Source organism: Paraglaciecola arctica BSs20135 (assembly GCF_000314995.1).
GTDB classification, from domain to species: Bacteria; Pseudomonadota; Gammaproteobacteria; order Enterobacterales; family Alteromonadaceae; genus Paraglaciecola; species Paraglaciecola arctica.
The window spans coordinates 57,672-112,833 of the sequence record NZ_BAEO01000005.1; the positions used below are offsets into that span (position 1 = coordinate 57,672).

Consider the following 55,162-nt stretch of genomic DNA (forward strand, 5'->3'; position numbering starts at 1 on the left):
AGGATTTTTAACCGACATCAATCCCGATGATTTTGAACCGCAACTTGATAGCATTTTTGATGGTGACTACAAAATAGAACAACGCTTCTTACTAGAAGTCGAAGTCTATCGAGGTGGTGAAATCCAAAGCAAAGACTCTGCAGTAAACGAAGTAGTAATTCACCACGGCAAAGTAGCGCATATGATGGAATTTGAAGTATATCTAGATGATAACTTTGTATTTAGCCAACGCTCTGATGGTTTAATTGTAGCCACACCTACTGGCTCTACAGCCTATTCTTTATCGGGTGGAGGACCAATACTTACACCTAATTTGGATGCTTTAACCTTAGTACCTATGTTTCCGCACACCTTAAGCAGTCGCCCTATAGTGGTAGACGCCAACAGTACAGTTAAATTGAAAGTATCGCCCGAAAACACCGACAATTTACAAGTCAGTTGTGATAGCCATATAGTGCTAACCGTTTTACCTGGCGACGAAATCATTATCTGTAAAAATCCAGCCAAACTGTCTTTAATCCATCCCAAAGATTACAACTATTTCAATGTGTTACGCACAAAACTTGGTTGGGGCAGTAAACTTTACTAATAAAACATTACTTTTTTTGAAGAGATAACTAGACACTAAGCAAAAGCATGTTTATATTTACAGTTACTGTATATTTAAACATGCTTTTTTTGTATGTCTTTATCGAGAATTAATAATGTTAACTCATCTATCCATTCGTAACTTCGCCGTAGTAAAAACCTTAGACGTTGATTTTAGCTTAGGTATGACAGCCATAACCGGCGAAACAGGTGCGGGTAAGTCGATATCGGTTGATGCCTTAGGGTTATGTTTGGGTGACAGAGCAGACAGTAGCATGGTACGCACAGGAGCCGACAAAGCCGAAGTAAGTGCAGGTTTTAATGTGAAGCAGCTACCCGGAGCCCTGAAATGGCTTGAAGAGCATGAATTGTTAGATGACAATGAAGTGTTGATTAGACGCGTTATATCCTCTGAGGGACGTTCTAAAGCCTTTGTGAATGGCTCACCAGTACCTTTGCAACAGTTAAAAAATCTAGGGCAATTTTTATTAAGCATTCATGGGCAACATGCTCATCAACAAATATTAAAAAGTGATAATCAACGGCACCTGCTCGATCAATACGCAGAACATCACACTTTGTTGACTAAAGTCGCGGATTGTTATCAGACCCTAAGAACACAGCAACAGCATTATCAACACTTACTTGAGGGTCAACAACAGCGTGTCGATCGCAGTCAGTTGTTGTCATATCAGATCCAAGAATTGGACGAATTTTCCTTAGCAGAAGAAGAATTTGTTTCTCTAGAATCAGAACATAAAAAGCTCAGTCATAGCCAAACCTTACTAGAACAAAGCCAAATTAGTTTTCATCAGCTTTACGAAGCAGAAGAGTTTAATGCCTTATCAGCGGTGCAAAGCAGTGTTGACCGTTTAACTGAGTTACAAGAGCACGACCCAAGTCTTGCGCCTATTGTGACTATGTTAACTGAGGCCAGCATTCAAATAGACGAAGCTGCCAACGAATTAAGAGCCTATACCGAGCAGCTTGAAATCGACCCTATGCGTATGCAAAACGTTGAAGCGCGATACTCACAAGCCTTAGATTTATCCAGAAAACATAATGTTCGGCCTGAAGCATTATATGAGTTCCATCAACAACTCAGTACTGAGTTTAGTGAGTTAGTCAAAGACGACTCATTGTTAGAAGAATTAAAAATACAATTATTGGAATTAGAACAGCAGTATCACCAAGCGGCGAACAAACTCAGCCTATCTAGGCAAAAAGCCGCCAAGTTTTTTGCTAAACAGGTCGAACAGCATATTCATCATATGAACATGGCTGATGCGGTATTTAAAATTGTTGTAGAACATCATACCCAAGGCACACCTAACAAATTAGGATTGGATACGGTGCAATTTGTGGTGTCGACTAACAAAGGCCAAGCCTTAGATAATCTTGAAAAAATTGTATCTGGTGGTGAGTTGTCTCGCATCGGATTAGCTATTCAAGTGATTAGTTCTAGTAATAATGATATTTCCACTATGATTTTTGATGAAGTCGACAGCGGTATCAGCGGTTCAACGGCATCAGTGGTCGGTCAGTTATTACGTAAGTTAGGTGAAAGTGCCCAAGTAATTTGTGTGACTCACCTACCCCAAGTGGCAGCTCGAGCTCACAATCAAATGTTTGTTACTAAGTTCAGTGATAAAAAAACCACAGAAACTCACATGATTTGTTTGCAAGAAAGTGAACGAATTGAAGAATTGGCACGTCTACTAGCAGGAGATACTCTTACCGAGTCTGCTTTAGCTAATGCCAAAGAATTGTTACAAATCAGTAATTCATAACAATTAAGCATTGATTGCGCTAACGCGGCTGGGTTAGGATGCTTCGCTAAATAAGTGTGAGTTACTCTCGCATTTATCCGTTTTCGCTTTTTTACATGCTGAGATATTGAGTAACAATGAAGTTTAAGAATTTACTAGTTATATTAACCGCCACCATTATGTTATCAGCCTGTGCTGATTGGATTTTCCGAATTGATATCCCCCAAGGTAACTTTTTGGACGAAAAAGACGTTAAAAAGCTTAGGATCGAAATGACCAAGGAACAGGTTGTATATGTACTAGGTAAACCTGTTCTAGAAGACGCTTTTGATCACGACACATGGTATTACTTGTATCAAATGAAGCGTGGCATGAAACAGCGCGGTGAGGATTTCCGTAAAGAACTCACTATTAAGTTTGTTGACGATAAAATTACCGAAGTAACAGGTGATTTTGAATTATCCGAAGAATTTAGTATTCCACTAGATCAGTAATAATTTCTCAATCTAAAATCTTCCGATTAACTTAACCGGAAGATTTTATGTTTGTCTACGGTAGTCTCAAATGCACCGTGACCTCTTCTCTATTGTGATAGAGATGTTTGGCTTGTATTAGATATTTACCCGTTTGATTGGCCTTCATCACCTCATCAATAATCGCTAACGCTCCCTGAACAGACTCGTAACGTTTTTTCATGGGTAACTTTAGATTAAACATAGCTTCTTTACAGCGGCCTTCTGCGACCCAAGTAGCCATAAGTTTTGCGACACGTTGCGGTTGCTCAATCATGTCGCAGACTAACCAGTAAATATTCTTTTTCTTGGGCTGAAACTTAAAGCCATCTTCTGGACAATAGGTCACCTGCCCTGTTTCCATTAATGCTTCATCCATAGCACCGTTATCGACAGCCTGCACAAACATGCCACGTTGCACAAGTTGATAGGTCCAGCCACCAGGGCAAGCGCCTAGGTCAACGGCATACAAACCACCTTGCAGACGTACATCATGCTCTTCTTTAGGGATAAAAGTTTGAAAGGCTTCATCAAGCTTTAAAGTCGAACGACTTGGCGCGTCATGGGGGAACTTCAAACGTAAAATGCCTAAGGCCAAGGGAGAATTATTATGAGTAAATGAATAACCAATATAGACTTTATCAGTTTTGGTAAAAAACACATGTAATACAGGTTTTTTACTATTATCTTTGACGGTTAACTTGTTCTTTTTACGCAAAGCTTGCCTAAAAGGCACGCTTATTTTTCGGCATAACTTCGACAATTCTCTGCCATCAGTGGTGTCAGAATATTCCACTCGTAACTCACCACATAAGGGAAATCCTTCACAAGCAGCCAAAAGTGGGCCAATGCGATCAGCCACGTCTATATTCTCAAGTACTTGTTTACAAGCAAACTGTTGGCGAGCAAAAATGAGTTTGTTGAATTTTAACTGCTTTGCTAATAACTCTGCATGTTCTTCTTGATAACAATTAAATAAAACATAACCACTGTTGGCTTTTGTTTTTGAATAACCAAACACGTCTAATTGAGCGGCTTTATCTTGGACTTCATTTGCCACATCGTTCTCAAAACCACTGCGGCAATACAATAATAATCCGGCCATTGTTTAATTAGCTCCTTTTAAGGCTGCGGCTACTAGCAAAGCCCAGCCGACAATAAAACAAACACCACCTAAAGGCGTAATTGGGCCAAACCATTTAATTTGGGTGAGCGCCAACATATATAAACTACCACTAAATAACATGATGCCAGCGAACATAAAGCCTGCGCTATATACCAACAATGATTGAGGCATCTGGCGATACATAATGACCAATAAAATGATGGCAAGACTGTGATACATCTGATATTGCACACCAGTTTGAAAGGTGTTTAACAATGTTTCGGATAACTTACTTTTAAGGCCATGAGCAGCAAAGGCGCCCAACACAACCGACAGCATGGCGCTGAATGCAGCAATACTTAATAGGATTTTCATCAAAAAAATGACTCATATAATAGATTAGGATCCAACAAACACCTTGTTGGAATTTACATAAGTCATGATCATAACAAAAACCAACAACTGTTGGTTATCAATTACAGGGCTAGGATTGATTAAACGTTGAGATGTCAGCCAAAACACAGGCTGAAATTTGCTTGTAGAAGCTATTTTATTCTAAAATTTATTGTAGCTAGACTTACCAAGCCCGATCGATATAGTTGATCCTTCAGATAATTCAAATTCAATCCCCGCTTGTAAATTAGTCGCGGTATCCCAAGTGTTATTTGCTTGTCCATCAAGGGAGTAATCAACATTTACGAGTCCCACACCAGCCTTAATAAAGGGGGAAGCATGATCAAACAAACCAGTATATTTTAGTTTAGCGTGACTCCAAAAACCTACATTAGTTAAGGCAGAATATTCCGGAACTGACATCTCTATTGCGCTGATATTAGCTTTAGAAAAGTTTAAGCTGTTATTCCATTCAAGCTTCCAATCATTATCGAGATTAAATTCATATTCCACGCCAACAAACACCGTTGGAACATATTTAGCACTCACTTTACTTTGCTCAGGAGTTGCGAGCATATCAACATGAGATAAAGCAGCACCGTAAAAATATTGCGGTTGTAGCTCTTCAGCCATCACGGGGGTGAAACTAAAATAAGTCATAGTGATAATGGGAATTAGGTACTTCATTTTATTCATCCTTTTGTTGTTCTGTCTGATGCAGCAAAATATCGCCAGGGTTACATTTGAGAGCAGCGCATATTGCATCAAGGGTTGAAAATCTTATCGCTTTAGCTCTACCACTTTTTAGTACAGATAAATTTTGAGGGGTTACATTAACCAATTCGGCTAATTCCATTAGCTTCATTTTCCGCTTGGCCAACATCACGTCTAGTTGAATGATAATAGCCATTAAATTGTTAATTCCTGCTCTTGCTGTAATTTCTGTCCTTCTGTCATGATCCAACTCATAACAAAGATAATTAAACCAATGAGTAGTTTCAGCAACTGATCAGAGCTTATGGAAAGAAATAATGGCAACGACTCTGATAACCCAGAGATCCTAAGGAACAGCATTAGTAATATTGGGTAAAGTAAATCAAATACAGACCACACCAATAAACAAGTACCTATATTACGTAATTGATTGATGTGAATTACAGTAAATATCGCTCCCTGTTGGTACAAGCCAAAAAGCTTAATCAGAGACCAGTAAATAAACAGGCAGAACAAAAATTCAGGGATAAGCATAATGGCATAACTATTAAACCCCTCTGCATTTAATTCCTTAGAAAAAGACTCTGAAGATTTAGGTAGGTTTACTACTTGGGAAATATGGGATTGAGAGGTTCCAACAGATAGTTCAGAAGAATTTGCATCACTTTGAGTAATAATCGCCACCGTTATGACAAAAATATTTAAACAGGCAACCAATACGATTAACAGCCTGATTAATAAACTCACCTTTGCAATTTTTTCCATTAGTCCACTAAATCCACTAAACAATAATTTTTCATTGCGTTAAGGCTATCATAGAAAACCTCGAGAGCAACATATAAGTTATCGTTTATCGATAACTTATTACTGATAAAGACTACATAAATAAAAATCAAAGGAAAATGGATTGGGTCACACAAGTTGATTTTTCGAATTATCTATTGCGGCTAAGGAGAGGATGGACGGCTATGAGCGCAGGCTGTGTGAAAATGCCAACGACATCTGAGAAACCGCTAAAGTACTTTGTTTTCATCATCTTAAAAAATTAGTGAGAATATAACTTTGTGGTGATTTTTATTTAACATATCAATTTAGTTTACGGTAGCTATTGGTAGGTTCCCGCCTTCGCGGGAATGACGTGTAATAGCTTGTAAATCCTCACCGTCTGCAATCTGCTATAACCGCTAAATCGGCCAGCAAGCCATGGCTGTAAGGTATTGGCAGATTAGAACCCGTCAGTTCTAACTCCTTAACCCAACACCCCTGCTTTTCTTCTGTGATCTCAGTGGTGAAGATTCTTTTTTAAGGGTGGATTAAGTTGAGTAAATACTGCGAACCTTATTCAAATATGCGACTTAATAAATTCAGCAGTCCGAGTAATAGCTAGGTTGATATGGCCATCAAGAGTAAAACCAGAAGCTTTGCGTGGTTTAAAACCATGATCGCCATCCTTTAAATAGCTTACTTGAACCTGTGGAGACAATTTATATGTGCCAATATCTTCACGGGTACCAAAGGTGTCTCGTTCGCCTTGTAATATCAGTACAGGCTTTTTAATTTCCAATAAATGTTCAGTACGTAGTTTTTCAGGTTTACCCGGTGGATGAAACGGATAACCCATACAAATACAGCCTAGTGCAGTCGACTGTTGCAACAACATGCTTGCCATTCTGCCCCCCATAGACTTACCACCAATAAATATCGGTAAACTCCCCTCCACTTCACTCAATACGGCATTAAAGTGAGCAAGTAATTTATCGGCTCTTTCGGGTGGTCGCCTTTTACCCAAGTCTTCGGCCAATTGCATGTAAGCAAAATTAAATCGTACTACATTAATATTCTGTTTAGCTAACCCTTCGGCCACTAACTGCATAAAGTCACTATTTTGTCCGGCACCCGCGCCATGGGCAAAAACAAAAGTAGCGATTGGTTTTTGGGGAGTATTAACTAAAGTCTTGATCATATTGTTCTTCTTTCACTTGTGCCAATAACCACTCTCGAAATGCAGTAATTTTACCTAAATCAGCCTGAGACTGGTGGCAAACTAAATAATACGCACTCTTAGTGATTAACTTTTCCTCGAATGGACATATTAACCGCCCCGCTTCTATTTCTGGTCTGGCTAAAAAACTGTAGCCTAAAGCTATGCCTTGTCCTAACGCTGCAACTTGTTGAACCAACAAAGAATGACTAAAAATGGGACCATGATTCACATTCACTCCCAATACGTTGAAATGCCGGATCCATTCCTGCCAAGCATCTCTAGAGGAGTCATGCAATAACGTATGTTGTCCAAGATCGTCTAACTTTTCTAAAGGTTTATCGCCTTGGAACAACAGCGGAGAACACATAGGTGTAAGGTATTCGGTATGTAGTTTATCAGCCGCTAGCCCAGACCATTTTCCTTTTCCAAAATAAATAGCCACATCCACATCATCGGTTAAAAATCCCTCATCCCCATCAACCGCCTTTATCCTAAGATCAATATCTGGGTTTAACTGGCTAAATTTACTGATCCTAGGCACTAACCACTGGATCGCAAAACTGGTTTGCAACGCTACTGTAAGAGCGCCCTTTCCACCTTTTGCCACTAAACGTTCTGTTGCATGGTTAAGGGATTGGAAAATCTCTTTTAAATCGAGGTAATAACTCTGGCCATCTTCGGTTAAAAACAATGCACGATTTTTTCGCACAAAAAGTTTCATGGATAGAAACTCTTCCAGTGCTTTTATTTGGTGACTCACCGCCGCTTGAGTCACAAACAATTCATCTGCTGCGCGTGTGAAGCTCAGATGTCTGGCCGCTACTTCAAAGGCTTTAAGGGAGTTCAAAGGAGGTAATCTGCGATTCATGGGCAAATAGCTAAATAAATATAAGTCAGCCACCATTAAAGCATTAGTTTTTCTAATCCACAACCATACAAAATGTCATTTTAATAGATTAGTGCGTTGGTATAGAATTCTTCACGTGGTAAATATTTATTGTTTTAAAACAATAAATAATAGTCACAAAGCAGATTAACAAAATATATAAAACTTATTATTTTACATTACTAATACTACAGGTTAACAAAATGAAAACAACTTACACTTTACTGGCTTTTTTAGCCACAGTACTTTTTACTCAAACTGCCACAGCAAAACTTGGCGCTGAACGTTCAAGGATCCAACTTGAAAGCAAAATGGAAATAAACGTTGAAGCTGAAATTGTTAATAACATCAATGAAATGCTAGCAAACGTAAAAGCGTCTAACATTAAAACTGATGTCACCAAGCAGCTTAATATCAACACACTTGAATCACAAACAAACGCACTTGTGCAAGACGTTAATGAATCACTACCAGCATTCAAATTTTTGGTAGTCATCGCTGACTAAATTCTTAAAAGATTTATCTGCTCGTTAATACCTATTAGTAAGTTATCGCTGTGCTAAGGCCGCCATAAATGGCCCTAAGTGCCTAGCACAGCAAAACTTACAACATCATTTATTCTCTTTACTAACTAACATGTATTTATTATTCAGCACTTGTATCTAGCGGTGCAAATCCTTTCACTAATTCATCTAATGATTTCATTTGCTGTAAATACGGTTCTAATTTATCCAATGCCAACGCACAAGGTCCATCACATTTAGCTTGATTAGGATTAGGATGCGCTTCTATAAACAATCCAGCTAAACCTAAAGCCATGCCGCTTCTAGCAAGTTGTGCTGCTTGAGCACGTCGACCATCAGCTGAATCAGTTCGGCCACCAGGTTTTTGTAAAGCATGAGTCGCGTCAAAAATAACTGGGGCATAAGCTTTCATCTCGTCCATAGCCAGCATGTCCACCACTAAGTTGTTATAGCCATAACAAGATCCTCGCTCGCACAATATAATTTTGTCATTACCTGCTTCACCAAATTTAGTAATAATGTGGCGCATTTCGTGAGCGGCTAAAAATTGCGGTTTTTTCACATTGATAATGGCACCCGTTTTTGCCATAGCTACCACCAAATCTGTTTGTCGTGCTAAAAATGCCGGTAACTGGATCACATCTACCACTTCTGCCACAGGTGCTGCTTGGTGGGTTTCGTGTACGTCGGTTATCAAAGGCACGTCAAAGGTTTGTTTAATCTCTTCAAATATTTTTAGCCCCTCTTCCATTCCTGGACCACGATAAGAATGCACAGAAGAACGGTTAGCCTTGTCAAAGGATGCTTTAAATACATAAGGAATACCCAGTTTATGGGTTACTTCTTTATAATATTCAGCAATACGCATCGCCATGTCACGAGATTCCAGAACATTCATGCCGCCAAAAAGCACGAAAGGTTTATCATTAGCCACTTCAATATTACCAATGAGGATATTTTGTAAATTTTGCTTAGTTTGCATAGAGAGGTCTTAATATTTTAAATATGTATCTTGTTCAATAGCATACCAAGCTAAGTGATTTGTGGGTATCTGAAAAGCGCTAGCCGTCATTAATTTTGTTATATGCGCTAGTCATTCAATTATTCAGCCTTTACAGTACATTTATCGGCTTAATTTTGGGTAAATGTAGCGATCAGCTCAAATAACCCGTAAAATCCTCTGTTCGATTTTAGTGGCTTGATAAAGACCTAATGTCTATCCAGTTACTGCACAGAATGATTACCAAAGGTAAGTACAATCCGCTATGACAAAAAAGCTATTTATTAAAACCTGGGGTTGCCAAATGAACGAGTATGACTCGGAGAAAATGGCCGATCTCTTAGACTCGACTCATGGTTATCAAACCACAGACACAGCTGAAGATGCGGATATCATATTGCTTAATACCTGCTCCATTCGTGAAAAAGCCCAAGAAAAAGTTTTTCACCAATTAGGTCGCTGGAAAAACCTAAAAAAACCAAACCCGATTTAATTATTGGTGTAGGTGGATGTGTGGCTTCACAAGAAGGTAAAACGATCCGTCAGCGCGCACCTTTTGTTGATCTAGTGTTTGGTCCACAAACCTTGCATCGATTGCCAGAAATGATCAATCAAATTAAAGGTGGCAGCAAATCAGTTATCGATATCAGTTTTCCAGAAATTGAAAAATTTGATCGCCTACCAGAACCTAAGGCAGACGGCCCTAGCGCCTTTGTATCTATCATGGAAGGTTGTTCTAAATATTGCACTTTTTGTGTGGTGCCTTACACCCGAGGTGAAGAAGTCAGTCGCCCTGTAGATGACGTATTATTAGAGATAGCCCAACTAGCTGAACAAGGTGTTCGCGAAGTCAACATGTTAGGCCAAAACGTCAATGCGTTTCGTGGCCCAAATTTTGACGGCAGCATCTGCACCTTTGCTGAATTGTTAGAACTAGTAGCTTCTATCAATGGTATTGACCGTATCCGTTACACTACTTCTCATCCTGTTGAGTTTACTGACGACATCATTGATGCCTATGCACAAATTCCAGAGTTGGTAGATCATTTACATTTACCGGTACAATCTGGTGCAGATCGTATTTTAAACTTGATGAAACGTGGGCATACCGCAATTGAGTATAAATCTAAGATTAGAAAACTTAAGAAAATTCGCCCTAACTTGAGCATGTCTTCAGATTTTATTATCGGCTTTCCTGGTGAGACCGATGCTGATTTTGAAGCAACAATGGATTTAATCCAAGCCATGGACTTCGATTTAAGTTTTAGTTTTATTTATAGCGCAAGGCCCGGCACACCGGCAGCTGATTTACCTGACGATGTGACAGAAGAAACCAAAAAACACCGTTTAAGTCTGTTGCAACAACGCATCACCCAACAAGCGCTGCGTATTGCTAGAAATATGGTCGACACAGAACAACGTATTTTAGTAGAAGGCCCATCAAAGAAAAACCCTATGGAGTTATCTGGACGTACAGAGAACAACAGAGTAGTAAACTTTGAAGGTTTCCCAAACATGATTGGGCAATTTGTTGATGTGAAAATTACCGATGTTTTTGCTAATTCTTTAAGAGGTACTGTGACCAGAACTGAAGATCAGATGGACTTACGTAACGAATTAGCGCCACAAACTATTTTAGCTAAAAATCCGAATAAAGTTGATGAATTGGGTGTAGGCCAAGTTGCCGTCGCTCAGTAAAATTCCAACAAAACCTATTAAGTAAAGAGACTAACCATTTGAGTAACCTTGTAAGTAATGAAATTGTATTAGAGCCTTCAGACCACAAACGTTTATCCAGCTTGTGTGGGCCACTAGATGACAATATCAAACAGATTGAGCGTCGCTTAGGTGTAGAAATCACCTACCGTAATAACGAATTTAAAGTATTGGGGCAATCGCAACAATCCAGCGGTGCGGCACAACTACTTAAGTTATTGTATATGGAAACTCAGCCTATTCGTGGCCAGATCCCAGATATTGAGCCAGAAAAAGTACATTTAGCTATTCAAGAAGCTAACTGTTTGGAGCAGGCAGAAGCCGGTCACCACGGTAAAGAAGTACATATCAAGACCAAACGAGGGGTTATCAAACCTCGTAATTCCAACCAATCACAATATGTGAGTAATATCATTAATCACGATATTAGTTTTGGTGTGGGCCCTGCTGGGACAGGTAAAACGTATTTAGCCGTTGCTTGTGCGGTGGAAGCCTTAGAGCGTCAAGAAGTTCGTCGTATATTGTTGACTCGTCCTGCCGTAGAAGCCGGTGAAAAACTAGGTTTTTTGCCGGGCGACTTATCGCAAAAAGTCGATCCTTATCTACGCCCTCTTTATGACGCCTTGTTTGAAATGCTTGGTTTTGAAAAGGTTGAAAAGCTCATTGAGCGCAGTGTGATTGAAGTGGCACCTTTGGCTTATATGCGTGGTCGAACTTTAAACGACGCCTTTATTATTTTGGATGAAGGGCAAAACACCACAGTAGAACAAATGAAAATGTTCTTAACCCGCATTGGTTTTAATTCTCAGGCGGTGATCACTGGTGATATTACCCAAGTAGATTTACCTCGTGGTGTACGTTCAGGTTTACGCCATAGCATAGAAGTATTAAAAGATGTCAATGACATTTCTTTTAACTTTTTTAGTGCCAATGATGTGGTACGTCATCCAGTAGTTGGGCGTATTGTGATGGCTTATGAAGAATATGAAGGCAAACAAGAAAAAGAACGATTAGCAAAAAAAGCGCAACAAGAAGCCCTTTCCACTGAAGCCGCTGCCAACAAGGATGAAAATTCCTCTAAGTGAACAATCTATGAGCGCGATTTTAGATTTACAACTTGCCAGTGACTGTGCTGATATCCCTAAACAAGAAGATATTCAGTTATGGCTAGACACCTTATTATTACATCAACAGATGACTGAAAAAGAAATCACTGTGCGTGTAGTGGATGTTACAGAAATCCATCAGCTTAATTTACAGTATCGTGGTAAAGACAAACCCACTAACGTGTTGTCATTCCCTTTTGAAATGCCTGAATTGAATTTACCGGATGGTGCACAATTAGATGACTCTATGTCTACTTTTTTAGGCGACATTGTCATTTGTGCACAAGTTGTAACACAAGAATCGCAACAACAAAACAAGCTCCTAAACCACCACTGGGCACATATGATAATACACGGCACCTTGCATTTACTTGGTTATGACCATATAGAAGAGCAAGATGCGCAAGAAATGGAAGGCATAGAAATCGCTATATTACAGAAATTAGCCATTGACGACCCCTACCAAAATCATTAATGATGCAGTCTGAATAATTAATAAAGCCTCAAGGCTTTACTAAAACTAACCTAAATAACGAGATCATGAGCGAAGATAACCCCCCATCTACAAACGGTTCTGCCAACAAAGGCTGGATAGAGAAAATAGTCCAGTCATTTACGGGAGAGCCGAAAAATAAGGAAGAGTTGTTTGAAGTCATCACTGATGCCGAACAACGCGAGGTCATTAACCCCGAAACCAAAGCCATGATTGAAGGGGTAATGGAAGTTAGCGAAATGCGTGTGCGGGAGATAATGATCCCAAGAGCACAAATGCGAACCATTGAAATTGACCAAAGTGTAGAAGAGTTTCTACCTATTCTGCTTGAATCTGCCCACTCACGTTTCCCAGTTATCAACGAAGACAAAGATCACATTGAAGGGATTTTATTAGCTAAAGACTTACTTGAGTACGCTTTTGTCCCCAATAAAGAGTTAGAACTAAAGAATATTCTCCGCCCTGCTGTTATTGTGCCCGAAAGTAAAAGAGTAGATGTACTACTTAAAGAGTTTCAACAAAAACGTTATCACATGGCCATAGTAGTCGATGAGTATGGTGGAGTGTCGGGATTAGTCACCATTGAAGATATTCTCGAATTGATAGTTGGAGAAATTGAAGACGAACATGATATTGAAGAAGTGGATAAAGATGGTATACGTCCACTAAATAAATACACCTATTCTGTTAAAGCTCTCACATCTTTAGAAGATTTTAATAAATTTTTCGAAACCCAATTTGATGAAGAAGAAGCGGATACTATAGGTGGTATAGTGTTAAAAGCCTTTGGCCATATGCCAGAGCGTGACGAAAAAGTGACCATTAACGACCTTAAGTTTAAAGTCACAAACTCAGATAAAAGGCGCTTATTGCAGTTAAAAGTGACCATACCAGAAACAGAAGAATAGCCCTGAGCATTACACAAAATTTGAACCTTATACAAAAAGTGAACGACATGTCGTTCACTTTAAAACTGACACTAGCCTGTTTATTTGGTGCCTTGCTGACTTTAGCTTACGCGCCATTTTCATTTTGGTTGGTTACCTTTCTAAGTCTCACAAGCTTTATTTACTTACTCAGCTGTTCATTGCCCAAGCAAGGTTTTAAGCTTGGCTTTGCTTTTGGTTTAGGGTGGTTTGGCGCAGGCATGAGTTGGGTACATGTGAGTATCGCTGATTTTGGCGGGGTCCCACTAATTGGCTCACTAGCATTAATGTTATTGTTAAGTGCCTATTTGGCGTTATTTCCCGCCATAAGCTGCTATCTGGTCACTAAATACTTTAATAATAAACTTTGGCCAATTGCCCTGCCCTTTATTTGGTTACTCATTGAGTGGCTACGAAGTTGGTTGTTTACCGGTTTACCTTGGCTATCTTTAGGGTACAGCCAAATACATGGTCCCCTTACTGGTTGGTTCCCCGTCATAGGCGAATTTGGAGTGACAGGTTTAACTGTATTAATAAGTGCGGCACTGGCTATTTGGTTAGCTGATAAAAAGTGGCTCCCTAGTACTGTTATTGTCTCAGTGTTATTTGTATCTGGGTTGGCGTTAAACCAATATCACTGGGCAAAGCCAACTGGCGAAAGTGTCCGTATCGCTATGGTGCAAGGCAATATCGAACAAGCCCTACGTTGGACACCAGAACAAGATCAGCCAACCATGGATAAATACAAAAACATGACGGCCGATCATTGGAACAATGATGTGGTCATTTGGCCAGAAGCAGCCATCCCCCAACTTGAACCTATAGCCGCTGAATATCTGAATGAAATAGACAACTTAGCTGCACAAACCAATACGGGCTTAATCACAGGAATTGTGAACTACAACTTTGAAACACGAGAAGCTTATAATAACTTAATTGGTTTAGGGCAAAAGCTGCAAGATGATCCAAATAACGAGGCACCTAAAGGCCAATATCGTTACTTCCATGGAAATAGATTTGCCAAGCACCATTTACTACCAATAGGCGAGTTTATTCCCTTTGAAGACTGGATACGTGGTTTAGCCCCTATATTTGATTTACCCATGTCTTCCTTTAGTCGCGGTGATTACCAACAAGCGAACTTAGAAGCAAAGGGTTATCACTTTGCCCCTGCCATTTGCTTCGAAATTGCTTTTCCTAGACAGATATCAGCCAATCTCTATTTCAACACTGACTTTATCATCACTGTTAGTAATGACGCTTGGTTTGGCGGTTCTCATGGCCCAGCACAACATTTAGAAATTGCCCAAGCGCGGGCCAAAGAATTTGGTTTACCTGTATTACGTGCCACTAATAATGGCATCACGGCTTTTATCGATCACCAAGGTCAGATCCAAAGCAGATTACCCCAATTTGAAGCAGCTGTGCTGAGTGATACCATTCAACAAGTAAAAGGCTACACTCCTTACCGTTCGTTCGGTGATTGGACAATATGGTGTTTGTCTTTTGTGATATTTGCTTTTGCCTGCTGGTATCAAAAGAAATCGAAGGAAAACTAAATAGCTAAGCACTTATAAAATTTTTAGGCTGAGAGCCATAGGCCCGCCTAATTTTGTTCAACCACTTTTTCGACATCAAAAAATGCTTTGATTTTGTCAATTGGGGTGAGGACTATTACATTACCCGTCAGTACCAAAACAAAACCAATTACGGTGCTAGTTTGCCAAACAAAACCTTCGAATATCATACTCAGTGTTACTGCGACCACTGGAAACAACACCACAGAATAACTAGCTTTTTCAGGGCCTATGTCTTTTAACAATACAAAATAACAAGCAAAAGCGATAACCGTACCAAATAGGCTCAAATACAGCAGTGATACAATATAGGGAAGCCTAGTATCTACGTTAAATTCAGAGCCGTTAAACAAGGTAAAGATCAATAGAAATAAACTACCGTATAACATGCCCCAAGCGTTGCCCTGCATAATCCCAATATTGTTTTTTGTGTTACGTACACTGGTCATATTACCCAATGAAGCCACGAAGGTACCGGCTAACGACAAGCTTAAGCCTATTATCGCTTCGCTGGCAAAATCTAGGCTTTTAACGTCCTGCCAAAACAGCGCTACAATGCCTGCTAGGCCTAAAATAGCGCCTATAAAAATACGTGGGGCGATGGGTTTGCCAAAAAATATTCGGGTATTAATAATGTTCATTACCAATAGCGTTGAGAACGCAATAGAAGTCATAGCTGAGGTTAAATAGTTTTGCGCCCAGTACAAAATCAAGTAATTAAAGCCGAAGTTACAACAAGCTAATACCATAAAGAACAGGTGATTTTTCCGACAGAATTTCATGGGCAACTTTTTAATTAAACAGTACCCCCACATCAGTAACGCAGCAATAGAAAAACGATAAACTAAAGATACTTCTGGCGCTACCACGCCTAACTGAAATTCGATGGCAAGCCATGTAGAACCCCAGATAAGTACCGTAACAATATATAAAACTGTGCTTCTCATGATGTTTAACATTCCATTAAATACTAACAGCTAATTTACCTCGCCAACTGGCAACTAAACAGATACAGTTAATTGTAAATAAGACCTATACAGATTGAGCCAACAATAAATCATGAGCATCTGCAGTTTAAAAGAACCAAGTACATACTTGTATCAACAAGTCATCAACTTGATCACCGAAATGCGCAGCAATGGTACTTTGCAAACAGGACAAAAATTACCGTCTTTACGTAATTTATCGGCTTCTCTATCTGTAAGCATCCCCACTGTTAAACAAGCTTACGTTGAATTAGAACGACAAGGATTAGTTTTAGCCAAACCAAAATCAGGCTATTTTCTTACACAGCAATATGCATCAGATCAACCTAAAAAAGCACGTTTACCCAATAAACCTATGGCAGTCAGTCGCCAACAGCTTATCGAGGATGTATTTAAGTCTATACATCAACCTCATAACTTAGCCCTTGGCGTTGCTAACCCTGTTGCGGCATTGCCTATAACTAAAACGCTTAATCGCACCATGCGCCGTGTTATGTCAGTGATGGGTGACAAAGCCTTGCACTATGGAGCAGTTGCCGGTTACGAACCACTCAGAAGACAACTTGCCTTTAGTTATATGGAATACGCCCTGCCCTTGGCACCCGATGACATCATTATTACCAACGGAGCTCAAGAAGCACTTAATATAGCATTGCAATGTGTGGCTAAAGCTGGCGATGTGATTGCAGTAGAATCCCCCTGCTATTTTGGTATTTTAGAGTTAATAGAAAACCTTGGCATGTTGGCGTTAGAAGTGCCTATTTGTTCAGAAGACGGGTTAACCCTTCAAGATGTAAAAAAGGCCATAAATAAACACCCAGTCAAAGCCTGTATTTTTTCCAGTACTATCGCAAATCCTATAGGCTGTGAGTTAGCTGATGAAGCCAAACAACAAATAGTTGAGCTTTTAGAAGACAAAAACATTCCCTTAATCGAAGACGATGTTTATGGTGATTTATACTTCACCGAGAAACGCGGTATTCCTGCACAAAAATATAGTAAAAAGGGGTTGGTGATCACCTGCAGTTCTTTTTCTAAAACAGCAGCCCCCGCATATAGAATTGGTTGGATCGCCACACAGAAATTCAGCCAAAGGTGCGCACAGATAAAACGCGCCTTGTCATGTTCATCATCACATATGAATCAAATTACATTATTTGAATTTGTCAGAAGTGGCGACTACGAGCGATACCTCACCCAGTTGCGCAGTGTTTTAATGACCAATAAAGCACGCATGCTCAACAAACTACAACAACTTTTGGGTGACAATACTCGCATCTCCGATCCCAAGGGGGGCTGCGTGTTTTGGTTGGAATTTGATAGTTCGATCAACAGTGCAAACGTATTTCAGTTAGCCTTACAACAAAATATCAGTGTCAGCCCAGGTATGTTGTTCTCCCCCAGCAATCGTTATCAACACTGTATTAGACTAAGTTACGGACTACCTTGGAATGATAGACTTGAAGAAGGGCTTAAAGTATTTGCAGCTATATGTAAGGAAGCAAAAAACACCTAAATTTTATCATGCGCCAGTTTTAACAAAACATTCAAAAGCCTGCGTTGGGCAAAGTCAAAAAAGCATGAATAAACTGACCTTACGCGGCCAAACAACTAACGGCAGACAATATAGCTTTACTAGGTGTCGTAAAGACAAACGATGTGATTGCTACTGAGTTGGTACTGAATTTCAGAGTTGATTGAAAATCTAGCGATTGCCGATACAGCCATGCAATTATGGAACAGATAATGTTTGCTAGTGATTTATGTACATGACGATCTATTGAACACATATATTTACAAAGAACGTCAGAAATCCGACAAGGTTTAAAATATTTCCCAATATGGCAATATTTTTTTACAAAAATCAGCGTTATTTAGTTTGCCAAGTGAAGCATTTAATAATCAAAGTTTTCATTTATTTACAATAACTTAGAAGAACATTATTTCCATAGTAAATAAATATTTCTTAAATATGTATGTAATATTTACAGTTAATACGGAACTTATTTGATTTTGGGTGCTACCGATAGTTGACCCTCTTGCTGTTCTACGTATATCATCATGTCTGAGTTTTATCAGCTCATAAATAAAAAGTCGCTTAAGCGGCAAAAACACACTAGGGAGTATATACATGTTTACATTTAAGAAAAGCGTAACAGCGTTAGCTATTGCTGCATCACTAGGGCTAGCAATGCCAGCTATGGCTGGTAATAACGATGGTAACATCGCTGGTACTGTTGTTGATGCACGGACACAGCAATCTGTGTCTGGTGCTGAAGTAATTTTGAAGAACATAGCTACGGGTTATACTAAAAGCTTAACTACAAGTGCGAACGGTTCTTACCGTTTAGGTAACTTACCTGTCGGTACTTATAATGTATCCTTACAAGTTGCTGGATATGAGCCTGTATCTCAAGGCGACATCACTGTTAGCATTGGTGCAACAACCAACGTTGACCTTAATTTGGTTGCTGAAGGCGATAATATCGAAAAGATTGAAGTTCACGGATCTGCCTTTTCTATGGTTGATGTTACATCTTCTGAATCGGCGCTTAATATTGGTGCCGTTGAATTGTCGCGTATCCCTGTTCCAAGAAATTTAACCAGTGTTGCTTTGTTGGCGCCAGGTGTTACTCAAGGTGATGCTCGATTTGGTAATTATGCTTCATTCGGTGGCGCATCAGTTGCTGAAAACTCGGTTTACATTAACGGTCTTAATGTAACTAACTTCCGTAATGGTTTAGGTTTCTCAAATGTTCCATTTGAATTTTATGACCAATTTCAAGTTAAAACTGGCGGTTACTCAGCTGAGTTCGGCCGTTCAACTGGTGGTGTAGTTAACGCGGTAACTAAACGTGGTAGCAATGAGTTTAAATTTGGTGCAAATGTCTATTGGCAACCAGCTGATTTGCGAGAGCAGTCACCAAATAGTAAAAAAACCAATGGCGAATACTATATCTACAATGGTGATGATGAAAGAAGTGAGATGCAAGGTAATATCTACGCTTCAGGTGCTATTATACAAGATACATTATTCTTTTATGCTATCTATAACCCACGTGATATCTCCAATGATTATACCAACGGTGAAAAAACGACTTACAATGAAGCAACAGGTGATGATGCTTTCTGGGGTGGTAAAATTGATTGGCAAATAAGTGAAAATCACTTGTTAGAATTGTTGGCTTTCTCTGATAGTGCTACTACTAGTACAGACAACTTTTTGTATGAGCCTCGCACTTATAACTCTACTTCGTTTGAAGAGACAGGTGGTGATAACTGGTCTTTAAAATATACTGGTTATATTACCGACGATTTTACAGTTAGCGCACTTTACGGTGAAAATGAATATACTTTGACAACTAAAAGTAATATTCAAAATGACTGTGAATTATTCTATGACACAAGAGACGTTCAAGAGCTAGGCTTTACTAGCTCTGGTTGTGCCACATCAAACGATTATATTGTTGAAGATGGTAACGATAAGCGTGAAGCCATGCGTATCGATTTTGGTTATATCTTAGGCGACCATGAAATTCGTTTCGGTTTCGACAGCGAAACCAATACCTCTGGTAGTGTTCAAGCATACTCAGGTCCAGATGGAAAATACTGGTTCCTTTATGATGGGACACCTGGTGCAACATTATCTAATGGTGCAGTTATACCTGAAGGGGTTACGCAATACTCACGTAGTCGTCTACGTACTGTAAGTGGTAATTTCGAAACAGAAGCTACAGCAATGTACATCGAAGACACTTGGACAGTTACCGATAACCTAACCATAAAGTTAGGTGTGCGTAATGAGACTTTCGATAATAAAAATGGTGAGGGTGAAACTTTCGCTAAAATCGACAACATGATTGCCCCACGCTTTGGTTTAGCTTGGGATCCAACTGGTGAAGGTGATTCTAAAGTCTTCGTAAACATTGGCCGTTACTTCTTACCAGTAGCAAACAATACCAACGTTCGTTTATCAGGTAATGAATATGATGTTTATCAATTCTTCGAACTAGAAGGTGTCAATGTTAACGATTACAACGGTATTCCTTACCTAACCGCAATCAATGGTGCTCAAATTGGTGCTGACCAATTCAATGCAGATGGTTCTGTTCCTGACGTTTCTGGGATAGTAGATCAAGATCTAGACCCAATGTATCAAGACGAGTTTATGTTAGGTTACCAAGCCGTTATAGGTGAAGGCTGGTCTTGGGGTGTTAAAGGTATTCGTCGTGAACTTAACGGTGCTATTGATGACATGACAATAAGTCATGTGACTCAAGCTAAGTACGGTTGTGATCATCCAGGTGGCGGTGGTTATGTGCTAGGTAACCCTGGCGAAGATATGACAATTAAAGCAGATACAGATTGTGACCATGAGGTAGATACCTTTGTTACATTAACTGGTGAAGAACTAGGATATCCAACTGCTACACGTACTTATAATGCTTTGGAATTCACCTTAGATCGTCAATGGGATGATGTGTGGTCAATGAGTGCTTCTTATACTTGGTCTAAAAGTTATGGTAATTCAGAAGGGTTGGTTAAGTCTGATAATGCTCAAGAAGATGCTGGCTTAACTCAAGACTTCGATTTCCCAGATTTGATGGATGGTGCTTATGGTAATCTTCCAAATGACAAACGTCATCAATTTAAAGTTTATGGATCTTATTCTTTAACTGATAATTTGTTAATAGGTGCTAACTTCTCATTGCAATCAGGTCGTCCAATCACTGCATTGGGTATAGGCCATCCAAATGGTATACCTGATTATGGTGATACGTATTATCTATGTACTGCTGATTGTGCGACAGATGATCCAACATATGCCTTTAGTCCTCGTGGGACTTTTGGTGAAACGCCTTGGATTGCACGCTTAGATCTTAGTGCGTCTTACACTATGGAATTCGCTGATAGTTATGAAGTTAATTTCAGAGCTGACATATTTAACGTATTAGATGCACATTCTACAACACGTGTGAACGAGATAGCTGAATTAGGCGAAATCGGTCAAGCAGAACCAGATTTTGGTTTAACTAGTGGTTATCAAACACCTCGTTATGTTCAATTTAGCGCTTCTATCCGTTTTTAATTGTTGAAATCGTAATAGAATGTAATACGTTTTACATTACATAATTCAAGCCCTGCTAAGTTTACTTAGTAGGGCTTTTTTAATTCAATGCTTTCATTTTTATCTGTCTGGTGAAAGACGTTTATATGATTTCAACATTCCAAGGTAATACCAATCTAATAGCTCACTCAGAAAGCAATTCCTTATTCGAAATAGTCTTACAGCAGTGTTAATAAGTGGATCTGGATCTATCTCAATGAGGGTGAAGAGCTTACAAAAAATCTCGGTCAGATCGTCCAGTTTATTTAACCGCCGCTCAAATGATGCAACTACCTAATGATTAAGCAAAACGCCCATCACTTCAGCAGTTGACCACATTTCAGCTCCGAGTAATGGATCAACACCTTGAAATTTCGCAAAAAATGAATATCCGTGACTCACGGTGCAGTTCATTCAAACCAACATTCAAAACAACTCCCACCTCAGCTGTCACCTGTATTTCAATCTTCATATTTCCTCTCCCAGATTAAAACACCAGTCGTTAAAAAACAAAAACGAGGCTTATAGCCTCGTTTCAATCAAATAGAATTATTAAACCAATTGGCTTAGATATATTCAACCGCGATGATCTCAAATTCAATCTTACCTTTAGGTGTTTGAATATTGGCTATGTCGTCTAGCGATTTACCAATCAAACCTCGGGCAATAGGCGAGCCAACAGAGATCAGGTTATTCTTAATATCTGCTTCATCTTGGCCTACTATTTTGTAGGTAATTTCTTCATCTGTTTCTACATTAACAATAGTCACAGTGGCACCAAAAATAACTTTGCCATTGTTAGTCATTTTGGTGACATCGATAATCTGAATATTAGACAGCTTACCTTCAATATCTTGCAATCGTCCTTCACAAAAACTTTGTTGCTCACGAGCAGCATGATACTCAGCGTTTTCTTTTAGATCGCCGTGTTCTCTAGCTTCAGCAATAGACTTCACTATTTCTGGTCTTTTAACTGTTTTTAAATATTTCAACTCTTCACGGAGCAATTCTGCTCCTTTAGCTGTCATTGGATATAACGTCATATCAACAACTCTCTTATTTTTGTTATCTAACTTATGAAGTTAATCAATAAGGGCTAAATGTTTATTTTCAACCAAAAACATTCAGACCCTATTTTGATCGTGATTAGTGGATACGCTTGTGTAAATCTTGAACCGATGTGACTCGTGCTCTATCGTCAGCCTTATTAGCATTAACCGTTGCAAAGGCGGCGTTCATAGTCGTGGTGTAAGCGACTTTATTTAACAGCGCTTCTTTACGAATATACACAGAGTCATCAATCGCTTGGCGCCCCTCTGTAGTATTCACAATATAGCAATATTCACCATTTTTGATAGCGTCCACAATATTCGGTCGGCCTTCGCTAAGTTTATTGACTACGCTACATTTCACACCCGCTTTATTCAATACGGCCGCTGTACCTTTGGTAGCCTCTAACGTAAATCCTTTAGATACCATGGCTTGGCCAAGTTCAATTACGCGGTTTTTGTCATTCAAACGAACGGACAACAGTGCTTTACCACCAACAGGGATAGGCTGACTGGCACCTAAATTAGCTTTTGCATAAGCTTCTTCAAAAGTATCGCCAATGCCCATAACCTCACCGGTTGAACGCATTTCTGGGCCTAGTAATGGATCAACACCTTGGAACTTAGCAAAAGGTAGTACCACCTCTTTAACTGAGTAAAAGGGTGGAATAATTTCTTTGGTAATGCCCTGTGAAGCCAGTGATTGGCCAGCCATGACTCGAGCACCAATTTTGGCTATTGGCATTCCTGTAGCTTTTGATACAAAAGGCACAGTACGCGCAGCACGTGGGTTGACTTCAATCAAATACACTTGACCGTCTTTCACAGCAAATTGGGTATTCATTAAACCTACAACACCCAATTCTAGTGCCATGGCTTTTACTTGTTGACGCATGACATCTTGCACTTCTGCGCTAAGAGAGTAAGGCGGTAATGAACAGGCCGAATCACCAGAGTGTACCCCTGCTTGTTCGATATGCTCCATAATGCCGCCAATGACTACGTCTGTGCCGTCACAAATAGCATCAACATCAACTTCAATAGCATCGTCTAAGAAACGGTCTAACAATACAGGTGAATCATTTGATACTTTAACTGCATTGTTTAAGTAACGTTTAAGATCGTTAATGTCATAAACAATTTCCATGGCCCGGCCACCTAAAACATAGGAAGGACGTACAACCAATGGGAAACCAATTTTATCTGCAGCAACTAAGGCTTGCTCCAAATTTCTAACCGTTGCATTAGCAGGCTGTTTAAGATTAAGTTTATTAACCATTTTTTGAAAACGTTCGCGGTCTTCTGCTTTATCGATCGCATCTGGCGAAGTACCAATGATGGGGACTCCTGCGGCTTCTAATTCACGGGCTAATTTAAGTGGGGTTTGCCCACCGTATTGCACAATCACGCCTTTAGGTTTTTCGATACGTACAATTTCTAATACGTCTTCTAAGGTCACTGATTCAAAATATAAACGGTCGGATGTATCATAATCGGTAGAAACGGTCTCTGGATTACAGTTGACCATAATGGTTTCATAGCCGTCTTCACGCAATGCAAGTGCGGCATGAACACAACAATAATCAAACTCGATGCCCTGCCCTATACGGTTTGGACCACCGCCCAACACCATGATTTTATCATTGTCAGTTGGGTTAGCTTCACACTCTTCATCATAAGTGGAATACATATAAGCTGTATCCGAGGAGAATTCAGCGGCACAAGTATCTACACGTTTGTAAACTGGGTGAATATCAAAACCACGTCGTACTTCGCGAACGTCAGCTTCATCGACGCCGGTTAACTCAGCAATTCTAGAATCAGCAAAACCTTTACGTTTGAGTATTTTCATCAAGTCTTCATCAATTGAAGATAATCCAGACTCATGTATTTGTTGTTCAAGAATAATCAATTCTTCAATCTGCACCAAATACCATCTATCGATATTGGTTAATTCAAATATTTCATCCACTGACATGCCCATACGCATGGCGTCAGCAATATACCAAATACGTTCAGCACCCGGCTCGCGCAATTCTCGAATAATAGTAACTTTTGCGTCTGGCGCATTTATATCGATAATAGAATCTAGGCCATTGACGCCAACTTCTAATCCGCGCAAGGCTTTTTGTAATGACTCTTGTTGGTTACGACCAATGGCCATTACTTCGCCAACTGATTTCATTTGAGTCGTTAGGCGGTCATTCGCGCCAGCAAACTTTTCAAAATTAAAGCGTGGTATTTTTGTGACTACATAATCGATAGTAGGCTCGAACGAAGCTGGCGTTAAACCACCTGTAATATCATTGGCTAATTCATCTAGGGTGTAACCTATGGCTAATTTAGCTGCCACTTTCGCGATGGGAAAACCAGTCGCTTTTGAGGCCAATGCAGAAGAGCGAGATACTCTTGGGTTCATCTCAATAATCACTAAACGGCCAGTTTTAGGATCCACACCAAACTGTACGTTAGAACCACCAGTTTCAACTCCAATTTCACGTAAGACCGCAATAGCAGCGTTACGCATGATCTGGAATTCTTTGTCAGTCAACGTTTGTGCTGGTGCTACAGTAATAGAGTCGCCTGTATGCACCCCCATAGGGTCGATGTTTTCTATGGTACATACAATAATGCAGTTGTCAGCTTTATCTCTGACCACTTCCATTTCGTATTCTTTCCAGCCAATTAACGACTCGTCAATCAACAATTCACTAGTGGGTGATAAGTCTAATCCGCGACGACATATTTCTTCAAATTCTTGTTTATTGTAAGCAATACCGCCACCTGAGCCACCCATAGTAAAAGAGGGTCGAATAATACAGGGGAAGCCAATACGTGTACTGACATCAAAAGCTTCTTCTATAGTATGCGCAATTTCAGCATTTGGGCATTCAAGTCCAATAGATTTCATGGCTTTATCAAAACGCTCTCGGTCTTCTGCTTTATCAATCGCATCCGCCGTGGCACCGATCATTTCAACGCCAAATTCTTCCAATACCCCGTATTTATTCAAATCAAGGGCACAGTTTAATGCCGTTTGTCCGCCCATAGTGGGTAATACGGCATCAGGACGTTCTTTTTCAATGATCTTTTTTACCACTTCCCAGTGAATAGGCTCAATGTAAGTGGCATCGGCCATTTCTGGATCGGTCATGATAGTGGCTGGGTTTGAGTTAACCAAGATCACCCGGTAACCTTCTTCGCGCAGTGCTTTACAAGCTTGTGCACCTGAATAGTCGAATTCACAAGCTTGGCCTATTACTATAGGGCCAGCGCCTAAAATTAAGATGCTTTTTATGTCGGTACGTTTTGGCATGTCACTAATTACTCTACTAATTTCTTGTACTTTAAAGGGTGCGTGCTTTATTTATTTTGCTGCATCAACTCTATGAAATGGTCAAACAATGGCGCTGCATCATGAGGCCCAGGGCTTGCTTCTGGATGCCCTTGGAAACTAAAAGCAGGTTTGTCTGTACGATGAATACCTTGTAAAGATTTATCGAATAACGACACATGCGTCACCTCTAAGGTATTCGGCAAATTATTTTCATCTACCGCAAATCCATGATTCTGACTGGTGATCATAACGCGCTGGCCTTTAATATCCTTAACAGGATGGTTAGCACCGTGATGACCGAATTTCATTTTAACTGTTTTTGCACCACTAGCTAAGGCTAACAACTGATGACCTAAACAAATACCGAAAATAGGAATATTCGTTTCTAATAATTGTTTAATGGCGGTAATAGCATAATTACAAGGTTCAGGATCACCCGGACCATTTGATAAAAAGACCCCATCAGGTTTTAACGCTAGAACTTCATCAGCCGTTGTTTTGGCTGGCACAACAGTCAATTTGCAGCCACGGTCGGCTAACATACGTAAAATATTGCGTTTCACACCAAAATCATAGGCAACCACGTGAAACTTAGGGTTATCTAAGTTTGTTTGGTAACCTTCGCCTAACACCCAGCTTCCATCTGTCCACTGGTAAGACTCATCACAAGTCACTTCCTTGGCTAGATCCAAACCTTTAAGACCAGAAAAAGCTTGTGCTTTAGCTAAGGCTACAGATTCATCTAGTGGAATATCGTCAAGAGTGTTACTGGCAATGATGCAACCATTTTGTGCACCTTTATCCCGTAAAATTCGAGTTAATCTACGGGTATCGATGTCTGCAATGCCTAGAATGTTATTCTCTTCTAGATAATCAGATAAACTTTGTTCACTACGGAAATTACTTAACAGTAAGGGTAAGTCACGAATTATCAGGCCTTTAGCCCAAATTTTATTAGATTCACAATCTTCAGAATTTATCCCCGTATTACCAATATGCGGGTAAGTAAGAGTGACAATTTGTTCTGCATAAGACGGGTCAGTTAGAATTTCCTGATAACCTGTCATTGAGGTATTAAACACAACCTCGCCAACCGACACACCAGAAGCTCCAATTGCAGTACCTTTAAAGACAGAGCCATCTTCAAGTACTAAAAGGGCAGAAATAGCCAAATCAACCTCCAGGTTAGATATTAAACAGTTTTAACCTAGGACTCTGACTATTTAAGACAATAAGCAGAGCCCGTAGATACCCATATAAACACATGATTTACATGAATATTTAGTCAATTTGCGAATTATAATGAAGTGAAATCTAAACGATCTCACTGAATTTTGGCAAATTCGCAATATTATACATATAAGGGGGTTTCAGGTCTATTCACAATTACAAAAAATGCATAAATAACCGTTTAACCATACTTTTAATACATAAGGGTTAAAAACAGTGATTCTCTAGTTAATAACTTAACCTATTTAAACCCTAATACGTCTTCCATATCGTACAAACCGGCTGGTTTGTCGATAACCCAACTTGCCGCTTTTACCGCACCCTTAGCAAAGGTCAAACGACTCGATGCCTTATGGGTGATTTCCAACCTTTCACCTATATCGGCAAACAATGCTGTGTGTTCGCCTACTACATCGCCAGCCCTCACTGTGGCAAACCCTATAGTTTTATGGTCTCGCTCACCTGTTTCACCTTCTCGTCCGTAAACTGCACATTCAGCTAAGTCACGACCAATTTCATCAGCAATAGCCTCTCCAATCGCCATTGCCGTACCTGAAGGTGCATCCTTTTTAAATCTATGGTGAGCTTCCAAAATCTCTATATCAGCGGTATCGGCCATCACTGCAGCAGCTTTTCTAACTAAATTCAGCATCAAATTGACACCCACACTATAGTTAGCAGCAAACACAATAGGGATGAGTTTGGCTGCAGAATCTAACGCTGCTTTTTGCTCGGTATTTAAACCTGTTGTGCCAATAATGATAGGTTTTTTGTGCACCACACAAAAAGCCAGATTGTCTATAAGCGCCGCTGGTAAGGTGAAATCTATTAACACATCAATTTGTTCGATATTTGTTGATAGATCAGAGCTCACCATTAGACCTTTTTTACCTATGCCCGCAAGCTCTCCCACATCTAACCCTACTAAAGATGATGTAGCTCTTACGCTAGCTGCAGTTAAATTATCATCAACACTTTGTTCCACAGCCTCTATTAAGACACGACCCATACGGCCATTGGCACCGAAAATAGCAATATTACTCATAGTGATTTATTCATTTTTATTAGCAATCTATGTAGCGATTGTGCCTCAATTAACACTTTGATGCAGTAAAGGCGACGCTAACATTTTTGAATAACTAACCTCAGCTTCTTATAAGGAAGCTAAGCAGAGAAGCATTAACCTCAAAAGTCAGATAGTATTAAGTTTTACATCTAAAATACCTCATTGTTATCACTCTTTTTTGGAATATCATGTTAGAAAGTAATTTCACCAATGCAACCGTCCCTATTGAGCAGTTACCGGCAATATTGAACCTAAATAAACAATCATTATCTGAAAAATATGCACCGTTAAATCGTCTACTTAACTTAGGCTTAACCCTCTTTATTTGTGTGATTGCCATGGCACTTTATTTTCAGCCTTTTTTCGATTTACCCAAGGATTTTCTAAATTTTTTACCCTTTGTCATTTTTGCAGTCGCTATATTAGGCTTTTTGATTACCTGGTTCAGTTATGCTCGGGACCAAGTTAAATCCTATACCCTAAGAGAATTAGATTTACATTATACAAGTGGCTTATTTTTTCGAAAAGTTGTGAGCCAACCCATTACCCGTATTCAGCATATTGAACTTAAACGCGGTCCCATCGAACGTAAAGCCGGATTGGCCACATTACAAGTCTTTAGCGCTGGAGGTGAAATGCATACTTTCGAAATTCCTGGTTTGCCTGTAGATACAGCACAACAACTACGTCAATTTATATTGCAGCATAAAGATGTGGTCAAACATGGATAACCAGACAAGTTCATCCACTTTAGATAGCGGAGATCTTGCTGCTCCTTTAAAAATTAAAGACGACTGGCAAGTTTTATCGCCTGTCGCTATTTTTTATTTTGCGGTTAGCGTATTCAAGCATCTATTTAGCAACATTATCTATCTTATACCCGCAATTGCCGTGAGTTATAAAAGTGTGCTCGAACACCCTTTTATCTGGTTACCCGCTATTTTAGCAGCGTTTACGCTGTTAACACTTTTTGCTTTTGTTAGCTTCAAAGTGTACCGCTATCGATTAACTGAGGATAATATCGAGATCCGTTCAGGAATATTCAGTAAAAAACATTTAAACCTGCCCTTTTCCCGAGTACAAAATGTCAAAATAGAACAACCTATTTATTATCGTTTTACCGGCCATGCGTGTTTACAGTTGGATACCGCTGGTTCGGCTAAAAACGAAGCTAAATTGGTGGCTATCAAACTAGATTTTGCGCAACAGTTAAAGGCGCGTATTCAAAACCAAGTTCAAAAAGACGAAGGTGATATCAATCTAGAAAACCTGTCTGCAGATCCAGCTGCCTCCCTAAGTGGATCAGAAAGTAACAAAGCGCACCAAGAAATAGTGCTTAACCAACGGAATTTATCTGATTTAGTAATCCACGGCATTACCAGCAATAGAATATGGATTTTTCTGGGTGGGTTAGCCCCCTTTTATAACAACATATTCGACTCGATTGGCGAATGGATAACTAGCTTAGGAATTGATTTAACAGAGTTATTTAGTCTACAAACCCATTCGTTACTAGAAGTGGGTTTGTATGCGTTATCACTAACAATGTTAGTCATGCTTGTAATGGTAAGTTTTTCGGTGATTGGCGCTATTATCAGTTTTTACGGTTACACCCTCAGTAAACTGGATGACAAATACATCAGACGCAGTGGATTATTCACTAAACACGAAGTCAGCATGGGTTTAAGTCGTTTACAAATGGTAGTACAAAAACAAGACTGGTTAGATGTGTTATTAAAGCGTATTAACCTCAAGTTTGAACAAAGTAACTCCTTTAGCAAAAATCTCAGTGCATCGGCATCTAGCAGCAAGATCATTGTGCCATCCATCAAACCCCATGAATGCCAAGCACTGATAGATGATGCATACCCCGATAATTCCTTAAATGCTTTAGTCGGCAATGATGCATTTTCACCTATTAGTAAGCGTTTTATTTTTCGCAATATCGTGTACGTCTTAATGCCTCTTTGGTTAATAATAACTAGCAGCACACTGATGAATGGTAAATTTATGATATCAGCACTGTTAAGTGTTTTGTTTGTCGGCTTATGTGGTTTAGTGGTTTTACGTTGGAAGCGTTGGGGTATCGCTAAAGACCAAAATTTTGTGTATCTAAGGAAAGGTTTAATTGGTGTAGACTACTATTGTTTCCCCACTTACAAGTTGCAGCAAACTCAGTTCAAACAAAATTTACTGATGAAGAGACGTCAATTAGCCACAGTAAAATTTGTGCTAGCGTCAGGTTCTTTAACTGTGCCTATGATCGATGAAAAATTAGCTTATGAGTTTATTGATAAAGGCCTCTATCAGGTAGAGTCCAGTCAAAAGTCTTGGATGTAATAAAAAGCCGCTAAAATTAAGCGGCTTTTTATATATTCTAACGATTTATCAATTAGTTAAATCATCAAAGAACTTCTTAACACCATCAAAAAAACCACTTTCTTTAGGACGGTTCTTAGCAACATCTTTGCCTTTGCCCATGGAGTCTTCTAATTCATCAAGCAACTCTTTCTGACGAGTACTTAGATTAACCGGTGTTTCGATGACCACTTTACAAATTAGGTCACCAACACTGCCACTACGCACTGACTTAACACCTTTGTTACGCAAGCGGAACATTTTTCCGGTTTGGGTTTCAGCGGTCACTTTTAACTTAACTTTGCCTTCTAAAGTAGGCACTTCAATCTCACCGCCCAAGGCTGCACGAGTGAAACTTAAGGGTACTTCACAATACAAGTTATTACCTTCACGGGTAAATATTTTGTGATCTCGCACATGTACTTGTACATACAAGTCGCCTGCTGGCGCGCCCATTTCACCGGCTTCACCTTCGCCTGATAAACGAATTCTATCACCGGTATCAACACCGGCTGGTACTTTAACCGATAAGGTTTTAGTTTTTTCTACGCGGCCTTGACCATGACAAGGTTTACATGGATCAGAGATGATTTTACCTCTACCCGAACAAGTCGGACAGGTTTGCTGTACTGCAAAGAAACCTTGACGCATTTGCACTTGTCCTTGACCATGACAAGTTGGACAAGTAGTTGGGCTTGAACCTTTTTTCGCACCTGAGCCGTCACAGCTTTCGCAGCCGACTAGTGTGGGTACACGAATTTCGACACTTTTGCCTCTTACCGCTTCCTCAAGGGAAAGCTCTAAGTTGTAACGCAGATCAGAACCTTGACGAGCACGAGATTGACGACCACCGCCACCACGTCCACCGCCAAAAATATCACCGAATACGTCACCAAAAATATCGCCAAAGTCTCCGCCTTGACCACCGCCGCCGCCGCGATTAGGATCAACGCCGGCATGACCATATTGATCATAAGCCGCACGTTTTTGCGAATCGGTTAACATTTCGTGAGCTTCTTGCACTTCTTTGAATTTTTCTTCCATAGCTTTATCACCCTGTGTTCTATCTGGGTGATATTTCATCGCTAGGCGCTTATAAGCCTTTTTTATCTCGCGTTCGGTGGCACTTTTATCCACACCTAACACTTCATAATAATCTCGCTTCGACATCTCGATTCGGTATCCTGCGGTCTTTGGTTCTTATTTTAAACAACAAAATATTGTTATTCTTTTTTGTAAATTCTTAAAACAAACAAGGCGCAGTCAGTGTGACCTGCTGCGCCGAGTTAAATTATTGAGTCTTTTCAACAATTAATTTGTCTGACGAAATTTACTTTTTGTCGTCTTCTTTTACTTCTTCAAACTCAGCATCAACTACATCATCATCTTGTGATTTTGCGCCTGCATCTGTCGGCTCTGCGCCGTCTTGAGCAGCACCTTCAGCCGCAGCTTTAGCTTGAGCCACTTCCATCAACTTAGCTGAAGCTTGAATGAGCTCTTGAGTTTTGGCTTCCATCGCTTCTTTGTCGCCTTCTTTAACCGCTTCTTCAAGGGCTACAACGGCAGTTTCAATTTCAGCTTTGTCTTCTTCACTCAACGCATCGCCAGCTTCTTCTACTTGCTTACGTGTACTGTGGATCATGCCATCGGCTTGGTTACGCGCTTGAACAACTTCTTCAAATTTTGCATCCGCTTCTTTATTCGCTTCTGCATCTTGAACCATTTGTTCTACTTCTTCATCACTCAAACCAGAAGACGCTTTAATGGTGATTTTTTGCTCTTTACCAGTGTCTTTATCTTTAGCAGACACATGTAAAATACCATCAGCATCAATATCAAATGTTACTTCAATTTGAGGTGCACCACGTTGTGCTGCACGAATGCCTTCAAGATTAAACTGCCCAAGAGATTTATTTCCAGAGGCTTGCTTACGCTCACCTTGCAAACAATGGATAGTAACTGCCGCTTGATTATCTTCAGCTGTTGAGAACGTCTGAGATTTCTTAGTAGGTACAGTAGTGTTTTTCTCGATTAGAGTAGTCATTACACCACCCATAGTTTCGATACCTAAAGAAAGAGGTGTTACGTCAAGTAACAATACGTCTTTCACATCACCAGATAATACGCCACCTTGAATCGCTGCGCCTACTGCTACTGCTTCATCAGGGTTAACATCTTTACGAGGCTCTTTACCAAAAAATTCAGTTACATACTTCTGAACCATAGGCATACGTGTTTGACCACCTACCAAGATAATATCGTTGATATCACCTACAGATAAATCAGCATCTTTTAAAGCTTGTTTAAGCGGCTCAAGTGTTGCTTTAACCATAGATTCAACAAGAGACTCAAGTTTTGCACGAGTAAGCTTGATTGTAAGGTGTTTAGGACCAGACGCATCAGCTGTGATGTACGGCAAGTTCACTTCAGTTTGCTGGGCAGAAGACAATTCAATCTTGGCTTTCTCACCAGCTTCTTTCAAACGTTGCATAGCAAGGGGATCTTTACGTAAATCCATACCAGAATCTTTCTTAAATTCTGCAACTAAGTAGTTAATAACTTGGTTATCAAAATCTTCACCACCTAAGTGTGTATCACCGTTAGTTGCTAATACTTCAAACGTATGTTCGCCGTCAGCTTCGTCTATTTCGATAATAGAGATATCGAAAGTACCACCACCTAAGTCATAAACAGCAACAACACTGTCACCTTTTTTCTTGTCCATGCCGTAAGCAAGTGCAGCAGCCGTTGGCTCGTTGATAATACGTTTCACTTCAAGTCCAGCAATACGGCCAGCATCTTTAGTTGCTTGACGTTGTGAATCGTTAAAGTATGCAGGTACAGTTATAACAGCAGCTGTAACTTCTTCGCCTAAGTAATCTTCAGCGGTTTTTTTCATCTTTTTCAACACTTCAGCAGAAATCTGCGGCGGCGCCATTTTTTCGCCTTTCGCTTCTACCCATGCATCACCATTGTCAGCTTTGACAATATTGTAAGGCATGATATCAATATCACGCTGTACTTCTTTATCTTCCCAACGACGACCAATTAAACGCTTAATAGCGAATAAAGTGTTTTGTGGGTTAGTTACAGCTTGGCGCTTTGCTGGTTGACCAACTAAAATCTCACCATCTTGAGTGTAAGCGATGATGGAAGGTGTAGTACGATCCCCTTCTGCATTTTCTATAACTTTGGCTTTGTCGCCATCTAATACTGCTACACATGAGTTAGTAGTACCTAAATCGATTCCAATGATTCTACCCATTAGTTTTTCTCCAAAAAATTGTTCTTAAAAGCTTGTACACTTTGTGGGGTTATTATTTATATTTTCAACATATTATTGAAAATAAACCTTCACAAAACTGCAATTATTTTTCCCATTCATTACTTCAAAGACGCAGAGTAATTAGGCTTGGGTATCTACACCGCCTTCTGGCGCTCGAGTAACCATTACCATGGCAGGACGTAACAAACGGCCATTTATCTCATAACCTTTTTGCATCACTGCCAACACTGAATTAGGTGGCAATTCTGTATTTTCTTGCATCGACATAGCTTGATGCTTCTCTGGATTGAAAGGTTGCCCTTGAGGGTCAATCACTGTCATACCAAATTTTTCAATAGTGCTAAAAAACGACTTAAGCGTCAGTTCAACACCATCCATAATAGGTTTAATGGCTTCATCTTCTGGGTTAGCCACTTGTAACGCACGTTCTAAATTGTCGGCGACAGGCAACAACTCACCGGCAAATTTTTCTAGTGCAAATTTACGAGCTTTATCAATTTCGCCCTGAGCTCGTTTACGAGCGTTATCTGCATCGGCAATCGCACGCATAACTGAATCTTTTTGATCAGCCAACTTAGTTTCGGCGGCAATAACTGCGGCTTCTAATTCAACAATACGTTGTTGATCTTCAGTTAACTCAACAACTTCTTGCTCTGAGTCTTGTTGCTCGGCTTGAATATCAGCTTCTAATTCTTCATCGTGCTGAGGTGTTTGTTCATTTGACATGTTTAGCTCCATTTACTCTTTACACAAATTTTCAACTGCCACTGTTAATGGGGTTATATTTAATTGCTTCAAGGGTTGCTAATTGATGTTTTTTGGTTTTATCTGCATTGACTAATGACTAATAGCCAATGTGGCATCTTTCATATTTTACTCGCTAGGGGTAAAGTACTGAATTATCGGTTTATTTTAGCAAGCACATGATTAATGTTTGGACAGTTTCGGCACTAGTACTCTGTTACCTATTAGTTCTATTTGCCTTGGCGTTTTGGGCCGATAAACGTTACAAGGGTCAACAACAGCATCCTTTTATCTTCAGTTTAGCGCTAGGAGTGCACTGTACTTCGTGGGCATTTTTTGGCACCACTACCCAAGCCACTCAATATGGCTGGGCATTTGTTCCTACCTATTTAGGCGTGATCCTAGTATTTCTATTCGCTCATCCTGTGTTACGTAAAATAAGTTTGTTATGTCATCAGCACCAAGTAAGTTCCTTAGCCGACTTTATTAGTTTACGTTTTGAAAAATCTTATCTACTGGCGGCCTTAGTCACATTATTGTGTTTAATCGGCGTCATTCCTTATATTGCATTACAACTTGATTCGGTCAGCCAAAGTGTCGCGATCCTAGTAGGCATAGATGTGAGCTGGAGTGGCAACGTCGGTGCCTATGTGGCTATTTTAATGGCACTTTTTGCCATTTTATTTGGTACTCAGTCATTAAGCGCTAGCGATAAACACCCTGGTTTGATGCTGACTATCGCCTTTGCTTCTTTGGTCAAGTTAGTGGCAATACTGATTGTTGGCATATATGTGTGTTATGTGATGTTTGATGGGGTACTAGATTTATTTGGTCAAGCGCAATTACACCCTAAAAGCCAACAGATCATCCAGTCTGACTCTGCTGGTTGGGTTTACCTAAGCCATATGTTGTTAGGGGTATGTTCAATGTTTTGTTTACCTCGGCAGTTTCATATCAATTTTGTCGAGAATAATGGTAGTGAAGAACTAAGAACAGCGCGCTGGCTGTTTCCCTTATACTTGTGCCTGATGACAGTATTTATTCTGCCCATAGGTATAGCTGGGCATATAGTGTTTGACGCAACAACACAGGTTAGTACCGATACCTACGCTCTAGCGTTACCCATACAGGCTGGTAACACTAGTGTGGCACTTATCTCTTTTATTGGCGGCTTATCAGCTGCAACCAGCATGGTTATAGTTGGGACCTTAGCCATGGGGATCATGATCTCCAATAACTTAGTGACACCACTTCGACTAAAAATTCAATTACAAAGACTACAAAAACATAACCTGACCCCAAAAGCGGTGTTATTTACTCGACGAGCCACTGTTGTATTAGTAATGGGTATCGCCTATTTGTATCACTTAGATATAAGCCAAACGGCACCATTAGTAAAAAGTGGCATTATTGCAATTGCACTTTTATCGCAAACCTTACCCATTATTATTGGTGGCCTATATTGGCAAAAACGCAATACATATGCTGCCATGATTGCTTTGGTATCGGGTGCTTTATGTTGGGCTTACTGGTTGCTTTGGCCAAGCATTACCGCCAGTTATTATTTTGATCCACCGCCAGACGATTTACAACTCGCATCGGGTTTTGTGCTCAGCCTATTAGTTAATCTGTTTTGTTTTGTATTCTTCAGTTTGATTTTGCCAGCAAGCCGAGAACAGAAATTTGGCGATCAAAAGGAACATCAGTTTTCAACATTAAGCCAAGCCACTAAGATATCTAAGTTACTTGCTGTCACTGAAAAAGTGTTGGATAAAGATCGTCATCAATTTTTACTTAATAATCTGCCAACCGAGCAACGGTCGGGGTATGCCAGCCCCAAGTTACTCGCCAACATAGAAAATGAAATTGCCAATCAAGTGGGTAACGTCAGCGCCAGAATTTTACTCTCTGCTATTGCTGAGAAAAAAGATGTTGCTCTGGCCGAACTAGTTGAACTGGTTGAAGAAGCCAGCCAAACCTTTCACTTTAATCATGAGGTATTACAATCCTCGGTAGAACATATCCAACAAGGTATATGTGTAGTAGATGTAAATTTGTCTCTTTTAGCTTGGAATCAACGTTACGTAGAGTTATTCAACTACCCTGCAAGCTTGATCAAAGTGGGTATCCCAATTAAAGAGTTATTGTTGTTTAACGCCCAAAGAGGACTCTTTGGAAAAAAAGAACAACTAGACGCTGAAATTGAAAAACGTATGCAGTACATGCGTATTGGTAGTCATTACAAATACGTGCGCGAGCAAAAAAACGGACAAACCATAGAAGTGAACGGCAGCCCTCTGCCAGGCGGAGGGTTTGTGACGACCTATAGTGATATTACCGACTACATTAATATTCAACAGCAATTACAGCAATCGAAACAACTCTTAGAAAGCCGAGTAATTGAGCGTACAGAACAATTACAAACAGCCAACCTAGCCCTTGATGAAGCGCGACAAGAAGCTGAAAAAGCCAACGACAGCAAAACTAAGTTCCTTGCCGCCGCTGGCCACGATCTAATGCAACCCTTTAACGCCGCTAGTTTATTTGCGTCTCTTATAAAAGAAAAAGCGCCTAATCAAGAGTTGGCGGAAATGAGCCAAAACTTAATCCAATCCCTTACAAACGCTGAAGAACTATTATCAACGCTACTGGATATGACTCGACTAGATTCAGGGATACTGAGCACTAATATTCAACACTTTAAACTAAAGGATTTATTAACCCCTTTAGTAAAAGAGTTTGCTATTTCTGCATCGCGTAAAGGCTTAGAGCTTAGATATGTTGCAAGCTCCTGTTCTATTCAATCAGACAAAAAGTTACTAAGGCGAATACTGCAAAATTTGATTTCCAATGCGATTCGCTATACTGACACTGGAAAAATACTGATAGTCGCTAAAAGGCAGAAGCAACATCTCAAAATTAGGATCTACGATACTGGCAAAGGTATCGCCCTCAATCAACAAAAAGCCATATTCGAAGAATTTAATCAGCTTGACCAGCACAACAGCAATCAAGGTTTGGGATTAGGCCTGACCATAGTAGAACGTATCAGTGCCCTACTTCACCACAATGTTGAGGTGAAATCGGCAGTTAACCAAGGTAGCTGTTTTGAAATAACAGTGCCTAGGGGTTTAGCTGTGACTAGCTCGGATGCAATACAAAACAATGTAACTGCCGACTCTTCCGCGCTGCTTACAAATAAAGTAGTAGTGCTGATTGAAAACGACAAATACACCATCGAGGCAGTAAGTCATTTATTAGGTAGCTGGGGAGCAACAGTTTATGCATTTGATAACATTGAAGATGCATTATCACATTGCCCAACATGCCCAGACTTATTGTTTTTAGACTACCACTTAGATAACGGAGCAACCGGTACACAAGCAGCAGAAGCACTTCGAAAAAAATGGCAAGTGAGTATACCTGCGGTGTTAAGCAGCGCCGATAGAACAGAAGAAATTCGCAAACAAGCGATTGATGCCCAATTGCATTATTTGCCCAAACCGATAAAACCTGCGGCCTTGAAGCGTTTTATCAAGCAATTATACCAATAGCTTGTCTTCTGCCATTGCCCTTTAAGCTTATTGCTTTGCCTAAATTAAATATCGAGACCACATTAACGTAACTTTTCAACGAATAGAATCATAGAGATAACAAGCAAAACCCTATTCCTGCCCAAATGTTTTTTAGCAATGCAAAGGAACAAATTCACTATGTACACTACACTCAAAACTCTTATCTTGCGGCTAAATAAAGCATTACCTTGTTAATACAGCTGCGTTTATTTGGAAAAGGAAAGATACATGTTAAGACGTCAATTTTTAAATGTGTTGGGACTTAGTGTAGGAACGGGTTTATTAGCCCCCGCCTCAATATTAGGAGCAACTTCGGTACTGGATGTTAACAATGACACCATTAAACCAGGAGACTGGAAAGCTTTGCGTAATTTGTTTCCACTTACTCGAGATTATATTCAGTTATCAACTTTTTTGTTGGCTTCACACCCAAAACCAGTATCTGATGCGATCGAAAAACACCGTCGCGGATTTGATGAAAATCCATCGGATTATTGGCACCATCATTTTCAAACTATCGATGCTCACATCAGTAAAGTTGCAGCCCAATATATGGGTGGTAAAGCTGAAAACGTTGCACTGACCGATAGCACAACAATGGGATTAGGCTTGATTTATAGTGGCTTAAAACTACAGCAAGGTGATGAGATATTACAAACCGTGCATGATCACTATTCTACAGATATGTCACTGGCTTTTAGAGCAAAGCGCACCGGTGCCAAAGTACGACGTATCGCCTTATATGAAGACCCAGCACAAGTCAGTGTAAGTGATGTTCAGAAACGACTTCGAGCCGCAATTAACCCAGAAACCCGGGTTGTAGCCGCAACTTGGGTGCACTCTTCCACAGGTGTAAAATTACCTATAAGAGCTATGGCTGACACCATAAAAGAGCTCAATAAAAAGCGAAAGGCTAAGCAACAAATATTATTTTGTGTAGACGGCGTGCATGGATTTGGCATTGAAAATCAGGATGTGAGTCAATTAGGATGTGATTTTTTTGTCGCTGGAACACACAAATGGATATTTGGTCCTAGAGGTACAGGTGTTGTATGGGGGAATGATCGCGCTTGGGAACAAAGCGAGCCGGTGATCCCTAGTTTTAGCGCGTCTTACGAGGTTTGGCTCGGCGGTATGACACAAGATCAAGTGCCATTAGGCGAACACATGTCACCAGGAGGATTCCATTCGTTTGAACATCGCTGGGCTTTGCCAGAAGCATTTAACCTGCATTTACAATTAGGTAAAGACAAAGTTCAAGCACGCATTCATCAATTGAACCAACAAACTAAGCAAGGTCTGGCAAAGATGCCACATGTTACACTTTACACCCCAGCTAATAGTGAACTTTCCTCTGGGCTGGTGTGTTTCGATGTGAAAGGAATGAAGGCTGAAACAGTAGTGGAAATGATGCACAAAAAAGGCATTATTATGAGTAGTACACCCTATCGGCAAAGTTTTGCCCGATTTGCGCCTTCATTGCTTAATAATGAACAGGAAATTGAACTGGCACTTGCAGAAATAAGCGCTCTCGGTTAATTGTTTTTACAGGTCAATAACAATATTTTTTGGCATTAACCTAGGACTCATCTAGAAATCATGTTGTAGGTTGAACCTATACATTGTCCGCTTCGAAGGGTAGCGCACTGAAGGGTAAAGCTGTCAGCTGTGAGTCCCGTCGGTTTGCCACAAGTAGACTTTATACCTGCCAAGCCTCATTAGCTTTCCAGTTTGATACCCATTGTGGGATATCATCTGCAGGCATAGGTCTGGCAATGCCATATCCTTGGGCCAATTCACAACCTAATTGCAAAAGCGCGGCGCCATGTTCTATCGTTTCAACACCTTCAGCAATTACCTCACGATTAAATAATTTAGCTAAAGCAATCACACCTTTTACAATGGCCAAATCATCCGCATCAATTAACATATCGCGCACAAAACTCTGATCTATCTTAATTAAATTAGCGGGTAGCCGTCTAAGATAAGTCAGAGACGAATAGCCTGTACCAAAATCATCTAATGCAAAACTTACGCCCAGCGCCATACAAGCATTCATGATTGTTGAAACATGATTTACATCATCTAAGGCAGTTGTTTCAAGCACCTCAAGCTCTAAGTAGCTCGGTAAAACATTAGGATGGGCTGCTAGTAGTGTTGTTAGCCTCTGAGTAAAGTCAGGCTGCTGTAGTTGTACCGCTGCAATGTTAACGCTGATGAATAAAGGGAGATTAAGCCTCATATTTTGCCATTGGTTTATTTGTGTCAATGCTCTATCAATAACCCACTCCCCCATTTCGACAATCATAGGATTATTTTCAATGATGGGCAAAAACTCGATTGGATTTAATAAACCACGCTCTGGATGCTGCCAGCGAATAAGGGCTTCAACACCGGTAACTGTGCCCGAACGCATATTAACTTTAGGCTGATAATGCAACACAAATTGATGGTTATCTAATGCGCTGCGGATAGCTTCAAGGCTTTCGCGTTGCACTTTCACGGCGTCATCTTGGGCTGTATCAAATAAATGAAAACGGTTTTTACCGGACTCTTTAGCTACATACATAGCTTGATCAGCGTGACGCATGAGCTGATCGGCATCGACACAATCTTGAGGGTAAAGGGTGAAGCCTATACTGGCTGATACACTTAAAACCACGCTACCAATTGTGATAGGGTTTGACGCTGCCAAAAGTAATCGCTCTAATACCGGTTCACAATCTTCAACTGCAGTTAAATCAGTTAATACCGCCACAAATTCATCACCACCTATTCGGGCTAAGCTGTCACCTTCACGTAACGCCTTTTTCATTCGAACTGAGAGAGCAATTAGCAGTTCATCGCCTACATCATGCCCATTTGTATCATTGACGTGTTTAAAGCCATCTAAATCTAGAAATACTACAGCCAATGACTGCTGATGACGGTTGCACTGCAACATGGCTTGAGATAATCGGTCAGCCAGTAACACTCGATTAGGTAAATTAGTGAGTAAATCGTAATGGGCAATATGCTCTAATTGATTTTGATGCGCTTTCATCGATGTAATGTCGGTGCATAGTGAAACGTAGTGTTGCACTAGACCAGCAGAATTTTTAACGGCGCTGATGGTGAGTATTTCTGGGTAGATTTCACCATTTTTACGGCGGTTCCAAATTTCGCCACGCCAGTGGCCTTGTGTTTTCAGCGCTGTCCACATTTCAGCATAAAATTCTGGCGTTTGTCGCTTAGATTGCAGAATGTTTGGATTTTTTCCCAGAACGTCTTCAGGAAAGTAGCCCGTTATCTGACTGAAAGTAGCGTTAACCTCAGTAATATTAGCATTGGCATCGGTAATCATGATGCCCTCATGGGCGTGGGAGAACACACTGGCTGAACGTTTTAGTTTCTCTTCGGCTTGTTTTTTCTCAATGGCGATGCTTGCCAAATTCGCTGATTGTTCAATTAAGACAAGATCAGCTTCTGTTGGAATATTAACGACGTGGTGATAAATAGCAAAAGTACCTAGCACTTTCCCTGTTGTTGAACGTATTGGTTCTGACCAACATGCGCCTAATCCCGCACTATTTGCCAGTTCTTTATAGGAAACCCAGTAAGGATGGGTCTGAATATCATCAACAATGACCCGCTCATTTTTAAAAGCGGCTGTTCCGCAAGAGCCAACGCCAATACCTATCTCTATTCCATGGATCGCTTCGTTATAAAAATCAGGAAGGCTAGATGCAGTGCCACTCAACAGGTGTTTGCCTGCATTGTCTAGTAATAAAATACTACATAACATTTCTGGATTTAATTGTTCAACTGCACTCACAATGCTACCTAGAATAACTGGTAACGCTTCGCCACTAGTAATGAGTTCTAATACATGAGTACGGGATGTTTCACGTAATTCGTTTTGTTTACGTTCAGTGATATCGTAAATTGTGCCAACAAGAAAATAGTTACCTTGGGGATCTGTGTATCGATTTTTTCTTGTCAGAATTATCTTAGTTTGCTCACCACTAAATGTCAGTGTCTCTTCGCATAAAACCTCCTTTCCTCCCGCCAATACTTGTCTATCGATTGATAAAAAATGCTCCCTCTCGCTCGGTGTCACTGTTTCAGCAAGTGTTTTGCCGATTATTTTATTTCTGGGCAGTGCAAACATACTACAAAAGGCATCATTGACGAGTAACAACCTACATTCATCATCCTTTATAAATATTGGATCCTTTGAATTATTGAAAACAGTATTGAGATACATCTCAATACGATTAGGATTTTCATTTAATTGTCTTAACTGATTTGTGTCATTGATCTGTTTTGACGTCATATTCCATAGTTCCCTTTGGGATAATTCAAACAAGAGATCGACAAAAATGTGCACTCAATTCATATAAGTTTATCATTATCAAGTTAGGTTCTATCAACGCCAATACCTTAGACTTAGCCCTACAAATATTGCATTTAGAACTCTGCATCTAAATTTTTGCAATTTGAGTCTTCTCAAATATAAAATAAAACTGAACTACATATAACGTTCGAATATTTTTTGATATTGCCCTGTTGATTTGAGCCAGCGTAATTGTCTATTAAATTCATCGCGCATTTTTTTTGATTTAAACAAAAACCCATTAGGACTAGCGCCAAAAATGGCAAAACGATCAACTTTTTGGGACATATCAATTACGCCATATGTTGCTAACTTTACCCGGTAATAATCAAAAATATGAGCGTCCATTTGTATCACCTCATATCTTTCTAAAAACAGCATTTTCACTTGATTTTCTTGATCAAAAGTTTCGCCATATTGAGGGTGTTTACTGACCATCTCAGCATAATCATGACCTAAATGCACTGCCGCATCTTGCCATGAGAGTAAACTATAACTTTTAAGGTCGCTCAGTTGTGTTAGGTGATACTTATTTTTATGCAGACTAAAAGCGAAGTTCTCATAAGAATATGCGATGTCTGAAAAAAAACCTTTTAAGCCATATTGGTTGATGGTGTTCAAATTCATATCAGAGACAACATCAATGTCTCCTGTCTGATAGGCTTTAGTACGACGAGCATAAGGTAAATAGAGATGTTCTATTTCATAACCCAAAGGTGTCATTGCGGCTTTAAGTAAGTCCACAATGATGCCTTCGTTAGTATCCACCAAAACCCATGGTGCCAATACTTCACCAAAGGCTACGGTGATTTTTTCGGCGGCACTTGCCACATTACCAAATAATAAGAACTGCAGAGCTAAACATGCTTTTGTTAGCGTTCTAATTCTCATTGTTAGCCCTGCTATTAATAATAATTACGGCTGATACTAAAGACTAACCTTTGAACTAACAAGGAGCTCAAATAACTTAGTTAACTGTGAATAAAAACTAGTAAGATATGTGATAGGTTAGCAGATGATATTGAAAAACCTTAATTATACTTAGCAGATAATTAGGCTATCCTCCTGCAACGGTACTCATCACACTTTTAAACATCACACCAGCCTGCGTGCGGTTATTAAAACCGAGTTTATTTAGCACTGCAGATACATGTTGTTTGATTGTGGACTCGCTGACTTGTAACTCATAAGCAATTTGTTTGTTCAATAAACCGTCTGCCATCAGCTGTAACACTTTAAGTTGATGAGGAGTCAGTTTTTCTAGGCGCGAAGCAAAAGTGATGTATTCGGCGTTATTGAGTTGCTTAACGTCGTTGAGCATATCCTCAGGCACCCATATTTGCCCATCGAGTATTTGCTCTACTGCTTGGGTGATAATGGGTAAGGGAGTAGATTTAGGGATATAGCCACTAGAACCGAAGTCTATGGCTTTTTTGATTATATCCGGGCGTTCTTCAGCTGACACTATCACCACCAACACATCAGGATAATTGTTACGCAACACAGTCAACCCAGTTAGCCCTTGATTGCCGGGCATGTTTAAGTCCAAAAATACCAGTTCGATATTGTGATGAATGTTTAATAAATCTAGCGTTTCATCAAAACTCGCAGATTCTAATATGTTGTCACCTAATACACTTAAGACAGCGTGTTTTAAGGCACTGCGAAATAAGGGGTGGTCGTCTGCAACTATGGCTTTCGCATGCATTAATATAACCTTTAGGGGTAATAACTGATGAGTTCAACTAATAGACTATAAGGGTATGATTATTTTGGAGTTAAGCCAATGCATAAACACAAAAAGGCAGCCGAAGCTGCCTTTATATTATCAATACAAATTAGAACCTATAACCAACAGTTAAACTAACAGTCATAGGATCGCCATAATATCCGATTAAGGTGTTATCACCGCCTGTTCCCGCAGTGTATCCAGTTGGATCATCAGCGTTTTCGGTGACAAATTGATATCCACCTACTACGTATTCTTCGTCGGTTAAATTTTTGGCATGTAAACCGCCATACCACTGTCCATCGACGCTTGACCAAGACACGCTCATATTAAATATTCCGTAACCATCTTGGGTAATTAAGCTGTTTGATGTTTCGGTAATAGTGTAATCATCGCGATAGTAATAGTTGGCGTTAAAGGAAAAATCACCCATATCATTCGACCAAATATAATTGGCTGCAAAGTTTGCGGTATATTCAGGTGTATTAGCTATGGCAAAGGTATCTGAAATATCCACTGGACCTGCATCTGTTTGTTGGATCACTTCTTCAAATTCAGCATCTATATAACCTAAGGCAATGTCAAAAGTTAACTCATCGGTTGCTGCATAAGTGATTTCAGCTTCAATACCCTGCCCTGTTGAACTGCCCACGTTTCCTAAGATTTGTTGTAAATCTTCAGGAGAAGTAACAGGTAGAACGGAGATATATTGTCTGTCTTTGTGATCTAAGGCGAACAATGTGACGTTAGCACGTAGGTTATCGTTCCAATCACTTTTCATACCAATTTCAAAAGAGTCGACTATTTCTGGATCAACAGATGGCTCATTAATAGTAGCTCTTGGGTTAAAGGTACCCGACTTAAAACCTTGGGCATAACTGGCATAAAACATTATATTTTGTGCGTATTGATATTCAACACTGGCACTTGGTGTTAAACGAGACCAGTCTTCCGTGGCAGGCGTATCTAAAACACCGTCGCCACTACTATCTGTACCTAAAACTTGTGGAACCAGTTCCCCTTCAGGTCTTACATAACCAGGGATCCAGTCTGAGGAAGGATAAACATTGTCGAAAATCAGGCCATTTTTAACAAAAGCGGACTTCTCTTCATTGGTATAACGTAAACCCACCGAAACTGAAACCTTGTCGGATACATCGAAATTACCTTGTGCGTAGACTGCTTGGCTTTCACTATTATTACAACCCGACACTTCTCTGGTGAGTCCAGGTGTGCCAAAAGCAGCACGACCTAACACACCTAATATAGCGTCGAAGTTACCACAAGACTCACCATCATAAAGATACAGCCCACCTACAACTCCAAACCCATTCCCAGCATAATTTAAGTTGATTTCGTGAGTATCATTACTATCTGTGTATTCTGCTGGTACATCAAAAATATCTAATGCGGTGCTATCAAAATCGATATTAGTCGGTGAATAACTTTCTCTATGTGAACCTATATATTTGACTTGTAGCGCATCACTTACGTCATATTGTGCCAACCAGCTATAACCTTCCAACTCAACTTTATTGTAAGTGGGCATACTGGTGTAAGAGTCGAATACACTATCGGGTACAGGGGCATTGGTTAGGCGACTAGGTAATAATCGAAATCCACCTTTTGAATTAGAGGTATCTTCTGTTTTATCCCATCTAAGACGAAAAAACAGCTCCTCTGTTGGGTGAAACTCAACATTAAGACGAGCGGCCCACAGATCCTTGTTATAGTTTTCCAAGTCTTGATCTGGCAGCGCAGATTCAAGGTACTCACCAAATCCATCACGTGTAAGGTCGGCGTAACCAAAACCTACAAATAGTTTGTCTTCAATGATAGGCACTTGACCCGTCAGTTTAATATCACGTTGTGCATAACTACCTAGTGTCCCAGCTATATTCAAAGCTGTATCACCGGACATTTCTTTAGTTACGTATTTTATCGCTCCACCAATTGTATTTTTACCGTACAAGGCTCCTTGAGGACCCCTGAGTACTTCGATACGTTGTACATCTAACAAGTCTAATACTGCGCCTTGAGGGCGAGCGATATACACATCGTCTACGTAAATGCCAACTCCAGGTTCATATCCCCACAAAGGATCTTGCTGCCCAACACCACGAATAAAGGCAGTCAGAGTTGAATTAGTACCACGACTATTCTGTAAGGTGGTATTAGGTGAAAATTGTTGAATTTCAGTTATGACTGCTATGCCTAATGCGTTTAGTTCCATCTCACCAATGGACGTCACTGCAATAGGTACTTCTTGTAAACTTTCAGTCGTTTTCCTTGCTGTGACCTCAATTCGCTCCAGGCCTTTCTTATTTTCACTTTGTTGAGCATGCAGATTACTGCTTGTTAGTAACACAGCTCCAACCGCCATAGCGCAAAGTGATTGATTAAAGATTTGTTTAGTAGCAGCCAAACGTTGTTTGTTATTTATATTTTTCATCATGTGTCCTCGGATATAGTTTTTGTTATTTTCTATTTGCTGCGGTCTAAGTAACCTTAATCCAGAACTAACTTGTTGTCCTTAGTACCATAGTACTATGGGCAATGGTTAAACTTTGTCACACACTAGCGCCATCCTTTCTAAGGGGCTGTTGATCTTTCATATATCGATATATGAAGGAGCAACAGCCCTAGTCTGCGGTCACAGACTTAATTTTAAGGAAACACATAATATGCTTAGTATAATTGGCCTAATAGGTGGGTTATTGCTGTTAATAGTATTAACTATTCGCGGAATGAACCTATTTATAGCTGCCCCTTTTTGCGCACTTATAGTCGCACTGACCAGTGGTTTACCCATTTTTATCGGAGATATCAATTTTGTCACTAACTACATGCAAGGTTTTTCTGGCTTTATAGCGTCTTGGTTTTTTATGTTTTTGCTAGGTTCATTGTTTGGCAAATTTATGGAAGATACCGGTGCCGCCGACTCGTTATCGAGGTGGATCATCAGTAAACTAGGCAGGCAACAAGCAGTGGTTGCCGTAGTGTTAGCTTGTGCAGTACTCACCTACGGTGGAGTGAGTGTATTTGTGGTAGCATTTTCAGTCTATCCCATGGCTCTTAGCTTATTTAAAGATGCCAATTTACCGCGGCGCTTTATTCCAGCGGCATTGGCATTTGGTTCAGTCACTTTTACTATGACATCGGCAGGTTCGCCTGAAATTCAAAACTGGATCCCCATTAAATATTTAGGCACATCGCCTTTTGCTGCTTGGGAAGTCAGCTTAGTAGTGGCCATATTTATGGCGAGTTTTGGTTTTTGGTGGATGCGAAAAATGATCAATAAAGCTGTGGCTAACGGCGAACATTTTGAAGTACGTGATCATGATCCAGTGATCCCTGAGCGTGATTACCCCCACCCTTTCACCGGTATTATTCCACTTTTTGTGGTGTTGATTTTGTCCTTTCTGTTACATGACTCACTTCAGCAACTTGCGTTAATAGTTGCGCTAGGTGGAGGTGTGTTATGTTTAATGGCGATTAACTTTAAGTATTTTCACAATTTGCAAAATGCGGTTACTGCAGGAACCACTGGTGCCCTTATTGCTATTGGTAATACTGCTGCAGTAGTGGGTTTTGGTAGCATTGCCAAATCTACAGTTGCATTTCAATCGGCTGTTGAAGTGATGGCACAGATCCCCGGTAACGAGTTAATTGGGGCTGCCATAGCGATAAGCGTCATTGCGGGGTTAACAGGCTCAGCATCAGGAGGCCAAGTCATTGCGTTGCCTTTACTGGCTCCCGGTTATTTGGATCAAGGAGTCGACCCAGAAGAGTTACATAGAATTGTCTCTATCTCTTCTGGAGCCTTAGATTCATTGCCACATAATGGTTATGTGGTAACAACCATTCGCGCTATCTGTCAAGAAACCCATCAACAAGCATATTGGGCATTGGGCGCCCTGACAGTTGTAGTGCCACTATGCGGCGTTGCACTAGCTATTGCTATATTTAGCTTTACATAAATATTTATTGGGAAATAAACAAATATGAAACACCCAAACTTAAGACACATCAAATATTTAGTTATTTTTGGTGCCTTATTATTTAGTTCCTTCACATCAGCAGAGTTATTGGTGGTCAAACAACGTTTTGAGACCACCAATTTCAAAACATTTAATGGCCAAACCATTAAAAAAGTGGCTGTGGGTTGGGAAAGTTATGGCAAACTAAATGCACAAAAAGACAATGTTATATTAGTAACTCACTTCTTTAGTGGCAATTCCCATGCGGCTGGAAAATACTCAAAAGACGATAAACAAGCCGGTTATTGGGATGCCTTAATTGGTCCCGGCAAAGCCATAGACACCAACAAATTTTATGTCATTAGTGTCGACAGTTTGGCTAATTTAGCTGCAAAAGATCCTAATGTCATTACCACAGGCCCTGCGTCAATCAATCCCGATACGGGCAAGGCTTATGGCCTAGACTTCCCTGTTGTAACTATTAGAGATTTTGTGAATGTACAAAAATTGGTACTCGAAAGTTTAGGTATCAAAAAACTACATGCAGTCATTGGTGCTTCTATGGGGTCGATGCAAGCCATTGACTGGGCATCCGCTTATCCAGACTGGGTGCCTAGAATGATCTCTGTTATTGGTAGTGGCCAAAGTGATGCATGGACTACAGCTTTAATAGAACGTTGGGCGATCCCAATTCGACTCGACCCTAATTGGCGAAATGGTGATTATTATGAGCATACAGCACCCACTGAGGGCTTAATTGCTGCCTTAATGTTTATCACCCAAGATGCATTAACCCCTCAAGCGTTTAATCAAATTGGGCAAACAAAAGCAATTAATCATCAAGCTTTGCAAACTGAGCCACTGCATTCGATTAATGGCACATATTCCATAACGAACTGGCTTAGAGAACGGGCGGCAACAAGGGCTAAACTAGTCGATGCTAACCATCTTTTATATTTAGCCAGAGCATCTCAATTGTTTATTGCCGGTCATGGAAAAAACCTTACTGAGGGATTAAAAAAAATCAAAGCCAAAAGCCTATTTTTACCTTCATCTAATGATTTGTTACTCATGCCATACCTAAGTCATGAGGCCAACCAACAACTCCAAGACCTAGGCAAGGATAGTCAATTACAAGAGTTATCAGGTGATTCAGGTCACTTAAACGGTGTGATTGGCATCAGTCAAAAAGCGCAACAAATCAAAGAATTTATAGAACAATAATTCCAATCATCAAAGAGGATGAAAATGAAAAACCTAACAATTTTATTGGTAAGCTGTTTGCTTTTCAATAGTGGTCAGCTTGCTGCCAAAAAACTTAACTTAGAACTAACCAATATTGGTGTATCAGGATTGTCGAGTGGCGGCTATATGGCTAATCAATTTCATATTGCGCACTCTGATTGGGTAGACAAAGCAGGCATCATTGCTGCTGGGCCTTATTATTGTGCCCAAAACAGTATCAAAACGGCTCTTGCACAATGTGTTAATAAAAGTACAGACGCAACCAAGCAAAATCTAACACTTCAAGCTGAAGCTTATGAAGAGCAACAAAAAATCGCCAAATTAGAGAATCTAAAAAACAGTAAAGTGTGGTTATTAAGAGGCACAAAAGACTCTAAAATTGATGCTAATGTGACGCAAGCACTACAAGAGCAATATCTTAAGTGGATTGAACCCAAAAATGTGCAATACGTTAACCAAAAAGCTTTTGCCCACCACTTTCCAACCCTTGCTACTGGTGCACAATGTGATGTATCTGAATCCCCTTTTCTAGGTAATTGTGATTATGATGCGGCAGGAAACATGCTGACTTTTTTGTACTCAGATCTTCAAGCACGGAATGCCGTACCACTAGGAAAGTTAGTTGCAATTGATCAACAATTATTAGGTGGTGAGCAAGCAGCTAGTCTTGCCAATCAAGGATTTGTATATATTCCTAAAAGTTGTCAAACAGGTGAAAGTTGTCAATTACATATTAGTTTTCATGGCTGTCAGCAAAATGAGCAAACTGTAGGTACCCAGTTTGTCGAAAACAATGGTTTAAATAATTGGGCAGACGCTAATCATCTTGTTGTACTTTACCCGCAAACTAAAAACTCCATGTTTATGCCGCTAAATCCCCAAGGCTGTTGGGATTGGTGGGGTTATACCGGCAACGACTATGCCAACCAAAATGGCCAACAAATTAAAGCTGTTAAACAAATTGTAGAGTCATTAACTCAAAAATTAGATATCTAGGAGAGTCGACATGGCTAAAAGAAATGTACTTATTACAGGTGGCGCTAGTGGTATTGGTTTGGGTATTGCACAACACTTAGGTAGCTTGGGGCATCACATTATCATTGCGGATATTAATTTGGCTGCAGCAACAATAGCTGTTGAACAATTACATAAACAAGATATAGGCGCGTCAGCAATTGAACTCGATGTCACCAATTTACAAGATGTGGCTAACCTAGCAAACACCCTACTCCCGTTAACAGTAGATGTGTTAATCAACAATGCGGGAGTACAACACGTCAGTAAGCTTGAGGACTTCCCGCCTGAAAAATGGCAACTGCTGATCAATATAATGTTAGTGGCACCTGCAATGCTAAGCCAAGCTTTATTACCTAACATGCGCAAGCAAAATTACGGGCGTATTATCAATATAGGCTCAGTACATTCAGTAGTGGCATCACCATTTAAATCAGCCTATGTAGCGGCCAAACACGGATTATTGGGCTTTGCTAAAACCCTCGCCCTAGAAACCGGTGATTGTGATGTAACAGTCAACACACTCTGCCCCGCTTACGTAAAAACACCACTTGTTGAAAACCAGATTGCTGCCCAAGCTATTGAGAATGGTATCAGCGAACAAGAAGTAGTCGATACCATAATGCTTGCACCTATGCCTAAAAAAGCATTTATTGGTATAGATGAATTGGCAGCAACAGCCGCATTTTTACTAAGCAATGAAGCCAGAAACATCACCGCACAAGCCTTAGTGATTGATGGAGGATGGACGGCAAGATAAGGCTTAACTTGTATAATAAAAACTCATACGGCCTGAAGCATCCACTAAGATTCAGGTCGTATGGTTATATCTAACTACCCCCTATTTACGCATATTCTCAAATAACGATGGCTCCCAAGGACGCATCGCCATAAGCATACCGATATGTTGACGTTTATTTAGTGGCAAATCTGCATCTTCTTGATTCAACACAGCCGCTTCTTTGGTTAATTGATTAAGTTTACGCTGAATAATTTCGATAGATGATTGGGAGTAACGGCCCCGCAGATAAAAACGAAACAGCCATTGTTCATTTTGTTTAGGTGCCATAAATTTCACCATGACTTCCTGCTCCATAAACTTTTCTAATGGACCTCCAGGTATCCACCTAAAATCTTGGGCAATCAGCGATTTAAAATGATTATTCGGCAATAAATCGATAATTTTAAGTTTATCTAATCTCGCCAATAGCTGAATACATTGATGTTTATCTATAGCGTAATAATTGATGATCTCATCAAACTTCCAAGCATCACGCACACACACGGCCACTAACAACAACTTAGGATCAGCCAATAACTGATTTTCTTGCTCTACCGTTAACTGACTGATTTGCTGTACTTGTTTTTCGGTTAAGACGAACAAATCAGATAGCCTCATCTGCAAAATGTCACAAAATTGTTCAAGGCGCTGCAAAGTAAAACTTTCAGTGGAAAAGATCCGTTTAACATTGGCTTCGCTCATGTCGAGCTTAAGAGCAATATCTTTGTAAGTGATCTGCTGTTGCCGTAACAGCTGTTTCAACGTTTTATTAACCTGACTTATTTGACTCATAAGTTTCCTCAATTTATCGAAAGGTATTAATAAACTATACCAAAAGTGTCAAATGAGTATACAAAACACAACAGTGTTTACCTATTAAATACTAAAGCCTAATCTTTATCTCGTTCACAACCCAAAAGGAAGAACAATGAAACTTACAACTATTGCTTTGGTATTTACCCTTTCTATTACATCTGTAGCTGTAAAAGCTGAAGGTTCAACTCAGCATAGCGGCCAAGCCAGTAAACATTCTGTGTTAGCTGTGGCTCATGGTGCGGTATCCACAGCTCAAGTAGCCAGTGCGGTGGTTGCTGTGCCGCTTGTAGTAGCGGGAAGCGTAGCATTATCAGCTGGGGCAGCCAGTGTTCAAACAGCGGCTTCTATCGCCAATTCGGCCAGTAGCCATACACATCATGGCCCATTGGTTATTACCGAAACCACTATTACTGCAGATCCTGCACCAAACAAAGTGATTGTTACCCAGAAAAAACAAACCGTTGTTCATAGTCACTAGTTAAAGCAACGCTGCCAATTTTGTTTGGCAGCGTCTATTTTTAAAGGAATGAAACCATGAAATTTATAAATGTATTTATCTTATTGGCCTTATTTTGCTTGCCGACTTGGGCTGGCAGTCAGGCCAACAAACAAGCTGTCATCGAACCGGAAAAAATCGTTAAGTTTGCAAAAGATGTAGAAAAGTATGCGGCCGCCCAAGGTGCTAGAGCGTTTATCATTGCTCGAGTGGGTAGGCCTGAAAAAGAATTACCTAAAGGCATTCACTATACTCACACTGCCATAGCAGTGTATTCAAATATTCAACTAACTAATGGTGAAACGGCTCAAGGTTATGCGATCCACAATCTATATCAGGTTGATGGTCAGCCAAATAGAAGCCAACTAGTGCAAGACTACCCAGTGGATTTTTTCTGGGGGGCACAAACATTAAAAGCAGGGATTATTATTCCCAGTGACGAAATCCAAACAGGACTAATTGAATTAATTGCCGGTGGTAAAAATAGCAACTTACATAACCCCAAATACTCAGTAATTGCTAACCCAATGAATAGCCAATTACAAAATTGCACTGAACACACTTTAGACATGATAAACGCCGCGATTTATCAAACTACTGACATCAAACAACTCAAAACAAATACCCGCGCCTATTACACAGCTCAGCGCGTTAGAACGAGTCGTTTTAAATTGATGTTTGGCTCTTTGTTAATGGATGATGTCACAACCAAAGATCACCAAGGAAAAATTGCCACTGCTACTTTTGGTTCAATTCACAAGTACTTAGACCAATATCAATTAGCCCAACATGGCGTCACCTTTTATGCCGATGGCGAAACAGAGATGCTTTAAGGTAAAGTTTATTATTAATATACCTTTCGTAGTAATAATCGCTACAAATATCAACACAGTTTATTTTTAATTAACCAGTGTTTATTGTAGCGCCAGTTCAACGACCTAACAAAATGACCGAAAAGGAAAGTGATTATGAAAACTCAAGCCCCAACGAAGTCTTACACTTTAGCCTCTATTGCTGCCTTAATCATTGGTGCAGGCGCTTATGGAATAGGCCTATTCAATACTGACATGGCACTTAATGAAAAAGGCTATTATTTATGTATTATTTTATACGGTTTATTCTCAATGGTGTCGTTACAAAAAACCATTCGTGACAAAGCAGAAGGTATCGCCACCTCAAAAATTTATTATAGTATTTCATGGGCATCGGCAGGCATATCTATCGCCCTCTTAGCTATAGGTTTGTTCAATGCCGAATTACTACTTAGTGAAAAAGGGTTTTACGCCATGGCCTATGTTTTGAGTATATTTGCCGCCGTAACTGTGCAAAAGAATGTACGTGATAATCAAGCCTTTGCGTCGCAAGAAATAACAACTGCAGAACCTTTGCAAGACGAGTTTATAGCCGAGTAGAAAAGTTAAAAAGCAATAGAGAGCCCCGCTCTCTATTGCTTCACTGACCTATACCCACAACGCTAATAGAGATGCCCAATAGTTAATCGACAAATTAGGAAGAAGCAAGTTCGTTAGAAACTGAGACATTACACCATAACACTCAATAGTCGACGTTTAAGGTGAAATGTTTTTTCACTTCAACACTACATTAAAACGCTCACCTTCAAATTCGACAATATCACCCGACATTATTTTCTTACGGCGTCTGGTTTCTACTTCTCCATTGACCAGTACCCTACCATCATCAATGGCAGCTTTTGCTTCGCCGCCACTGGATACTAGTGCTTCGAATTTTAGTATTTGATACAGAGCAATAGGCTCTGCATTAATTTCAATATTTTTTGTTGTACCTGTTTCCACTTTCAATTCAGCCTTAACTTTATTTAACTCGAACATCACCTTCGTAATTCAATAATAGTATGCACCAAAATACTGCTACTTATAACAGTAAGATAAGAAGCTTTAAAATATCACAAGGTAACTGTTATAATGGCTAGGCCTAAATCGTCCCAAATTCACTAACTGAGCTGTATAGATGAAATTATTGATTAACCTTATTCGCAACCTGTTAGGTTGCATCATTGCTGCTATTGATTTTGTGACCCGTGGTTTCAAACTAAAACGCACTGCAGAAGCACAACAACAAGTAGCAACAGAGATAGAAAAACTGTCTTTATATCAGTTTTTTGCCTGCCCATTTTGCATAAAAACCCGCAGAGCTATGTATAAAATGAATCTGCCTATAGTCAAACGTAACGCCTCACAAGGTTCGCCTTATCGTGAAGAGTTATTGCAAGGCGGTGGAAAGATTCAAACCCCATGTTTGCGCATCGAAAAAGATGATGGTGTTGAATGGTTGTATGAGTCTTCTGAGATTATAAGTTATCTAGAAAAGCGTTTTGTTTAAAAGCTAATTTTAAAGCATAAGCGGATGGTAACATCCACCCGTATATACCCCGTCATTCCCGCGAAGGCGGGAACCTCCAACAACATCTGTAGATTTCAATAAAGTATCTTATTTCCAAAGTTAAAATTGATTGAAATACACTAATATCATACTGTTTTTAAAAGATTTAAATTGGCTGCACGGTAAATGTTAGTGGGTTCCCTCCTCCGAGGGAATGACGTGTAATATATTCAATATCTGCGCCGTCAGCGAGGTGTAATATCTTAAAAATCCTCACCGTCTGTTTACTGCTAATTGGGATCGTTCACTGAGCGGTTAGGCTATGACCGCTTCT

General features: G+C 40.0%; 44 protein-coding genes and 1 pseudogene (1 of these 45 running past the window's edge). 23 read left to right on the forward strand and 22 right to left on the reverse strand.

The window, feature by feature from the left end:
* From nadK to GARC_RS01080, 3 genes are all read left to right on the forward strand, one after another.
* A protein-coding gene (nadK, locus tag GARC_RS01070) for an NAD(+) kinase (protein WP_007615800.1) crosses the window boundary here: on the forward strand, positions 1-589 show its 3' portion. Its footprint begins 287 nt before the window's first position; the window shows 589 of its 876 coding nt (coding positions 288-876); its start codon lies off the left edge, out of view; it ends in the stop codon at positions 587-589.
* A 115-nt stretch (positions 590-704) separates the two neighbouring features.
* Entirely contained in the window at positions 705-2,378 is a 1,674-nt protein-coding gene (recN, locus tag GARC_RS01075) for a DNA repair protein RecN (protein ID WP_007615802.1), read from the forward strand.
* Positions 2,379-2,494: 116 nt separating this feature from the next.
* Positions 2,495-2,851, forward strand: a complete 357-nt coding sequence (locus GARC_RS01080; RefSeq protein WP_007615804.1) for an outer membrane protein assembly factor BamE — start codon at positions 2,495-2,497, stop codon at positions 2,849-2,851.
* A 55-nt stretch (positions 2,852-2,906) separates the two neighbouring features.
* Here the strand turns inward: GARC_RS01080 and rlmM are convergent, their stop codons facing one another.
* The 7 genes from rlmM to GARC_RS01115 form a co-directional block, all read right to left on the reverse strand.
* Complete coding sequence (rlmM, locus tag GARC_RS01085; RefSeq protein ID WP_007615805.1) at positions 2,907-3,974, reverse strand: 23S rRNA (cytidine(2498)-2'-O)-methyltransferase RlmM; 1,068 nt, start codon at positions 3,972-3,974, stop codon at positions 2,907-2,909.
* A gap of 3 nt (positions 3,975-3,977) precedes the next feature.
* Positions 3,978-4,349: a DUF423 domain-containing protein gene (locus GARC_RS01090; RefSeq protein WP_007615807.1), complete on the reverse strand. Its 372-nt coding sequence runs from the start codon at positions 4,347-4,349 to the stop codon at positions 3,978-3,980.
* 180 nt (positions 4,350-4,529) lie between these two features.
* A complete protein-coding gene (locus tag GARC_RS01095) occupies positions 4,530-5,054 on the reverse strand; it encodes an outer membrane beta-barrel protein (protein ID WP_007615811.1) in 525 nt (174 codons plus the stop codon).
* Position 5,055: 1 nt separating this feature from the next.
* The gene (locus GARC_RS01100; RefSeq protein ID WP_007615813.1) at positions 5,056-5,277 is read right to left on the reverse strand and encodes a helix-turn-helix domain-containing protein; all 222 of its coding nucleotides are present in this window, start codon (positions 5,275-5,277) and stop codon (positions 5,056-5,058) included.
* Positions 5,277-5,846: a DUF2975 domain-containing protein gene (locus GARC_RS01105; protein WP_007615815.1), complete on the reverse strand. Its 570-nt coding sequence runs from the start codon at positions 5,844-5,846 to the stop codon at positions 5,277-5,279. Before GARC_RS01105 ends, GARC_RS01100 begins: the two co-directional genes overlap by 1 nt.
* 577 nt (positions 5,847-6,423) lie before the next feature.
* Complete coding sequence (locus GARC_RS01110) at positions 6,424-7,044, reverse strand: alpha/beta family hydrolase (protein WP_007615821.1); 621 nt, start codon at positions 7,042-7,044, stop codon at positions 6,424-6,426.
* Entirely contained in the window at positions 7,025-7,933 is a 909-nt protein-coding gene (locus GARC_RS01115; protein WP_039988356.1) for a transcriptional regulator GcvA, read from the reverse strand. Before GARC_RS01115 ends, GARC_RS01110 begins: the two co-directional genes overlap by 20 nt.
* 221 nt (positions 7,934-8,154) lie before the next feature.
* Here GARC_RS01115 and GARC_RS01120 point away from each other — a divergent pair, with 221 nt between their 5' ends.
* Positions 8,155-8,457, forward strand: a complete 303-nt coding sequence (locus GARC_RS01120) for a hypothetical protein (RefSeq protein ID WP_007615824.1) — start codon at positions 8,155-8,157, stop codon at positions 8,455-8,457.
* A gap of 139 nt (positions 8,458-8,596) precedes the next feature.
* Here the strand turns inward: GARC_RS01120 and kdsA are convergent, their stop codons facing one another.
* Positions 8,597-9,457 (reverse strand): 3-deoxy-8-phosphooctulonate synthase, encoded by an 861-nt coding sequence (gene kdsA / locus GARC_RS01125; RefSeq protein WP_007615827.1) that lies wholly within the window; start codon positions 9,455-9,457, stop codon positions 8,597-8,599.
* A gap of 283 nt (positions 9,458-9,740) precedes the next feature.
* On the opposite strand from kdsA, the pseudogene miaB reads away from it, so the two are divergent.
* The 5 genes and pseudogenes from miaB to lnt all read left to right on the forward strand — a co-directional run bounded on the left by miaB (position 9,741) and on the right by lnt (position 15,275).
* A pseudogene (miaB, locus tag GARC_RS01130) lies at positions 9,741-11,173 on the forward strand (tRNA (N6-isopentenyl adenosine(37)-C2)-methylthiotransferase MiaB).
* 38 nt (positions 11,174-11,211) lie between these two features.
* Positions 11,212-12,276 (forward strand): PhoH family protein, encoded by a 1,065-nt coding sequence (locus tag GARC_RS01135; protein ID WP_007615828.1) that lies wholly within the window; start codon positions 11,212-11,214, stop codon positions 12,274-12,276.
* 7 nt (positions 12,277-12,283) lie between these two features.
* Positions 12,284-12,772, forward strand: a complete 489-nt coding sequence (gene ybeY, locus GARC_RS01140) for an rRNA maturation RNase YbeY (protein ID WP_039988358.1) — start codon at positions 12,284-12,286, stop codon at positions 12,770-12,772.
* Positions 12,773-12,837: 65 nt separating this feature from the next.
* Complete coding sequence (gene corC, locus GARC_RS01145; protein WP_007615832.1) at positions 12,838-13,698, forward strand: CNNM family magnesium/cobalt transport protein CorC; 861 nt, start codon at positions 12,838-12,840, stop codon at positions 13,696-13,698.
* Between the two features lie 47 nt (positions 13,699-13,745).
* Positions 13,746-15,275, forward strand: a complete 1,530-nt coding sequence (gene lnt, locus GARC_RS01150) for an apolipoprotein N-acyltransferase (protein WP_007615834.1) — start codon at positions 13,746-13,748, stop codon at positions 15,273-15,275.
* A 47-nt stretch (positions 15,276-15,322) separates the two neighbouring features.
* Here the strand turns inward: lnt and GARC_RS01155 are convergent, their stop codons facing one another.
* Complete coding sequence (locus GARC_RS01155; RefSeq protein WP_007615841.1) at positions 15,323-16,240, reverse strand: DMT family transporter; 918 nt, start codon at positions 16,238-16,240, stop codon at positions 15,323-15,325.
* Between the two features lie 112 nt (positions 16,241-16,352).
* On the opposite strand from GARC_RS01155, the gene GARC_RS01160 reads away from it, so the two are divergent.
* Positions 16,353-17,795 (forward strand): aminotransferase-like domain-containing protein, encoded by a 1,443-nt coding sequence (locus GARC_RS01160; RefSeq protein ID WP_039988341.1) that lies wholly within the window; start codon positions 16,353-16,355, stop codon positions 17,793-17,795.
* 615 nt (positions 17,796-18,410) lie between these two features.
* Positions 18,411-21,368: a TonB-dependent receptor gene (locus GARC_RS01165; RefSeq protein ID WP_007615848.1), complete on the forward strand. Its 2,958-nt coding sequence runs from the start codon at positions 18,411-18,413 to the stop codon at positions 21,366-21,368.
* Between the two features lie 584 nt (positions 21,369-21,952).
* Here the strand turns inward: GARC_RS01165 and greA are convergent.
* From greA to dapB, 4 genes are all read right to left on the reverse strand, one after another.
* Positions 21,953-22,429: a transcription elongation factor GreA gene (gene greA / locus GARC_RS01170; protein WP_007615851.1), complete on the reverse strand. Its 477-nt coding sequence runs from the start codon at positions 22,427-22,429 to the stop codon at positions 21,953-21,955.
* 103 nt (positions 22,430-22,532) lie between these two features.
* Positions 22,533-25,751 (reverse strand): carbamoyl-phosphate synthase large subunit, encoded by a 3,219-nt coding sequence (gene carB / locus GARC_RS01175; protein ID WP_007615853.1) that lies wholly within the window; start codon positions 25,749-25,751, stop codon positions 22,533-22,535.
* 47 nt (positions 25,752-25,798) lie between these two features.
* The gene (carA, locus tag GARC_RS01180; RefSeq protein WP_007615855.1) at positions 25,799-26,944 is read right to left on the reverse strand and encodes a glutamine-hydrolyzing carbamoyl-phosphate synthase small subunit; all 1,146 of its coding nucleotides are present in this window, start codon (positions 26,942-26,944) and stop codon (positions 25,799-25,801) included.
* Positions 26,945-27,243: 299 nt separating this feature from the next.
* Positions 27,244-28,047: a 4-hydroxy-tetrahydrodipicolinate reductase gene (gene dapB, locus GARC_RS01185; RefSeq protein ID WP_007615857.1), complete on the reverse strand. Its 804-nt coding sequence runs from the start codon at positions 28,045-28,047 to the stop codon at positions 27,244-27,246.
* Between the two features lie 209 nt (positions 28,048-28,256).
* Between dapB and GARC_RS01190 the strand changes: the two genes are divergently transcribed.
* Both GARC_RS01190 and GARC_RS01195 read left to right on the forward strand, forming a co-directional pair.
* Positions 28,257-28,799, forward strand: a complete 543-nt coding sequence (locus GARC_RS01190) for a PH domain-containing protein (RefSeq protein WP_007615859.1) — start codon at positions 28,257-28,259, stop codon at positions 28,797-28,799.
* Positions 28,792-30,408 (forward strand): PH domain-containing protein, encoded by a 1,617-nt coding sequence (locus tag GARC_RS01195; protein WP_007615861.1) that lies wholly within the window; start codon positions 28,792-28,794, stop codon positions 30,406-30,408. The genes GARC_RS01190 and GARC_RS01195 overlap by 8 nt, the downstream gene beginning before the upstream one ends.
* Before the next feature lie 48 nt (positions 30,409-30,456).
* Here GARC_RS01195 and dnaJ read toward each other — a convergent pair whose 3' ends face one another.
* The 3 genes from dnaJ to grpE all read right to left on the reverse strand — a co-directional run bounded on the left by dnaJ (position 30,457) and on the right by grpE (position 34,438).
* Positions 30,457-31,596, reverse strand: coding sequence for a molecular chaperone DnaJ (dnaJ, locus tag GARC_RS01200; RefSeq protein ID WP_007615863.1), 1,140 nt, complete (start codon positions 31,594-31,596; stop codon positions 30,457-30,459).
* 160 nt (positions 31,597-31,756) lie between these two features.
* On the reverse strand, positions 31,757-33,691 hold the full coding sequence (dnaK, locus tag GARC_RS01205) for a molecular chaperone DnaK (RefSeq protein ID WP_007615865.1): 1,935 nt from the start codon (positions 33,689-33,691) through the stop codon (positions 31,757-31,759).
* Positions 33,692-33,832: 141 nt separating this feature from the next.
* Positions 33,833-34,438 carry a nucleotide exchange factor GrpE gene (gene grpE, locus GARC_RS01210; RefSeq protein WP_007615867.1) on the reverse strand — a complete coding sequence of 202 codons (606 nt, stop codon included), beginning with the start codon at positions 34,436-34,438 and terminating at the stop codon, positions 33,833-33,835.
* Between the two features lie 197 nt (positions 34,439-34,635).
* Here grpE and GARC_RS01215 point away from each other — a divergent pair, with 197 nt between their 5' ends.
* Both GARC_RS01215 and GARC_RS01220 read left to right on the forward strand, forming a co-directional pair.
* Complete coding sequence (locus GARC_RS01215) at positions 34,636-38,010, forward strand: PAS domain-containing hybrid sensor histidine kinase/response regulator (RefSeq protein WP_007615870.1); 3,375 nt, start codon at positions 34,636-34,638, stop codon at positions 38,008-38,010.
* A gap of 249 nt (positions 38,011-38,259) precedes the next feature.
* Positions 38,260-39,570, forward strand: a complete 1,311-nt coding sequence (locus GARC_RS01220) for an aminotransferase class V-fold PLP-dependent enzyme (RefSeq protein WP_007615872.1) — start codon at positions 38,260-38,262, stop codon at positions 39,568-39,570.
* Positions 39,571-39,730: 160 nt separating this feature from the next.
* Here the strand turns inward: GARC_RS01220 and GARC_RS01225 are convergent, their stop codons facing one another.
* From GARC_RS01225 to GARC_RS01240, 4 genes are all read right to left on the reverse strand, one after another.
* On the reverse strand, positions 39,731-42,346 hold the full coding sequence (locus GARC_RS01225; RefSeq protein ID WP_007615874.1) for a bifunctional diguanylate cyclase/phosphodiesterase: 2,616 nt from the start codon (positions 42,344-42,346) through the stop codon (positions 39,731-39,733).
* A 195-nt stretch (positions 42,347-42,541) separates the two neighbouring features.
* Entirely contained in the window at positions 42,542-43,297 is a 756-nt protein-coding gene (locus GARC_RS01230) for a substrate-binding periplasmic protein (RefSeq protein ID WP_007615876.1), read from the reverse strand.
* Between the two features lie 166 nt (positions 43,298-43,463).
* The gene (locus GARC_RS01235) at positions 43,464-44,114 is read right to left on the reverse strand and encodes a LuxR C-terminal-related transcriptional regulator (protein ID WP_007615878.1); all 651 of its coding nucleotides are present in this window, start codon (positions 44,112-44,114) and stop codon (positions 43,464-43,466) included.
* 130 nt (positions 44,115-44,244) lie between these two features.
* Positions 44,245-46,587, reverse strand: a complete 2,343-nt coding sequence (locus GARC_RS01240; protein ID WP_007615880.1) for a TonB-dependent receptor — start codon at positions 46,585-46,587, stop codon at positions 44,245-44,247.
* Positions 46,588-46,819: 232 nt separating this feature from the next.
* Here GARC_RS01240 and GARC_RS01245 point away from each other — a divergent pair, with 232 nt between their 5' ends.
* Genes GARC_RS01245 through GARC_RS01260 form a run of 4 tightly spaced genes read left to right on the forward strand, consistent with a single transcriptional unit; the run spans position 46,820 to position 51,134 of the window.
* Positions 46,820-48,115, forward strand: coding sequence for a GntP family permease (locus tag GARC_RS01245; RefSeq protein ID WP_007615882.1), 1,296 nt, complete (start codon positions 46,820-46,822; stop codon positions 48,113-48,115).
* A 24-nt stretch (positions 48,116-48,139) separates the two neighbouring features.
* The gene (locus GARC_RS01250; RefSeq protein WP_007615883.1) at positions 48,140-49,339 is read left to right on the forward strand and encodes an E22 family MetX-like putative esterase; all 1,200 of its coding nucleotides are present in this window, start codon (positions 48,140-48,142) and stop codon (positions 49,337-49,339) included.
* A 24-nt stretch (positions 49,340-49,363) separates the two neighbouring features.
* Entirely contained in the window at positions 49,364-50,356 is a 993-nt protein-coding gene (locus GARC_RS01255; RefSeq protein ID WP_007615884.1) for an extracellular catalytic domain type 2 short-chain-length polyhydroxyalkanoate depolymerase, read from the forward strand.
* Positions 50,357-50,366: 10 nt separating this feature from the next.
* Positions 50,367-51,134, forward strand: a complete 768-nt coding sequence (locus GARC_RS01260; RefSeq protein ID WP_007615885.1) for a 3-hydroxybutyrate dehydrogenase — start codon at positions 50,367-50,369, stop codon at positions 51,132-51,134.
* A gap of 81 nt (positions 51,135-51,215) precedes the next feature.
* On the opposite strand, the gene GARC_RS01265 is transcribed toward GARC_RS01260, so the two are convergent.
* Positions 51,216-51,947 (reverse strand): helix-turn-helix domain-containing protein, encoded by a 732-nt coding sequence (locus tag GARC_RS01265; protein ID WP_007615886.1) that lies wholly within the window; start codon positions 51,945-51,947, stop codon positions 51,216-51,218.
* Between the two features lie 136 nt (positions 51,948-52,083).
* Here GARC_RS01265 and GARC_RS01270 point away from each other — a divergent pair, with 136 nt between their 5' ends.
* The 3 genes from GARC_RS01270 to yiaA all read left to right on the forward strand — a co-directional run bounded on the left by GARC_RS01270 (position 52,084) and on the right by yiaA (position 53,879).
* A complete protein-coding gene (locus GARC_RS01270; protein WP_007615888.1) occupies positions 52,084-52,449 on the forward strand; it encodes a hypothetical protein in 366 nt (121 codons plus the stop codon).
* A gap of 56 nt (positions 52,450-52,505) precedes the next feature.
* Positions 52,506-53,300 carry a DUF2145 domain-containing protein gene (locus GARC_RS01275; RefSeq protein ID WP_007615890.1) on the forward strand — a complete coding sequence of 265 codons (795 nt, stop codon included), beginning with the start codon at positions 52,506-52,508 and terminating at the stop codon, positions 53,298-53,300.
* Positions 53,301-53,435: 135 nt separating this feature from the next.
* The gene (gene yiaA, locus GARC_RS01280) at positions 53,436-53,879 is read left to right on the forward strand and encodes an inner membrane protein YiaA (RefSeq protein ID WP_007615892.1); all 444 of its coding nucleotides are present in this window, start codon (positions 53,436-53,438) and stop codon (positions 53,877-53,879) included.
* A 174-nt stretch (positions 53,880-54,053) separates the two neighbouring features.
* Here yiaA and GARC_RS01285 read toward each other — a convergent pair whose 3' ends face one another.
* Complete coding sequence (locus tag GARC_RS01285) at positions 54,054-54,317, reverse strand: RNA-binding S4 domain-containing protein (RefSeq protein ID WP_052151444.1); 264 nt, start codon at positions 54,315-54,317, stop codon at positions 54,054-54,056.
* A gap of 139 nt (positions 54,318-54,456) precedes the next feature.
* Between GARC_RS01285 and GARC_RS01290 the strand changes: the two genes are divergently transcribed.
* Entirely contained in the window at positions 54,457-54,828 is a 372-nt protein-coding gene (locus tag GARC_RS01290) for a glutathione S-transferase N-terminal domain-containing protein (RefSeq protein ID WP_007615898.1), read from the forward strand.
* The last annotated feature ends 334 nt before the right edge of the window (positions 54,829-55,162 follow it).

Bases quoted from the DNA above. Each gene is read 5' to 3' on its own strand.
- recN (WP_007615802.1), top strand. From the start codon at position 705: ATGTTAACTCATCTATCCATTCGTAACTTCGCCGTAGTAAAAACCTTA.
- GARC_RS01080 (WP_007615804.1), top strand. From the start codon at position 2,495: ATGAAGTTTAAGAATTTACTAGTTATATTAACCGCCACCATTATGTTA.
- rlmM (WP_007615805.1), bottom strand. From the start codon at position 3,974: ATGGCCGGATTATTATTGTATTGCCGCAGTGGTTTTGAGAACGATGTG.
- GARC_RS01090 (WP_007615807.1), bottom strand. From the start codon at position 4,349: ATGAAAATCCTATTAAGTATTGCTGCATTCAGCGCCATGCTGTCGGTT.
- GARC_RS01095 (WP_007615811.1), bottom strand. From the start codon at position 5,054: ATGAAGTACCTAATTCCCATTATCACTATGACTTATTTTAGTTTCACC.
- GARC_RS01100 (WP_007615813.1), bottom strand. From the start codon at position 5,277: ATGGCTATTATCATTCAACTAGACGTGATGTTGGCCAAGCGGAAAATG.
- GARC_RS01105 (WP_007615815.1), bottom strand. From the start codon at position 5,846: ATGGAAAAAATTGCAAAGGTGAGTTTATTAATCAGGCTGTTAATCGTA.
- GARC_RS01110 (WP_007615821.1), bottom strand. From the start codon at position 7,044: ATGATCAAGACTTTAGTTAATACTCCCCAAAAACCAATCGCTACTTTT.
- GARC_RS01115 (WP_039988356.1), bottom strand. From the start codon at position 7,933: ATGAATCGCAGATTACCTCCTTTGAACTCCCTTAAAGCCTTTGAAGTA.
- GARC_RS01120 (WP_007615824.1), top strand. From the start codon at position 8,155: ATGAAAACAACTTACACTTTACTGGCTTTTTTAGCCACAGTACTTTTT.
- kdsA (WP_007615827.1), bottom strand. From the start codon at position 9,457: ATGCAAACTAAGCAAAATTTACAAAATATCCTCATTGGTAATATTGAA.
- ybeY (WP_039988358.1), top strand. From the start codon at position 12,284: ATGAGCGCGATTTTAGATTTACAACTTGCCAGTGACTGTGCTGATATC.
- corC (WP_007615832.1), top strand. From the start codon at position 12,838: ATGAGCGAAGATAACCCCCCATCTACAAACGGTTCTGCCAACAAAGGC.
- lnt (WP_007615834.1), top strand. From the start codon at position 13,746: ATGTCGTTCACTTTAAAACTGACACTAGCCTGTTTATTTGGTGCCTTG.
- GARC_RS01155 (WP_007615841.1), bottom strand. From the start codon at position 16,240: ATGAGAAGCACAGTTTTATATATTGTTACGGTACTTATCTGGGGTTCT.
- GARC_RS01160 (WP_039988341.1), top strand. From the start codon at position 16,353: ATGAGCATCTGCAGTTTAAAAGAACCAAGTACATACTTGTATCAACAA.
- GARC_RS01165 (WP_007615848.1), top strand. From the start codon at position 18,411: ATGTTTACATTTAAGAAAAGCGTAACAGCGTTAGCTATTGCTGCATCA.
- greA (WP_007615851.1), bottom strand. From the start codon at position 22,429: ATGACGTTATATCCAATGACAGCTAAAGGAGCAGAATTGCTCCGTGAA.
- carB (WP_007615853.1), bottom strand. From the start codon at position 25,751: ATGCCAAAACGTACCGACATAAAAAGCATCTTAATTTTAGGCGCTGGC.
- dapB (WP_007615857.1), bottom strand. From the start codon at position 28,047: ATGAGTAATATTGCTATTTTCGGTGCCAATGGCCGTATGGGTCGTGTC.
- GARC_RS01190 (WP_007615859.1), top strand. From the start codon at position 28,257: ATGTTAGAAAGTAATTTCACCAATGCAACCGTCCCTATTGAGCAGTTA.
- GARC_RS01195 (WP_007615861.1), top strand. From the start codon at position 28,792: ATGGATAACCAGACAAGTTCATCCACTTTAGATAGCGGAGATCTTGCT.
- dnaJ (WP_007615863.1), bottom strand. From the start codon at position 31,596: ATGTCGAAGCGAGATTATTATGAAGTGTTAGGTGTGGATAAAAGTGCC.
- dnaK (WP_007615865.1), bottom strand. From the start codon at position 33,691: ATGGGTAGAATCATTGGAATCGATTTAGGTACTACTAACTCATGTGTA.
- grpE (WP_007615867.1), bottom strand. From the start codon at position 34,438: ATGTCAAATGAACAAACACCTCAGCACGATGAAGAATTAGAAGCTGAT.
- GARC_RS01215 (WP_007615870.1), top strand. From the start codon at position 34,636: ATGATTAATGTTTGGACAGTTTCGGCACTAGTACTCTGTTACCTATTA.
- GARC_RS01220 (WP_007615872.1), top strand. From the start codon at position 38,260: ATGTTAAGACGTCAATTTTTAAATGTGTTGGGACTTAGTGTAGGAACG.
- GARC_RS01225 (WP_007615874.1), bottom strand. From the start codon at position 42,346: ATGACGTCAAAACAGATCAATGACACAAATCAGTTAAGACAATTAAAT.
- GARC_RS01230 (WP_007615876.1), bottom strand. From the start codon at position 43,297: ATGAGAATTAGAACGCTAACAAAAGCATGTTTAGCTCTGCAGTTCTTA.
- GARC_RS01235 (WP_007615878.1), bottom strand. From the start codon at position 44,114: ATGCATGCGAAAGCCATAGTTGCAGACGACCACCCCTTATTTCGCAGT.
- GARC_RS01240 (WP_007615880.1), bottom strand. From the start codon at position 46,587: ATGAAAAATATAAATAACAAACAACGTTTGGCTGCTACTAAACAAATC.
- GARC_RS01245 (WP_007615882.1), top strand. From the start codon at position 46,820: ATGCTTAGTATAATTGGCCTAATAGGTGGGTTATTGCTGTTAATAGTA.
- GARC_RS01250 (WP_007615883.1), top strand. From the start codon at position 48,140: ATGAAACACCCAAACTTAAGACACATCAAATATTTAGTTATTTTTGGT.
- GARC_RS01255 (WP_007615884.1), top strand. From the start codon at position 49,364: ATGAAAAACCTAACAATTTTATTGGTAAGCTGTTTGCTTTTCAATAGT.
- GARC_RS01260 (WP_007615885.1), top strand. From the start codon at position 50,367: ATGGCTAAAAGAAATGTACTTATTACAGGTGGCGCTAGTGGTATTGGT.
- GARC_RS01265 (WP_007615886.1), bottom strand. From the start codon at position 51,947: ATGAGTCAAATAAGTCAGGTTAATAAAACGTTGAAACAGCTGTTACGG.
- GARC_RS01270 (WP_007615888.1), top strand. From the start codon at position 52,084: ATGAAACTTACAACTATTGCTTTGGTATTTACCCTTTCTATTACATCT.
- GARC_RS01275 (WP_007615890.1), top strand. From the start codon at position 52,506: ATGAAATTTATAAATGTATTTATCTTATTGGCCTTATTTTGCTTGCCG.
- yiaA (WP_007615892.1), top strand. From the start codon at position 53,436: ATGAAAACTCAAGCCCCAACGAAGTCTTACACTTTAGCCTCTATTGCT.
- GARC_RS01285 (WP_052151444.1), bottom strand. From the start codon at position 54,317: ATGTTCGAGTTAAATAAAGTTAAGGCTGAATTGAAAGTGGAAACAGGT.
- GARC_RS01290 (WP_007615898.1), top strand. From the start codon at position 54,457: ATGAAATTATTGATTAACCTTATTCGCAACCTGTTAGGTTGCATCATT.